This is a genomic window from Pleurocapsa sp. PCC 7319, assembly GCF_000332195.1.
Taxonomy (GTDB): Bacteria; Cyanobacteriota; Cyanobacteriia; order Cyanobacteriales; family Xenococcaceae; genus Waterburya.
This window is the reverse complement of the sequence record NZ_KB235922.1, coordinates 1095321-1152991: the sequence shown is the minus strand read 5'-3', so window position 1 is coordinate 1152991 and position 57671 is coordinate 1095321. Positions and strand designations below refer to the sequence as shown.

General features: G+C 39.8%; 46 protein-coding genes and 4 pseudogenes (2 of these 50 cut by a window edge). 30 read left to right on the top strand and 20 right to left on the bottom strand.

Annotated elements, in window-relative coordinates:
* Window positions 1-281: the 5' portion of an isopenicillin N synthase family oxygenase gene (locus tag PLEUR7319_RS0109260; RefSeq protein WP_019504939.1), read on the bottom strand. It extends 688 nt beyond the left edge of the window; the window shows 281 of its 969 coding nt (coding positions 1-281); its start codon is at window positions 279-281; the stop codon falls past the left edge of the window.
* 211 nt (window positions 282-492) lie between these two features.
* Between PLEUR7319_RS0109260 and PLEUR7319_RS34730 the strand changes: the two genes are divergently transcribed.
* Both PLEUR7319_RS34730 and PLEUR7319_RS0109250 read left to right on the top strand, forming a co-directional pair.
* Window positions 493-1254 carry a response regulator transcription factor gene (locus PLEUR7319_RS34730; protein ID WP_019504938.1) on the top strand — a complete coding sequence of 254 codons (762 nt, stop codon included), beginning with the start codon at window positions 493-495 and terminating at the stop codon, window positions 1252-1254.
* Between the two features lie 265 nt (window positions 1255-1519).
* Window positions 1520-1963: an Hsp20/alpha crystallin family protein gene (locus PLEUR7319_RS0109250; RefSeq protein WP_019504937.1), complete on the top strand. Its 444-nt coding sequence runs from the start codon at window positions 1520-1522 to the stop codon at window positions 1961-1963.
* Window positions 1964-2071: 108 nt separating this feature from the next.
* Here the strand turns inward: PLEUR7319_RS0109250 and PLEUR7319_RS0109245 are convergent, their stop codons facing one another.
* Window positions 2072-3106, bottom strand: coding sequence for a hypothetical protein (locus PLEUR7319_RS0109245; RefSeq protein ID WP_019504936.1), 1035 nt, complete (start codon window positions 3104-3106; stop codon window positions 2072-2074).
* Window positions 3107-3547: 441 nt separating this feature from the next.
* Between PLEUR7319_RS0109245 and PLEUR7319_RS0109240 the strand changes: the two genes are divergently transcribed.
* The 6 genes from PLEUR7319_RS0109240 (at window position 3548) to PLEUR7319_RS0109215 (ending at window position 11966) form a co-directional block, all read left to right on the top strand.
* Window positions 3548-6709: a DEAD/DEAH box helicase gene (locus tag PLEUR7319_RS0109240; RefSeq protein WP_019504935.1), complete on the top strand. Its 3162-nt coding sequence runs from the start codon at window positions 3548-3550 to the stop codon at window positions 6707-6709.
* Window positions 6710-7052: 343 nt separating this feature from the next.
* Window positions 7053-8537, top strand: a complete 1485-nt coding sequence (locus PLEUR7319_RS0109235; RefSeq protein ID WP_019504934.1) for an NAD(P)/FAD-dependent oxidoreductase — start codon at window positions 7053-7055, stop codon at window positions 8535-8537.
* A 181-nt stretch (window positions 8538-8718) separates the two neighbouring features.
* Window positions 8719-9558, top strand: a complete 840-nt coding sequence (locus PLEUR7319_RS0109230) for an SWIM zinc finger family protein (protein ID WP_019504933.1) — start codon at window positions 8719-8721, stop codon at window positions 9556-9558.
* Window positions 9559-10033: 475 nt separating this feature from the next.
* Window positions 10034-10195 carry a YqaE/Pmp3 family membrane protein gene (locus tag PLEUR7319_RS34725; RefSeq protein WP_036799599.1) on the top strand — a complete coding sequence of 54 codons (162 nt, stop codon included), beginning with the start codon at window positions 10034-10036 and terminating at the stop codon, window positions 10193-10195.
* A 128-nt stretch (window positions 10196-10323) separates the two neighbouring features.
* Window positions 10324-10506: a CsbD family protein gene (locus PLEUR7319_RS0109220; protein ID WP_019504931.1), complete on the top strand. Its 183-nt coding sequence runs from the start codon at window positions 10324-10326 to the stop codon at window positions 10504-10506.
* Between the two features lie 140 nt (window positions 10507-10646).
* Window positions 10647-11966, top strand: a complete 1320-nt coding sequence (locus PLEUR7319_RS0109215; protein ID WP_026102415.1) for a hypothetical protein — start codon at window positions 10647-10649, stop codon at window positions 11964-11966.
* A gap of 138 nt (window positions 11967-12104) precedes the next feature.
* Here PLEUR7319_RS0109215 and PLEUR7319_RS0109210 read toward each other — a convergent pair whose 3' ends face one another.
* Complete coding sequence (locus PLEUR7319_RS0109210; RefSeq protein WP_019504929.1) at window positions 12105-12380, bottom strand: GlsB/YeaQ/YmgE family stress response membrane protein; 276 nt, start codon at window positions 12378-12380, stop codon at window positions 12105-12107.
* A gap of 216 nt (window positions 12381-12596) precedes the next feature.
* Window positions 12597-13745 carry a UPF0236 family transposase-like protein gene (locus PLEUR7319_RS0109205; RefSeq protein ID WP_019504928.1) on the bottom strand — a complete coding sequence of 383 codons (1149 nt, stop codon included), beginning with the start codon at window positions 13743-13745 and terminating at the stop codon, window positions 12597-12599.
* 43 nt (window positions 13746-13788) lie between these two features.
* Here PLEUR7319_RS0109205 and PLEUR7319_RS34720 point away from each other — a divergent pair, with 43 nt between their 5' ends.
* Window positions 13789-14220 carry a hypothetical protein gene (locus tag PLEUR7319_RS34720; protein WP_036798806.1) on the top strand — a complete coding sequence of 144 codons (432 nt, stop codon included), beginning with the start codon at window positions 13789-13791 and terminating at the stop codon, window positions 14218-14220.
* A gap of 255 nt (window positions 14221-14475) precedes the next feature.
* Here the strand turns inward: PLEUR7319_RS34720 and PLEUR7319_RS41595 are convergent.
* Window positions 14476-15400 (bottom strand): annotated as a pseudogene (locus PLEUR7319_RS41595) (IS110 family transposase).
* Window positions 15401-15520: 120 nt separating this feature from the next.
* Between PLEUR7319_RS41595 and PLEUR7319_RS0109190 the strand changes: the two are divergent.
* Both PLEUR7319_RS0109190 and PLEUR7319_RS0109185 read left to right on the top strand, forming a co-directional pair.
* On the top strand, window positions 15521-15838 hold the full coding sequence (locus tag PLEUR7319_RS0109190) for a hypothetical protein (RefSeq protein ID WP_019504926.1): 318 nt from the start codon (window positions 15521-15523) through the stop codon (window positions 15836-15838).
* 255 nt (window positions 15839-16093) lie between these two features.
* A complete protein-coding gene (locus tag PLEUR7319_RS0109185; RefSeq protein ID WP_019504925.1) occupies window positions 16094-16633 on the top strand; it encodes a hypothetical protein in 540 nt (179 codons plus the stop codon).
* 343 nt (window positions 16634-16976) lie between these two features.
* Here the strand turns inward: PLEUR7319_RS0109185 and PLEUR7319_RS34710 are convergent.
* Window positions 16977-17537: pseudogene (locus PLEUR7319_RS34710) on the bottom strand (IS200/IS605 family accessory protein TnpB-related protein); the annotation flags it as partial.
* Window positions 17538-17542: 5 nt separating this feature from the next.
* Between PLEUR7319_RS34710 and PLEUR7319_RS41590 the strand changes: the two are divergent.
* Window positions 17543-18376 (top strand): IS110 family transposase, encoded by an 834-nt coding sequence (locus tag PLEUR7319_RS41590; protein WP_237743661.1) that lies wholly within the window; start codon window positions 17543-17545, stop codon window positions 18374-18376.
* Between the two features lie 217 nt (window positions 18377-18593).
* Window positions 18594-19491, top strand: a pseudogene (locus PLEUR7319_RS43455) (IS630 family transposase).
* Here the strand turns inward: PLEUR7319_RS43455 and PLEUR7319_RS34695 are convergent.
* Both PLEUR7319_RS34695 and PLEUR7319_RS0109160 read right to left on the bottom strand, forming a co-directional pair.
* Entirely contained in the window at window positions 19463-19744 is a 282-nt protein-coding gene (locus PLEUR7319_RS34695; protein ID WP_019503389.1) for a hypothetical protein, read from the bottom strand. The pseudogene PLEUR7319_RS43455 and the gene PLEUR7319_RS34695 overlap by 29 nt on opposite strands.
* A gap of 102 nt (window positions 19745-19846) precedes the next feature.
* A complete protein-coding gene (locus PLEUR7319_RS0109160) occupies window positions 19847-21238 on the bottom strand; it encodes an IS4 family transposase (RefSeq protein WP_019503390.1) in 1392 nt (463 codons plus the stop codon).
* Window positions 21239-21360: 122 nt separating this feature from the next.
* On the opposite strand from PLEUR7319_RS0109160, the pseudogene PLEUR7319_RS42565 reads away from it, so the two are divergent.
* From PLEUR7319_RS42565 to fahA, 3 genes and pseudogenes are all read left to right on the top strand, one after another.
* Window positions 21361-21501: pseudogene (locus tag PLEUR7319_RS42565) on the top strand (IS110 family transposase); the annotation flags it as partial.
* Window positions 21502-21806: 305 nt separating this feature from the next.
* Complete coding sequence (locus tag PLEUR7319_RS0109155; RefSeq protein ID WP_019504922.1) at window positions 21807-22706, top strand: hypothetical protein; 900 nt, start codon at window positions 21807-21809, stop codon at window positions 22704-22706.
* The gene (fahA, locus tag PLEUR7319_RS0109150) at window positions 22703-24013 is read left to right on the top strand and encodes a fumarylacetoacetase (protein WP_019504921.1); all 1311 of its coding nucleotides are present in this window, start codon (window positions 22703-22705) and stop codon (window positions 24011-24013) included. Before PLEUR7319_RS0109155 ends, fahA begins: the two co-directional genes overlap by 4 nt.
* Window positions 24014-24059: 46 nt before the next feature.
* Here fahA and PLEUR7319_RS0109145 read toward each other — a convergent pair whose 3' ends face one another.
* Complete coding sequence (locus tag PLEUR7319_RS0109145) at window positions 24060-25259, bottom strand: glycosyltransferase family 2 protein (RefSeq protein WP_019504920.1); 1200 nt, start codon at window positions 25257-25259, stop codon at window positions 24060-24062.
* A gap of 258 nt (window positions 25260-25517) precedes the next feature.
* Here PLEUR7319_RS0109145 and PLEUR7319_RS0109140 point away from each other — a divergent pair, with 258 nt between their 5' ends.
* Window positions 25518-26465: a glycosyltransferase family 2 protein gene (locus tag PLEUR7319_RS0109140; RefSeq protein ID WP_019504919.1), complete on the top strand. Its 948-nt coding sequence runs from the start codon at window positions 25518-25520 to the stop codon at window positions 26463-26465.
* A 258-nt stretch (window positions 26466-26723) separates the two neighbouring features.
* On the opposite strand, the gene PLEUR7319_RS0109135 is transcribed toward PLEUR7319_RS0109140, so the two are convergent.
* The 5 genes from PLEUR7319_RS0109135 to PLEUR7319_RS0109115 all read right to left on the bottom strand — a co-directional run bounded on the left by PLEUR7319_RS0109135 (window position 26724) and on the right by PLEUR7319_RS0109115 (window position 33055).
* Window positions 26724-27095, bottom strand: coding sequence for a DUF4870 domain-containing protein (locus PLEUR7319_RS0109135; RefSeq protein WP_019504918.1), 372 nt, complete (start codon window positions 27093-27095; stop codon window positions 26724-26726).
* A 310-nt stretch (window positions 27096-27405) separates the two neighbouring features.
* Window positions 27406-27543, bottom strand: coding sequence for a photosystem II reaction center protein K (locus tag PLEUR7319_RS0109130; protein WP_019504917.1), 138 nt, complete (start codon window positions 27541-27543; stop codon window positions 27406-27408).
* A gap of 264 nt (window positions 27544-27807) precedes the next feature.
* Window positions 27808-29931 (bottom strand): DNA helicase RecQ, encoded by a 2124-nt coding sequence (recQ, locus tag PLEUR7319_RS0109125; protein WP_019504916.1) that lies wholly within the window; start codon window positions 29929-29931, stop codon window positions 27808-27810.
* Window positions 29932-30461: 530 nt separating this feature from the next.
* Window positions 30462-31478 (bottom strand): DnaJ C-terminal domain-containing protein, encoded by a 1017-nt coding sequence (locus tag PLEUR7319_RS0109120; RefSeq protein ID WP_019504915.1) that lies wholly within the window; start codon window positions 31476-31478, stop codon window positions 30462-30464.
* A gap of 287 nt (window positions 31479-31765) precedes the next feature.
* On the bottom strand, window positions 31766-33055 hold the full coding sequence (locus PLEUR7319_RS0109115) for a glucose-1-phosphate adenylyltransferase (RefSeq protein WP_019504914.1): 1290 nt from the start codon (window positions 33053-33055) through the stop codon (window positions 31766-31768).
* A 191-nt stretch (window positions 33056-33246) separates the two neighbouring features.
* Between PLEUR7319_RS0109115 and PLEUR7319_RS0109110 the strand changes: the two genes are divergently transcribed.
* On the top strand, window positions 33247-33699 hold the full coding sequence (locus PLEUR7319_RS0109110; RefSeq protein WP_019504913.1) for a SufE family protein: 453 nt from the start codon (window positions 33247-33249) through the stop codon (window positions 33697-33699).
* Window positions 33700-33713: 14 nt separating this feature from the next.
* Here the strand turns inward: PLEUR7319_RS0109110 and PLEUR7319_RS0109105 are convergent, their stop codons facing one another.
* Window positions 33714-34232, bottom strand: a complete 519-nt coding sequence (locus PLEUR7319_RS0109105) for a transcriptional repressor (RefSeq protein WP_019504912.1) — start codon at window positions 34230-34232, stop codon at window positions 33714-33716.
* 157 nt (window positions 34233-34389) lie between these two features.
* Window positions 34390-34800 (bottom strand): DUF2752 domain-containing protein, encoded by a 411-nt coding sequence (locus PLEUR7319_RS43450; RefSeq protein WP_071592908.1) that lies wholly within the window; start codon window positions 34798-34800, stop codon window positions 34390-34392.
* Window positions 34801-34932: 132 nt separating this feature from the next.
* On the opposite strand from PLEUR7319_RS43450, the gene PLEUR7319_RS0109100 reads away from it, so the two are divergent.
* Entirely contained in the window at window positions 34933-35199 is a 267-nt protein-coding gene (locus PLEUR7319_RS0109100; RefSeq protein WP_019504911.1) for a TM2 domain-containing protein, read from the top strand.
* Between the two features lie 205 nt (window positions 35200-35404).
* On the opposite strand, the gene PLEUR7319_RS0109090 is transcribed toward PLEUR7319_RS0109100, so the two are convergent.
* Entirely contained in the window at window positions 35405-37639 is a 2235-nt protein-coding gene (locus tag PLEUR7319_RS0109090) for a PhoX family phosphatase (protein WP_019504910.1), read from the bottom strand.
* Between the two features lie 190 nt (window positions 37640-37829).
* Between PLEUR7319_RS0109090 and PLEUR7319_RS34690 the strand changes: the two genes are divergently transcribed.
* The 8 genes from PLEUR7319_RS34690 (at window position 37830) to rpsD (ending at window position 51691) form a co-directional block, all read left to right on the top strand.
* Window positions 37830-38498, top strand: a complete 669-nt coding sequence (locus PLEUR7319_RS34690) for a TVP38/TMEM64 family protein (protein ID WP_019504909.1) — start codon at window positions 37830-37832, stop codon at window positions 38496-38498.
* A 118-nt stretch (window positions 38499-38616) separates the two neighbouring features.
* Window positions 38617-38907, top strand: coding sequence for a 30S ribosomal protein S20 (gene rpsT, locus PLEUR7319_RS0109080; protein WP_019504908.1), 291 nt, complete (start codon window positions 38617-38619; stop codon window positions 38905-38907).
* A gap of 95 nt (window positions 38908-39002) precedes the next feature.
* Window positions 39003-39788 (top strand): TatD family hydrolase, encoded by a 786-nt coding sequence (locus PLEUR7319_RS0109075; RefSeq protein WP_019504907.1) that lies wholly within the window; start codon window positions 39003-39005, stop codon window positions 39786-39788.
* A 114-nt stretch (window positions 39789-39902) separates the two neighbouring features.
* Window positions 39903-43214 (top strand): DNA-directed RNA polymerase subunit beta, encoded by a 3312-nt coding sequence (rpoB, locus tag PLEUR7319_RS0109070; protein WP_019504906.1) that lies wholly within the window; start codon window positions 39903-39905, stop codon window positions 43212-43214.
* 106 nt (window positions 43215-43320) lie between these two features.
* The gene (locus tag PLEUR7319_RS0109065; protein WP_019504905.1) at window positions 43321-45204 is read left to right on the top strand and encodes a DNA-directed RNA polymerase subunit gamma; all 1884 of its coding nucleotides are present in this window, start codon (window positions 43321-43323) and stop codon (window positions 45202-45204) included.
* A 62-nt stretch (window positions 45205-45266) separates the two neighbouring features.
* Window positions 45267-49193, top strand: coding sequence for a DNA-directed RNA polymerase subunit beta' (locus tag PLEUR7319_RS34685; RefSeq protein WP_019504904.1), 3927 nt, complete (start codon window positions 45267-45269; stop codon window positions 49191-49193).
* Between the two features lie 376 nt (window positions 49194-49569).
* The gene (locus PLEUR7319_RS37945) at window positions 49570-51015 is read left to right on the top strand and encodes a hypothetical protein (protein ID WP_144054278.1); all 1446 of its coding nucleotides are present in this window, start codon (window positions 49570-49572) and stop codon (window positions 51013-51015) included.
* A gap of 67 nt (window positions 51016-51082) precedes the next feature.
* A complete protein-coding gene (gene rpsD, locus PLEUR7319_RS0109050) occupies window positions 51083-51691 on the top strand; it encodes a 30S ribosomal protein S4 (RefSeq protein WP_019504902.1) in 609 nt (202 codons plus the stop codon).
* Between the two features lie 107 nt (window positions 51692-51798).
* Here rpsD and moaA read toward each other — a convergent pair whose 3' ends face one another.
* Window positions 51799-52788, bottom strand: coding sequence for a GTP 3',8-cyclase MoaA (gene moaA / locus PLEUR7319_RS0109045; protein ID WP_026102410.1), 990 nt, complete (start codon window positions 52786-52788; stop codon window positions 51799-51801).
* A 225-nt stretch (window positions 52789-53013) separates the two neighbouring features.
* Here moaA and PLEUR7319_RS0109040 point away from each other — a divergent pair, with 225 nt between their 5' ends.
* From PLEUR7319_RS0109040 to PLEUR7319_RS0109030, 3 genes are all read left to right on the top strand, one after another.
* Complete coding sequence (locus PLEUR7319_RS0109040; protein WP_019504900.1) at window positions 53014-54528, top strand: AAA family ATPase; 1515 nt, start codon at window positions 53014-53016, stop codon at window positions 54526-54528.
* A 2-nt stretch (window positions 54529-54530) separates the two neighbouring features.
* The gene (locus tag PLEUR7319_RS42560) at window positions 54531-55382 is read left to right on the top strand and encodes an SH3 domain-containing protein (RefSeq protein ID WP_019504899.1); all 852 of its coding nucleotides are present in this window, start codon (window positions 54531-54533) and stop codon (window positions 55380-55382) included.
* Between the two features lie 256 nt (window positions 55383-55638).
* Window positions 55639-56598, top strand: coding sequence for an NAD(P)/FAD-dependent oxidoreductase (locus tag PLEUR7319_RS0109030; protein ID WP_019504898.1), 960 nt, complete (start codon window positions 55639-55641; stop codon window positions 56596-56598).
* A gap of 96 nt (window positions 56599-56694) precedes the next feature.
* On the opposite strand, the gene PLEUR7319_RS0109025 is transcribed toward PLEUR7319_RS0109030, so the two are convergent.
* Complete coding sequence (locus tag PLEUR7319_RS0109025) at window positions 56695-57372, bottom strand: bifunctional 4-hydroxy-2-oxoglutarate aldolase/2-dehydro-3-deoxy-phosphogluconate aldolase (protein ID WP_036798802.1); 678 nt, start codon at window positions 57370-57372, stop codon at window positions 56695-56697.
* Window positions 57373-57457: 85 nt separating this feature from the next.
* On the bottom strand, window positions 57458-57671 hold the end of the coding sequence (locus PLEUR7319_RS0109020) for a M48 family metallopeptidase (protein WP_019504896.1). The gene runs 641 nt beyond the window's last position; the window shows 214 of its 855 coding nt (coding positions 642-855); the start codon falls outside the window, past its right edge; it ends in the stop codon at window positions 57458-57460.

Below are 57671 nucleotides of genomic sequence, written 5' to 3'. Positions count from 1 at the left end.
GCGTGTTCTTTTCCTTTGGCCGTATATCCTCTTTGTCCTCCAAGGCCTTCTAGTTCATAGGCTAGTTTAGTAGTTTCAGGTAGAGCAAAAAACTGTTTAACGGAATGGTAAAGTCTTGCTGAAAGCTCATCAGACAACCCATGATTTTTCACTGCCACAAAACCAATGTTTTGATAAGCATCGCCTAGGGTTTGCACAAAATTTTGTTTACGGGCAGGATCATCCGAGATGAAATCGTTTAAATCTACAGAAGGTATTTCTTCATAAAGGATGTCGCTCATAAGTTTCCCTGTAATTATTTCCTGACTCTGGTGTAGCAATAATATATAGTCGTTTTTCTAGTATGCTTTCGTCCTGGATTTGGAGTTACTCGAAATGTAAGCAAATGCTCAGATTCATCTAATCTACTTCTACTACACTATCTTCATCACAAAACTATTTCTCTCCAAATCAGCCCTTGGGGATACAACGTTAACATTAGCTCTGGTTTTTATGATTAAAACACTGATAGTTGATGACCAAAATACAGTTAGACAAATCTTAAGAAACTATCTAGAGAATGAAGTAGATATATCAATTGTGGGATTTGCTACTGATGGACAAGCGGCACTCAAACAGTTAGAAACTTTAAAGCCTGATGTGATCGTCATGGATATTGAAATGTCCATGATGGATGGATTTGCTGCCGCACAAATTATTAGAGAGCAATACTTATCAACCAAAATTATCTTTTTTACTAATTTTGATGATATCAACTATTTTAATCAAGCGTTAAAAGCGGGAGCAAATGGCTACTTATTAAAAAGAAGTTCTCCTGAAGAAATTAAAAGTGCTATTCGTACTGTCTATTATGGTTCTTTTCATCTTAATACGGGTTTGTTAAAGAAATATCTTGATAACGTTTCCCGGACCAGCTCTAATTCACCTGAGATTGCCAAACTGCAAGAAATGCTCAGTCAGCAATCATCTTTGATTAGAGGACTTATTCCTAAATCACAACATAAAATTATTGAATCTCAACAACCTACAGAAGAGCTTGATATAAAAACAGAATTAGCAAGAATTGGCAAGAAAATTCGTATTCTAGAAAGAACAATTGACGATCAGACAAGATTTTTAAATAGATATTATCCCAAATACAAAACTGAAAAAAATAAGCTAAAAAAGATTAAAAAAATCTTTTTAATTTGGCTCTCTATATTATCATTTCTAGAGATTTTTTCAATTTTTTATTTGTTTCATTATCATCTGTAAATTACAATATACCAATTACTTTATAAGAGGCAAAGTTTACTACTTGCTTCTTACTAGTTGTGAAAAGACCGAACAAAAATAAGTACAGTTTTCACTACATAATTGTAGATAATAATTATTCGGGCAGAAAACACTACCAACAATGGGATGCAAAGCTCACTTACTGAGTTTTGATTAGTTAACTAATATAGAAAATGTAGAAAGAAAAAAACAGAAATTTTCTACTTATAAATCCAAGTAGCTATTAATCGACGGAGACATAATCATGGCTTTAATTCGCTATAATCCTTGGCAAGAAGTTAATTCTTTACAACGTCAACTAAATCGTTTATTCGACGATACATTAAGTTCAGAAAACGGGGGGAATTTTAGTAATTTATCAAAAATTCCAGCCGCTGAATTATCCGAAACAGATGATGCTCTTCATCTCAAAATAGAAATTCCTGGTATGGAAGCCAAAGATCTAGATATTCAAGTGATGGCAGATCAAGTGGCGATCGCAGGAGAACGTAAATCGGAAACTAAATCTGAAGCTAAAGGTGTAACTCGTTCTGAATTCAGTTACGGTAAATTCTCCAGAGTAATCCCTCTACCCTCTCGCATTCAAAATACTAACGTTACCGCAGATTATAAAGACGGTATTCTCAATCTAACTCTTCCCAAGTCGGAAGATGAAAAGAACAAAGTAGTAAAAGTGAACCTCGACTAATCAAGACAGCCCACATCTCAAATGATGTGGGCTGATTAGTAGCTATTGTTAGTATTGACTTGGTTGAGTAGTTTGACTTAAACCAGAATTATACAAAACCTGCCATTATTAGACGATTTCTGCCGAATAAATCTCAAAATCGTTACCATCCCAGGCTTCCCAAGTTGCGTAATTACCTTCAATTTGAGGATTGAATTCATTATATGTGCTTGCGCCCAACTCAATAGTATCTCCACCAGCAAAGAGATAAACGTTTGTATCGGTACTACTGAATTCATGTTCCCAAACTACAAATCCTTGGTCACTAACTTGAGCATTGTAGTCATTGACATCATTGTTAGTTATCTGGGTAGTATGATCATTTAAGACATCATGACGATAAATTTCCCAGTCATTACCATCCCAAGCTTCCCAGGTAACGTAATCTCCAGCTATTTGAGGATTGATTTCATTGTAAGTAGTGGTCGCCAAAGTGCGAGTCTGACCAGTCAATTCGTCATACAACTTGATATCAATATCACTGGAGTTGAACTCGTATTCGTAGACTACATGACCATTCTCAGAAACTTGAGCATATGTTTCCTTATTTGTGTCATTGGCAATAGTTAAAGTTTCACCCGAAGCAATATCGTAGCGAAAGATATCAATATCACCAGAAGCGTATTCTGATTCGTAAGTAACATAGTCTCCAGAGATTTGGGGATTATATTCATAGTGTTCGCTATTGGCGATATCAATTGTTGTTTCGTTATGAATATCGTACAAACGAATATCAAGATTATCAGGAGCGTATTCATATTCATAGACGATATGGCTATCTGTCAGTTGGGGATTATATTCGTTTTGAGCCGTGTCAGCCACCACTGTAGTTTGCTCAGTAAAGTAATCGTAATAAACTATGTCTTGGTCGTGCGCATCAAATTCTTTTTCAAATGCGACATGACCGACATCAGAAATATCAGCATAGCCTTCATTGACAGTATCTTCGGCGATGATGCGATTTTCCCCTTCGGAGTAGTGGTATAGGTCGATATCATCATTAGCGAACTCATGTTCCCAAACGATATCACCGAAAGCAGAAACTTGAGCATCGTAATCGTTGACGTTGTTATCAGTAATTTGATGAATATTAACGTTATACATAGATTGATTCCTCGATAAGTTTGATTTGGTAATTTTTCTCTGTCTTTGCTCTTTTACGCGGTATCAAGAAAGTTTATGCAATTTGAGCTGTTATTTATCTAGGTAAGTGCTCAAGCTACTTCTGTAAGCTATAATCGGGAGCCAATCATAATTGGTCAGGTTATTGATTCGGGTTTAGAAGGCAATAAATATGGATTAGAGCAATATTTATAGCGATCGCTATAGCAGAGGTTAAAGTTGATGAAAATATCTCGAAAGCTTAGAGGGCGGAATGCCTCGCTCGCTCGCACTTGAATTGAACTCAAGTGTACCGAGCGACTTAGAGCTTAGAGCTAAAAACCAGTTGACAAACAATACACAGCCATAACTGGTCACGAATGATTTCTGGCATAAATTCAGAAACTCTTTGGTAAGATTTTCCTAAGAGAAATTCAGGAATTTATGAAAATTCTTCACGGCACTTGGATACCAGATGAAACAGAAGAGTTGATTCAGTCTGGAGGCTTTTATCTCTGGGTAGAGGCCACAGAACCTAAGACAACTAAAAACTCTAAGACAATTCATCCTTATCAACTCTCAGGCAAAAACTTAGAATCTTTTTTAGCTCAAGATTTAGGCATTAAAAATCTACAATCAGATGGGATTACACCCAAATATTTTTTACTACCGACTGTCAAGGAGCAACCTTTACCTTCGTTAGAATTAGCTCGTTATCTGGAAACAGAATTACCAGAAGAATTTACCTGGCAGTATTGGGAGATTGATTGTTATCAAACTACTACAAGTGTCAAAGTCAGTGGCTATAGTTACGAGCTAGTCAATAATGTGATCAAACTACTAAATGAGCTTCACTTTATCGCCATTAACAGTAAGAATGAAATTCAATTTGGAGCAGATCTATTATTCTGGTATTACTATACTCAAAGTTTTAAACAAATTATTCTCCAAGACCAATACATTCCCGCGCTCAAATATTATCAACCTCAACCAAAGACTAAAAGACGTAAAAAACGGTCAGATTTAGAAATTTATCCAGGTTGGGAAATAATCTCCCCTACTTATGAAGACCAGCTGGCAAATTATCTAGAGTCAATGCCTAAAATTAGCGTAGCTGGTTTTGCAGCTCTACCTAAAACTCCTCATTTCTATGATGAAGAAACTCTTTTACGTCATTTTTCGGAATGTTTGCTCACAGATATTGTGACCCATACTCCTACTACGGCTAAATTTAGCAAACAACTATCAGGAACCATTTTAGAAAAATGTACTGATTCCGATCTGATATCTCGTCCTGGGACTAACGATCTAGCTGTTGAAGAGTATCAGCAATGGCAATCTTGGCGGTATAAAATAACTCACACCCAGGATAATATTCCTTTTTATCTTTATTTCCAATTACAAACACCGAAGGGCGCAGAAGAACCTTGGCAATTACAGTTTCAGGTAGCACCCAAAAAAGATCCTTCCTTAAAGATATCCCTTCAAGATTACTGGCGATTAGGAACGAAAAAAAGAACTGTCTTCTATAAACAATTTGGCTCGGAATTTGAATCCAATTTATTACTCAATCTCGGTTATGCAGCCCGTATTTATCCTCTACTGTGGACTGGTTTAGAAACCAATGAACCTAAGGGGGTAATTCTTGACCTGGACGAAGCTTTTGAATTTCTCAAAGAGACTGCCTGGATACTGGAAAATGCCGGATATAAAGTTATAGTTCCTGCTTGGTGGACTCCCAAGGGCAGAAAACGGGCTAAATTGCGCCTTAAAGTGTCTGGTAGCAGCCAATCTGCCACTAAATCAGAAACTAAAAGTTATTTTGGTCTCGATACACTTGTTCAGTACCAATATCAATTATCGATTGGGAATCATCCCGTTACTCAAGAAGAATGGGAACAATTAGTTAATGCCAAAGTACCCCTAGTTAAGTTTCGAGGGGAATGGGTAGAACTGGATTTGGCAAAAATGCAGCAGATGTTGGAGTTCTGGCAACAACAGGGACAAGAAAATCAACAAATGTCACTGCTGGAATTATTACAAAGGGAAGCAGAAGCTGGGGCGGAATTAGAATTTGAGCGAGACGATACTTTAGAAGAGATGTTGCAGAAGCTCAATGATAAAAGTCAACTGGAATTAGTTACCGATTTGCCCAATTTTCAAGGTAAGTTACGAAAATATCAACAACGGGGCGTTTCCTGGCTTAATTATCTGGAAAACCTGGGACTTAATGGCTGTCTCGCTGATGATATGGGTTTAGGCAAAACGATCGAGGTGATTGCTCGGTTGATCCAGGAAAGAAACGATCGCACTCAAGTGGCACCGACTTTGCTTATTGTACCTACTTCCGTGATTGGCAATTGGCAAAAAGAAATTACCAAATTTGCTCCTCATTTTCGGAGCCTGATTCATCATGGTAGTGACAGAAGTAAGGATGCGTCAGAATTCCAGAAGGCGATCGCCTCTCATGATGTGATTATCACTTCTTATACTCTAGTTCGCAAAGATGCCAAACTATTCGATCGCATTGACTGGCAACGCATTGTTCTGGATGAGGCACAAAATATTAAAAATCCCAAGGCAGCTCAAACCAAGGCGATTCTTAAACTTAATGCCCCTCACCGTCTCGCTTTGACTGGTACTCCTGTAGAAAATCGTCTGTTAGATTTGTGGTCGATTTTCAACTTTCTCAACCCAGGTTATCTGGGCAAACAAGCTCAGTTTCGCAAAGCTTTTGAAATTCCGATCCAAAAAAATAGCGATCGCACTAAAGCCCTTACTCTGAAGAAATTAGTTGAACCGTTCATCCTGCGTCGAGTTAAAACCGATAAAAGCATCATTAAAGACTTGCCCGATAAAGTTGAACAAAAAGTTTATTGCAACCTTACCCCAGAACAAGCTTCTCTTTACGAAGCTGTGGTACAGGATGTGGCACAACAAATAGAAGAAAAATCAGGAATTGAACGTAAAGGCTTAATCCTGTCCACACTAATGAAACTGAAGCAAATCTGCAACCATCCCCGACAATTCTTACAAGATGAAAGCGAATTTACCCCCAACCGTTCTCATAAACTATCTCGTCTTCAAGAAATGATTGAAGAAATACAAGCCGAACAAGAAAGTTTACTGCTCTTTACTCAATTCCGCGAAATCGGCGATGCTCTACAACAGTATTTTCGTCACCATTATCACTATCCAACTTACTATATTCACGGTGGCACTAACCGTAAGCAACGGGACAAAATGATTGCCGAATTTCAAGAGCCAGACACTCCTCCAGCCGTCTTTATCCTTTCCCTGAAAGCTGGTGGTGTGGGGATTACGCTGACTAAAGCTAATCACGTATTTCACTTCGATCGCTGGTGGAATCCGGCGGTAGAAGACCAGGCTAGCGATCGCGCTTTTCGCCTGGGACAAAAGAAAAATGTTTTTGTCCACAAATTTGTCACTTTAGGTTCTTTAGAAGAAAAAATCGACGTGATGATTGAAGATAAAAAGCGATTATCAGAATCTGTAGTCGGTGCCGATGAATCTTGGTTAACTGAGTTAGACAATGATAAGTTTCGAGAATTAATTGCTTTGAATCGCAGTGCAGTTTTGGATTAATAAAGGGGCTTCGCCCCAGCTATAAGCCATAAGCTATAAGCTATAAGCTAAATTAAAAGAGGTTTTAGACCTCTCCTAATTGCAGAAAGGCATTCTTTTTGCCGCATCTGCACCAAACAAGATTGGAGGGGGTCACGGAACCCACGAGCTATAGGTTTAAAGCTACGGGAGCAAGTAGTCAACTAAAAAGCTTAGAGCCTAGAGCTTAAAGCTTATAGCTTTTTGATAAAGATTTAACAGGTTTATGGTCACTGTTACGAACAGGATTTAGATAGAGGATAAGATGTATGAATAGTGAAGTGGGTGCGATTGCTACTTAAGCCAGAGACAGGAGAAGCAGACCATGTCTAAGGAATATTTCGACATTGTAATTATCGGCGCGGGGCTTTCAGGTGTCGGCGCTGCTTACCACCTGCAAACCAAGTGCCCGAGCAAAAGCTATATCATTTTGGAAGGTAGGGACTCGATGGGCGGAACCTGGGATCTCTTTCGCTATCCAGGTGTCCGTTCCGATAGCGACATGCATACCCTCGGTTATAATTTCAAACCCTGGCGCGAAGCGAAAGTTATTGCCGACGGCTCATCAATCCTAAAATATGTGCGGGAGACTGCTGAAGAGAACGAGATCGACAAACATATCCGCTATGGTTATCTAGTGAAGAAAGCTACTTGGTCTAGCGCGGATGCTACCTGGACAATTGAAACTGAAAACCAAAATACAGGAACCACCGTTAGCTTCAGCTGCAATTTTCTGTTGATGTGTTCTGGGTACTACAGTTATAAAAAAGGTTACACTCCTGAATTCAAAAATCCCCATCTTTTTAGGGGAGAGATCGTTCATCCGCAGGAATGGCCCGAAACTCTCGACTATCGTGGTAAGAAAGTAATTGTCATCGGTTCTGGAGCCACTGCGATTACCCTAGTACCAGAAATGGCTAAAGATGCCGAACATGTAGTGATGCTACAACGATCGCCGACCTATATTGTCTCGCGTCCCGACCAGGACACGAGTGCCAATTGGTTACGCAAGCTCTTGCCAGAACGTATAGCTTACTTCATCACGCGCTGGAAGTATATTACGCTTCAAGGACTCTTTTATCATCGTACGCGCACTGAGCCAAAAAAGGTCAAGCGTATGCTGCTAAAGATGGTACGTCAAGAACTCGGTCCAGAATATGATATTGAGACTCATTTCACCCCACGCTACGACCCCTGGGACCAGCGCCTCTGCCTCGTGCCAAATAGCGACCTATTTCAGGCGATTAAGTCAGGTAAAGCCTCTGTAGCCACCGAGCAGATCGACACCTTTACCGAGAAGGGCATCCTGCTCAAATCGGGCAAGGAATTAGAAGCCGATATTATTGTTACGGCGACTGGACTCAATATCGTCGTACTTGGTGGTGTAAAGTTTATCGTCGATGCCCAACCAGTTGAGTTTTCTAAGACCTATACTTACAAAGGTTTAATGTATTCGAACGTGCCGAATTTGGTTTCTATTTCCGGCTACATTAACGCTTCTTGGACTTTACGCGCCGAACTTATGGCAGAATATGTTTGCCGACTCATCAATCATATGGATGAGAAAGGATATCGTCAGTGTACGCCAAGTCTTGATGACGAGGAGCGAAATATGCCAGAGCGACCCTGGGTCGAAGATTTTTCTTCTGGCTATATACAACGCGCGATACACTTGTTACCCAAGCAGGGCGATCACGAGCCCTGGATTAACCCGCAGAACTACCAGCGTGATAAGAAAATGCTCCGCCATGGGGCGATCGAGGATGGTGTAATGGTTTTCAGCAATTGTGTCCCGATTAGTAAACTGTGATTTGAGGCGTTGTTCAAAAAGCTCTCCAAAGTTCATATCTTGCTTAACAATTAAATAATTGAGGATGAATTAATTGGGGATAAATTTTGGTTAACTGAGTTAGACAATGATAAGTTTCGAGAACTAGTTGCTTTGAATCGTAGTGCAGTTTTGGATTGATTTTGATTGAGAGGAAAATCTTATGGGTGAATTTAGTCGGACTTGGTGGGGACAAAAATTTATTACAGCCATTGAATCTTTTACTGATGCTGCCAGATTAGGGAGAGGTCGTTCTTATGCCAGAGGGGGGAAAATTCTCGAATTTGCCGTTAATAAAGGTGAAATTGAAGCCACTATTAGAGGTTCGGTCAATCCTTACTTTGGAGTCTATACTGAACCCCGTTATCATACAGTAGTTAAAATTAAACCGATTGCCAAAAAAGACTGGTCCAAGATTATTCAAAGTATGGCCAAAAATGCCAGTTTTGTCTCTAAATTACTGTTAAACGAAGTTCCAGAAAATATCGAACGTAGTTTTAGAGAAGTGAACAAAAATCTGCTGCCTCATAGCGAGGGGGATTTTCAAACCTCTTGTTCTTGTCCAGACTGGTCAAATCCTTGCAAACATATTGCTGGTCTCTGTTACCGCTTTGCTTCAGAACTAGATGAAGACCCGTTTTTAATCTTCGAATTACGGGGTTTAACTCAAGAGCAATTACATCAAGAATTAGCCAAAACACCCCTAGGTCAAGCTTTAATTGCTGGTTTGAAGACAGAGGAATTAGCTCCTACTCCTATTACATCCTATTACACTAGACCGCAAAAAAATCAATTCAATTCAGCGACTTCTCTCAAGGAATTTTGGCAGGGTAAAACCATAACTCCCTCCATAATCTCCGAAAATAGAGAAACTAATATTTCGGGAATTTTAGTTAAAAAAGCGGGGGATTTTCCTGAGTTTTGGCATCGAGATACTTCTTTTATTGCCACTATGGAGGAACTCTATCAAAGAGTTAAAACTAAAAATCGCGATGTTTTTTAAACCCAATACAATTTGCGTACTATTTTTTCTTTGGTGATTGCAAACTAGCTTACCCTTTTTGTTACATCCCTGGTGGTAATATAGCTTAAATTAAGCCAAATAAACAGCGATCGCATTTTGAGATACTCTAGTGGTCGCTATTTTCTTTAGTGATTGCAAACTAGCACACTTTTTTGTTACATCCGTCTTGATAACATTGTTGTGATTAAACAATAGCTTAGCGATCGCCATTTTAAATGCTAGCGTGGCGATCGCTTTCCCTGATGCAGTCGTTTACAAGGGAAACTCGAACTGAATCGCGATCGCTCTTTTCCTCAAGTTGACCAGTTTCCCGTATTGAAAATGTTTCAGCAGCAGGGATTGCTGCATGGATAATGACTAATATAGGTGGTCAATTACCAAGTCTTAAATGAAGTTAGTTATCGCTACTGCTTACAATAGAAATATCATCTACGAGTGTAACGCTAACGCTACTATGAACGACATAATTCGCATTATCATTGCTATTGTGCTGCCACCACTAGGAGTATTTTTGCAGGTGGGCTTGGGTAAAGACTTTTGGATTAATATCTTGTTAACTTTGCTCGGTTATATTCCTGGTTTGGTTCATGCTATCTGGATTATTGCTAAGAAGTAACATTAGTTTCTGGCATCATACCGACTCATCTAGACAGCAAATAAAATAAATCAATCTCTTGGTGGATTTATAAATTAATATCAGAGGATATTTTAGTGATAACTTTGAGATCTGGAGATTAATTAAATATGAGTATTGAAGATAGAGTAAAAGCTACTGCTAAAAACATTGAAGGAAAAGTACAAGAAGCAGTAGGAGAAGTAACAGGTAATCCTCAAGATAAAGCAGAAGGAAAAGAAAAACAAGCTCAAGCCCAGGTAGAACACAGTGTCGAAAATGTTAAAGATGAAATCAAAAAAGTGATTGATTAATCTATGGTTGATGTCAAGATATTTAATTTGACTAGCTATTGAGCAGAGATTTAATCAAAGACTTAATTTATATTAATCAAATTTAGTTTTAAATGGGGTTTAGTCATGCTAAACCTCTTATTTTTTGTCGAGAATATATTATGCAAAATACTATAGAACAAGCAATCAATTTTAAAGAAATACTAGCGGATTTTGTTTATAGTGCTGAAGGAGAGCTAGCGATCGCTTTAGAATCTTATGCAGCCGAAAAAAGCCAGAAAAATAGCTATGGTATTAAACAGCAGAATCTAACTGTAGATCTATTCATCACTGAGGGAAAAGTAGGAGAGGAAACTCCTTTAGAAATATTTCTAAAACAAGAGCATAACTTGAACTCTGAAGATATTGAGTTAATCAAGCTATGGCAGAAAAATTTTATAGGTTTATTTGAAATTAAAGCAATAAAAGGTAATTGTTATCAGTTAATGAACTGGTTGACAGCAAAAAATTATCTTGTCTATGGTCACTCTAAAATTGCCGAAAAGGAGACTAGAAGATGGCAGCCAGGAGAAATTATTCTGACTATACTTGCACCGATTAATCAACGCGAGTGGTTCTTTTTTAGCGATCGCATTATTAAAGGTAAATTAAGTCAGCCAAAATTGGCTGTGGCAATTGGTGAGTTTCGAGAAAATTATCCTGATTTTCTCTATGCCGATGCACCAGAGTTATTAGAGCAAGCCTGGGAATCTGTCGCCGTATACCATCAAGAATTTATTGATTTTATGGGTAAAGAGCGTCTAACTTTACCAGGCTACAAGCTAAACCAAAAAATTGGTGAATTACAAGAAATAATGAGTCAGAAAAGATTAGCTGATGCTGGTATTGATGATTCTAAATCTCTATCAGAAATGCTATCAGAATCAGGAAGTAGCGAAGCTGAGTTCAGTGAAACTGCTAAAGATTTAGGTATAGATGAAGAGGCAGTTAGCAAGATTATTAAGAATAAAAATAAACTGTCAATGGTAACACCAAAAGTTGATTTGCCCCCCGAAATAAAACAAGCAGAATCTGTCACCGTATTCTCTCATCCTCGATGGGGTCAAATGTTTTTGCCTAACTATGAAAAGTTTACTAATTTATTAGCTGACGAAAATCCAGAAACCCAGGAAAATAACAATTTATTTATTCATAAATATTTAGAACAGCCTGAAGCTAATTATTATATTTGGCAGCAACTAAAACAACAATATCCAGTTACTCTAGAAAAACTTTTACAAAATTACTGTAATAATAATGATTTTAATTTAGATACCGATTTAGATAAGTTACTACTTAAATATAATAAACCATCTAATCCTCAACTTCCAGCGATCGCCAATGTACCAGTACATCTCAATAATCTATTTGAATCCGCGGTAGCACAAGTACAAAAAACCAAATCTAAAGCCAAGAAAAAAAAGAAAAAAGGATTTTCATAAAAGATGTAAATAAAAAATTCTAAATTGGTAACAAACAACAAAAATAGAGACGTTGATTGTAACGTCTCTACCCAAAAAAATACGAAGGAATATAAACTATTTAGAAGTTAAAACTATTAGAAGTTTAAGATGTCTAAATTACGCAGCGCGACGAGTAATTAGACCCCAAATAAAGATTAGTAACATTGCACCTAAAACAGCAAAGATAATACCAGGAATAGTCAATGCTCCTGCCGAGGCTGCTGCTGCCCCCGAACTTCCTAACAATGCTTGACCAATGTAGCCACCAACTAATGCACCCAAAATGCCTAGACCAATTGTGGCCAAAATACCGCCACCTTGATGACCAGGATAGATTAGTTTCGCTAATGCTCCAGCAATTAATCCTAATGCTAACCAAGCTAAAATATTCATACCTTGCTCCTAAATTCTTAAATTAATTGTTTTTTAATTAATTGTGTGTTTACTAGTTGCAATTAGTATATTTATTTATTATAACTGATTCTTCTATCTAAAAGCTGATATTATGTATCTATCGAAGTGTAGAGATTAATATGATTGGTAAAATTATCTCCAGAAAAAACCAGTCCTAATAGTAGAACAAGATCTGAATTATGGTCAGTCTAACTTTTAGAAAGGGGTTAGAGTAGTTAATGATACTGTTGATGAACTTAACATAAGAGATAAATTGTCTAATTTGTTCTTGGCTGGACTGTTGTGAAAATGACGATTAATAAATTTAATTGCTTTGTTAATCTTCCCTCGATCAATTAAGCTCAGAAGGTGGCTAGTCCAAATGTGACGATGTATACCAGTTAAACCAAGAGCATCAGCAGTTTGATAAATATGTTGTTTGAGATGAATGCGATCGAGAATAAATTTAAGCTTGGGAAAACCTCGTTCAAGAGCCTCTCGTAAACCATTACCTCCATCCGCCACTGCCGTAACTTCTGTGTCTGTCCCCATTCCCTGGTCAATAGCTGCACTTACCAGTTGTTGCACTACGGCAGGATATTTGTCCATTCGCGCTATAAAAGTTCGCTTTTGGCGATCCTCAACTGGACGTGCAAATCCCACTCTAACTTCGCGCCAATCGATTTTTCGCTCTTTTTTAGCGAGCTGACGTTTTGGGGTTAATTCTGCTTTTTGAGAAGGAAAATAGACTCCCGTGCGAATCTGACAACCGTCTAATTCAACTATCAGTCTCGATAAGCCTTGGGTCTGATTTTGGTGGTCGTCAGCTTGCTGTTTCAGACTATCCAAGCGATGCTCAATATATTGCTGTGCTTGAGCCGCTATCGTTTCGACTTCTCTTCTAACTGCATTTCTTTCAACCCAGAAACCATAATGCTCTTGAAACCTTTTGGCTGCTCCTTCAAAGGATTCTTCAGCTCCAAACTCGGTTAAGGCTTGTTTAACTCCTATGGAGTAATCTCCTTGAGAAATTCCTAATTGTTCGACTACAGAGCGAACTCCCCGTTTAATTGTTTTATTCCATAAATAGGGAGATTCTATTTTTAACTGTCCAAAGATTACTGTGTATTTAATTTGTGGTCTTCGATGGACAACCCAGCCAGGTTTCTTCATTTGGTTCGTAACCTGATTGACTAACCAACTCAATAACATTGACATCACTCTCAGGCCAATAGCTCGTAACAATGATAATACGTCTCTGTCGAGGTTCGTGACTTTTTCAGCTAGATTTGGCTCTTGCTCTACTATCGTCTCAAATAGAAGATCGCTGATTTGTTCAATCAGGTCATTATAATTTTGATTCATGGCAGTGTCTTAATTGATTCGTCTCTTTAAACACTGCCTTTTTTTGGCTTCTTTAATTCTGTTAATTTTGGCTTTAAATTTCTATTTCCTCAAAAACGCGATCGCCCTGGACAATTACCAACTATTTTTGAGCGCACCCCACGCCAACGACCCCTTGCGAGAATATTTACAGGAAATGAGGAATTATATGCCACCGAAACATCGTGCTTTTGTAGTTGCTGTGGAACAGCGATCGAGGCTGCGGGATTTTGTGCAAAGGAAGATGCGGCAATTTCCAGAACTAAAAGATTTATACAATGACTGTTTGCTCTTAATTGAACAATTTCGCACCAAGCACCTGGAGTTTGCCGCCCGCTACATTCATCAACAAACTGCTGAAGCCCACAATGACACCAGTATCGGTACAGGAGATACGCCATTCATGAAGTACCTGAAAAAACATCGAGATGAAACCAGCCAACATCTATTGAGTTGACTCCTCACCATCATAAATAAACAGTGATTTGTAGGTTAAAGGGAAAAGGGAAAAAAATTAATCCTTTAGCCCTTCCCCAATCGTCATAAATGACGGGGCTTTACATTGTGCCCTTGTCCTAAAGCGATTGTCTTGAATGTCAAGTCCAATTTTTTGATTTAGGCGATCGCTAACCAAATAGTTGAGCTAAGGTAATTTTTCACCACGAGAATAATTCTTGGTGATGAGAAATTATTCAGAAATAATTCTGGTAAGCTAATTGACAGCTTGAGGTTGCCAAGATTGATTCTTTTTCATCATGGCATTGAGCAGAATTAGGAGTTTGTGCATACAGGCAGTCAATGCTACTTTTTTGAGTTTACCCTTACTGAGCAAACGCTCGTAAAAAGCCTTAATTACGGGATTAAATCTCACCGCAACTAAGGTAGCCATATACAAAACACAACGAATCTTGGCTCGTCCACCCCAAATTCTGCGTTTGCCTCGAAACTTGCCACTGTCTCGATTCAAAGGGGCTACGCCAACTAAATAGGAAATTGATTTATGTGAAATTGTGCCTAACTCTGGTAGTGATGAAATTAGAGTTACAGCTACCACTTCTCCAACTCCAGGGACGCTAGTTAACAAATTCATTTTTTGTTGCCAGTCTTGGTTGGGTGCGATAGTTGATTTTATTTGTGATTCAATCTCTTTTAGTTGTTCTTCAAGCCATTCAATATGCTCATCAATGTTGGCTTTGACCGAGTTAGTCTTACCCCTGCGACGATTTTTTTCGGCAGTAATCATGTCGCTTATCTGGCGACGGCGTTGTACTAAATCCTCCAGTTGACGGGAAGATTCATCACTGATTTGTCTAACTTCTGGACGAATCGCATTTCTAGAAGTGTGCTAACACCTTGGCATCAATGACATCTGTCTTAGCTATTTGCCCTGTTGCTTTGGCAAAATCTCTGGCTTGTCGGGGATTAATTACGGCTACGGCTAATCCTGCCTGAGTCAGTTTAATTGCTGCATCGATTTCCATGCCCCCCGTCGCTTCTAAAACAATTAATTCTGGTTGGATGTTTTTTAGAGTTTGAATTAGCTCCCTTATGCCTACTTCCTCGTTTGTTACTTGAAATAACTTTTCTGATGGACGTATATAGACATCAAGGTATTTCTGGCAAACATCAATTCCCACCCACTGTTTTTCATATCCGAAGGTGTATCCTTTAGGACTCACGAGCTTTTCTTTTTTAGGTCATATTTTTCAATCGTTTTGACTCTCGCTCATCTGACTCTTCCTTGCTAAAATACGGGTTTGATTTACCCAGGCGATCGCGCTGAAGGCATTGTGACTATTGCTAATCGCTGGGGATCCCGAACCGCTTTTGTAATTGCCTGGGTATTACTCGGTATGTTGATGTTTTCTATTCCGATCGCATTACTCTTACTACCAATGGTTTATCCCTGGTTGTTTGTTATCTTCTCACCAATCGTACTACTAAGTCTGGCGATCGCCTTGATACGTTATCAGCAACAACGTAGTCTTCCGACTTATCAAGGATTAATCCTATGGGGACGGTTGGGTATGCTGTTGGGAGTAATCGGGCTAATAGGAGCTGCTGCACCACTATAAATATTGGGAATAAAATTTTGGCGATTTTTTCTTCTCGATCGCCAACATTGTTTGAATAGACATCTCCAATAAATATACTTAAAACTTGATAAAAAATCTCAAAAACCAAGGTTTCTAAAAACTTTTAATATAAGATGACTAATATATGAAGAGCGCCCATATGCATCTTCAGCATTATTTCTTAGCCGAGGCCTAAAGTATCAATAATTTTACGTAACTTGAATACATAATCTATAGTAGATTAAACAAATTAATATGTTTGACATAATCAAACTAGCAAAATCAACCCATTCAGTAGATTCGTTGTTAGGTGATGATGAATTTAAGTCTGCGTTGGATGCATTGGCTGTCGTGGAATTGAAAGCTGCACAAGATGCCTTATTGAAATCGAAGATAGAGAAATACCCTCAGTCTCGCGAAGCTCTGACTCAAGTGCTAAAGCATCTGAACTCTGCTCATCTGTCATTTCGACAGTCCTGGTTATCGCCGGTTAATGGATTTATACGACGATACAAGAGTGAAATCCAAGCCTTATTGGACGCTAGGACGTGTTGTCTCATCGCGTTAGTTCAATATACACTGGGCGAGCCTCAAGAACTTATTGTTGATTCTCTTAATTCTGCCCAAGAAGCGATCGCCTTTGAAGAGAAAACTGGAGTTGTTGAGACCTTGTTCCACATAGTTAACCCCATCAACTTTATTGATTTCTTTTGGGAAAGATCCGAGCTGAAGTATGAAGAACTGTTTATAGCTAAGTCAGACCTTCAGGAGTTTGGAAAAGTTCTGACAAGATGAAAAGCGAAAACTGAAGGTCAAATATAGACTATTAACCTATAATATCAAGTTCGGTTGAATACTTAAATTAAGAATGAGGTCAAGTAATAAGTAATAAGTAACAAGTAATAAGTTTTTTAGGTCTGCAATAAGCCTGTTTATTTCAATTAATTATCCGTACTTGATATAACCTATAACCCATAACTTTGAATTCCGAACTTTTTTAGCATCCATCAAAACAAAATTGGCAGACTACTAGAACTGATGAGTTTGCTCTCTGACCGATGTTCTCTTCGGCATCGATTCATTGCCAGCTTTTTTGCTTAGCTTGACGATCTGAGGCGGACAACCAGAATTGACACTCTCACGGCTGAAGCGCGTGAGATTCTTTTATAGCACTGCAAAGAGTAGAAGGTTGAACCCATATCTTTAACCGCCTAGGCATTGTCAAAACGCCTCTAGCAAAACTACGAGGATCGAAGTTGAAACTGTATTGCTTTGCTACTTTTCTAGCAATATTAATTGCTCCGTTAATATCAGCATTGAACTCAATTCCTGAAGCTGAACGATACAATCCTCGTTTCACTCTTCTACCTGATGGTTTCCATCCTTCGGGTTTCTCACCAAATACGGGAATAGTATCAAGGTCTAAGCTTGAAGCTTTTGAGGAATAACTTTCTTCAGTTTCAATAAATCGAATACCATGCACAATACATAGTTGTTCAATTCTGTCTTTTAGTTTGGCAGTAGGTATTTGGACAAACTTTTGATTGTTCTTTTTCCCTAGATTAGATTTTTGTTTTTGTTTTTTGTTCCAGCCAAATACAATTGTGCCAATTTGATTCTCAAGACAGTGATTGATTGTTATTTTTGCTGCTTTATTAACAGCATCACGCATCTGTCGATTACGCTTAACTGTAATCTGATCAAATAGATGTCTGTCAACAATATCTTGATGTCTACGTACGTCCATTAGGAAACCTATTTCAAGTAACAAATAATGAGGTAGGAATTAGTAAGCTAGTTCAAACTTTAAAAAACATCGAACCAAAATTAATTGTTTTGGAAGCAACGGGAGGTATGGAAATTGATGCCGTAATCAAGTTAACTGAGGCAAAACTTTCTGTAGCAGTAATCAATCCTCGTCAAGCCAGAGATTTTGCCAAAGCGACGGGAACACTAGCCAAAACCGATGCTATTGATGCTCAATTGTTGGCGCATTTTGCCGATGCGATACGTCCTCAAGTGAGACCAATAAGTGATGAATCTTCGCGCCAACTAGAAGATCTAGTAACTCGTCGCCGTCAAATTAGTGACATGATTACCGCCGAAAAAAATCGTCGTCGAGGTAAAACTAATTCAATTCAAGCCGATATTGACGAACACATTGAATGGCTCGAAAAGCGACTCAAAGAAATTGAATCCCAAATCAAATCAGCAATTGCGATTAATGAAGACTGGCAGCAAAAGATGAAATTGTTGACTAGTGTGCCTGGAGTCGGTGAAGTAGTAGCTGTGACTTTGATCTCATCTTTACCAGAATTAGGTACAATCTCGCATAAATCAATTTCCTACTTAGTTGGTGTAGCACCCCTAAACAGAGACAGTGGAAAGTTTCGAGGCAAGAGAAAAATTTGGGGTGGACGAGCTACAATTCGTTGTGTCTTGTATATGGCGACTCTAGTGGCTGTTCGTTTTAATCCTGCTATCAAAGCTTTCTATCTGACTTTTCACGGTATCTTGGGTCGAAAAAAAACTAGGTAATAATGTTCGCTAACTTTTGTTCAATCTTGAGGTTTCCTCAACCAAATCTGACAAACCCATTGAAAGTGTACTCATCCCTCGCTCCAAAGCTTCAATTCGACCACGACGTGATAGAGCTTCAACCGCTTTCAAATAAGCTTGACTTCCAGCTTTATAGTCATTCTAAATAGGAAACATATGAAATAATATAAGCTAGATGAGAAATCAATCAGGTTAGATGACTTATAGTGTAGATTTGCGAAAGCGGGTAGTGGACTTTGTAGCGGCTGGAGGCTCCAAAGCCGAAGCATCAAGAAGATATGAGGTAAGTCTATGGTGTGTGAATGATTGGTGTCGAAGAAAGAATTTGACTCCAGCACCACAACTTGGAAGAAAGCGAAAACTAGACTCTCTAGCAATTGCCCAACATATTCAAGAAAATCCAGATGCTTTGTTAAGAGAAAGGGCGCAATATTTTGGAGTGCATACGAGTGCTATTGGGTATGCCCAGAAGCAAATGAAGTTAACTCGTAAAAAAAACGCTGAAATACACTGAACGTAAGCATAGTGAGCGAATCAGCTTTCTGAGAAATTTACGTAAAATTGTCATTCTTGACGGATCAAGCAATTTAGTTTACTTGGATGAATCAGGCTTTGAAGAATATGTCTATCGTCCTTATGGCTGGTCAAAACGAGGACAAAAAACTTACGGCGATTGCCCGAAGGGCAGTGGCTTCGCCAATCGCAATGGTAAAAGAGGAACAAGAACAAGTCTGATAGCTGGCAAAAGAGGCAAAGAGTTGTTAGCACCAGTTCTTTTTAAAGGAAGTAAATGGTGCTTTATGGTTTAATCAATGGCTCGAAGAGCATCTAATTCCCGAATTGAAACCAAACTCCACTCTAATTCTTGATAATGCGGCATTTCATCGCAAGGATGATGTGTTTCGCATTGCCGAACAAGCGGGTCACAAAGTTTTGTTTTTACCACCCTATTCACCTGATTTTAATCGTATCGAACAAGACTTTGCGACGCGAAGCTAATCCTTTAGGGCATCCTCAAAAAAAGACGTATTTATTCCGCTCCTGGTACTTCCTTGGATGACATCGTTAAATCATACGGAAATTATTTAGAATGACTATACCTAAATATTGATGACGAGAAGGATTGCCATTTTTGGTGACAAAAATCGGCTCATGGGACATCCATTTGTAATACCAATAACGACCACCCTTTTTTCCTTTAGCTTGGTAGCGCACAATCCAACAACCAGACGGAGCAATTTCACCTTCGTCCCTTATGTCTTGAATATCTTGTTGGAGTTGTTTAATAAGATGTTTAAGTTCATCTAGACGAGTGGCTAGATCCTTCTGTTGACGGGCATTAGCCATAGTTCAGCTCAGAAATAATCGGATATAGTTGTGTAACAAAGTTCGCCAACTATATTCTCATTCTAGTCCTCTCCAAAGTTACAATCAACTCGCTTCTAAACTTCAACCAGGGGAGCGTAATTGCCATCCTTCACATAAAGATTGCAGCTCTAAAAAGCCACGCCATAACACCGTGATGCCAATATTACTCTTTCGGCGATGACTCAAGTAACCGCCCAAACGAGCTACAGCTTGTATCGCCCAAGCTACCGTTAAATCTACTGCGGTGACTGATTTTCCAAATTTGGCAGCTAAAACCTCAATTTGTACCTGATTTAAAATTGAAGATGCAGGTGCATCTGGTTTGGTTCGATGAACATAGGTCATTTTTAACAATTGTGCAGCGATATTCGTTAAAAATCCCAGTAAAACTTGCATACTATCTCCAGATAGACGATAGCTTTCCGCTTTACACCCTGACTTGAGAATTTTATGATATTCTTCAATTCGCCAACGGTAAGTATACCATCGTAAAATGGTTTGTGCTTGTTCCCCATTGGTAACGGGTTCGGAGGTCAAGATCATCCATTCTACGGGTTCACAGCCTTCTGGGGGGTCAATTTCTACGGCATAAACCCCATAAACTTCAAAATATTCTGGTTCTTTCATTCTGGCAGGACTGCGAAGTTTGATGGGTGCATATCTAATTGCCAGAGTAGCGGTTCGCTCTTTTCGATTTGGGGTTTTGGCTAATTCTACTGCTACTTCCATCTTGATAGATTGAGATGGGAGCCATGACCATAAATAACTGTTTGACTCTGATAATGCCCTATTATGTGCTGCTCTTACCACTAACCCTGTATTTGCGGTTTGACTGACTTGTTCAAAGACTTCCGCGATATCTCCTTCTCGGTCAAATACATGAATTACTTTGGTGCTAATACTCTCTGGTTCGGATTTTTCTAAGAGTTTCTGGACGGATTGGAGAGCTTCTATCCATTTATAAGATTCTTTTTGTTCAATCGGACGTCTTCTTGCTTCCGCTTGCTTTTTCTGCTTCTGTTTCTGAGTTAAACTCTTACTTTCTTCATGATTTCGATGCCACAGTTTTTCTGTTAATAATCCTATGGGTTGTCCATTCTCCCCATTTACAGCTAAGGTGCTATGTAAAATTAGTCCATTCCCACCATTGCCAATGGGTCCATATTCGGCTCTTTTTTCGCGGATTTTCTTGTAATCGAGATAGGTTGTATCTCCTACTGCTAATACGATTGAGAGTTCTTTAATCTGCTCTGCTGTTTGAAGATGATAGGGTTGGCACACACTGTTTAGGCTAGTTTTCGGATTGGCAAAGAATTCATAAGCTCTTTTCAGGTCACTTGCTCTCTCAAAAATCGCGGAGAGTGGTTTGCCATATTTTAACGATAATCTCGATTCGATGAACATAGCCCTTTTGGTTAAACGCTGATCTCCAAAGTCACATTTTTCGGTTATTAAATTTTTGGTCTGATTCATTCACCACTCAAAATCTGCTCAATTATTTTGCTCTATCGAGAGGGCAGATTTCTCGAAATGGATAAAATTGTTAGCGAATATTGTTACACAACTTATATACCCTTCAAAAGATGCCGTGAAAAGTCAGAGCTTTCTATGAGCGTTTGCTCAAAAAAGGGAAACTCAAAAAAGTTGCTTTGACTGCTTGTATGCACAAGCTTTTAATTTTGCTCAATGCCATGATGAGAAATAATCAAACCTGGCGACAAGAAGTTAGTCCGTAATTGGCAACCTCAAATCGTTTAGTTCAATGACCGCGATCGCTTTGATTTTGTCTTGTTTGCAGCAAGTTGTGACTGTGACGAGGGAATTTTCTTGCTTTATTTAGTCGTAGCGCGATCGCCTGAAAAAAACAAATTTAACTTGACATTCAAGACAATCGCTTTAGGAAAAGCAGTACTTCGAGTTTTCCGCCTCGCGCTGAAGCGTCGAGGTTACCAACTTACGTATTCCATGTAATAAACATAGCTAATTTGTTGACTACAGACTTGCTTAAAGAACGCCATAATAAATACAGAGGTGATCTTCTATGTTCTCATCCTTAAAAGTTCTTTTAGCAGCAATTGTAGACTACGCTGGACTTTTTCCTCCAGCAAAGCTTAGTCTAGAAAAGGCGATCGCTAATTTTATCCAATATAATCAAACTCCTTCTAATTGGTTTTTAGGTCGCTTTGTCGTTCCCGTGTCTCGATTGCTAGAGTTAGAATTACTTCTTAATAACGGAGCTTTAAAAAATACCTTAGCCAAACCTTACTCACTCAGCGTAATTCTATCTGAAAATTGGCAACTAGGATTAAAGCAAATTCAAGCTTTTAACAATAGTAACAAGCTTAGGATCGCCTCAATTGAATTTAAACCGCTGCCTCCTGAGGAAATTAAACAAGCGATTCTCCATTTGCCGCAGGGAATAGAATCATTTTTTGAAATTCCCCTAGCCGATTCTCCATCCCAAAATTTAGAAACATATTTAGCAGTGCTACAAAATACTAACGCTTCAGCCAAAATCCGTACTGGAGGTCTAACTGCTGAGACTTTTCCCAAGATAGACAAACTTTGTCAATTTATTTTTGCTAGTGCTAGAACTAAAGTTCCTTTTAAAGCAACAGCAGGGCTGCATCATCTTTTACCTGGAAAATATCCACTAACCTACGAGCCAAATAGCTTATCTTCCTCAATGCAGGGCTTTCTCAACCTTAGTATCTTAGCTTCTTTAGTATATTGGCAAAAATTAACCTCAGATGAAGCGTCAAGAGTTCTGCAAGAATCATCTATCAATAGTTTTCAAGTTCAAGAAGACAATATTGTTTGGAAAGATCGTCAACTTAACCTTTCTGAATTACGACAGGCGAGACAGTATTTTTTCCGTTCTTTTGGTTCTTGTTCTTTTCAAGAGCCTTTAGATGAGCTTAGGGAGCTGCAGTTACTATGAACCATTCAATTAATCACACTCACGATCCTAGTTTACGTAGTTGGGTAGAATCAGCCAATCACAAGGGAACTGATTTTCCGATTCAAAATTTACCTTTTGGTGTATTTCGACATCGAGATACAACGATAAGTCCCCGTATTGGTGTAGCCATCGGCGATCGCATTCTTGATTTGTTTGCTTGTCAACAGATAGGACTACTTCAAGAACTGCCTGAAAGTTTGCAAGCAGCCTGTATCGAACCTAACCTAAATCCTTTAATGGCACTAGGCAGTTGGGCGACTTCCGCTTTGCGCGATCGCTTGAGCGAGTTACTGAGATTAAATGGCTCACCCCCGCCTTTAGAAGCGAAAATACTGATACCTATGGCAGAGGCAGAATTACTGCTACCGGCTAGTATTGGTGACTACACTGATTTTTACGCCTCTATTTTCCATGCTACTAATGTGGGCAAATTATTTCGTCCCGAGAACCCTTTACTGCCTAACTATAAGTATATTCCTGTTGGTTATCACGGACGCTCTTCTTCTATTGTTGCCAGTGATACTCTTATCAAACGACCCCAAGGTCAGAAAAAAAGACCTCAAGAATCAGCCCCTACTTTCGGCTTGTCTAAACTTCTCGATTATGAGGTAGAAGTTGGGTTTTTCGTTAGCTCTGGTAACGATTTAGGACAGTCTATTGCAATTGACCAAGCAGAGGAACATATTTTCGGACTTTGTTTAGTTAATGATTGGTCAGCAAGAGATATTCAAGCTTGGGAGTATCAACCGCTGGGTCCTTTTTTAGCCAAAAGTTTTGCAACCACAATTTCTCCTTGGATAGTCACTTTAGAAGCTTTAGCCCCCTTTCGCTGTCCAGTTTTTGCCCGTCCCCAAGAAGATCCAACTCCACTGTCCTATCTCGCCTCAGCACTTAATGCTCAACTAGGTGGTATCGAGCTGACGGTTGAGTTACGGTTGAGTTCGGCACAGATGCGCTCCCAAGAAATTGAGCCTTTACGGGTAAGTCAAGCTTCTTTTGAGGAAATGTACTGGACAATCGCTCAGATGCTGACTCACCATACTAGTAATGGTTGTAATCTTCGTCCTGGTGACTTGCTAGCCAGTGGAACTGTTTCCGGTCCTAAGTCAGGTTCTCAAGGATCTTTACTCGAAATTACCCGACGTGGTTCTCAACCAATCGAATTACCAACTGGTGAAGTACGCTCTTTTTTGGAAGATGGTGACGAAGTGATATTGTATGGATATTGTGAGCAAAAAGGTTACGTCAGGATTGGTTTTGGCGAGTGTCGGGGTAAACTTATCTAACCAAAAGAAATTTTAGGTGTCAGCTAATAGCCATTAGCCTAGTATTTTACTTCGGTAAATCTCTTTCAGTTTTTAACCATCTGCTTTGGGGTTGAATTAAGAATTTGAGGTAAATCGGAATTTTGCCCAACAGATAAAAGGGGAGAGCAATGAGATTTTTAAGAGGCAGATCCGAACGTCCAAATCTAACCCAAGCTAATAATACTCCTAAGATTAAGAATCCACCAGCTATACTAGCCAGAATTGCTGGGATGGTAGATGCACCACCTAAGAATACCGCTAACCAAGTAATAAGCATACTAATTAGCCAAATCATCAATAGCAAAGACAACGGGGGAATAAAAATGTCTAACGCTAATCCCAAGGAAGCAAAACGTCCCGTTTTCCAGAAGGCTTTGAGAAGTCGAGGAACTTCCACTAAGATCATTTCTACATGTCCATGTTCCCAACGCGATCGCTGACTTTGGGCATCTTTGTCTTTCATCAAACGACCAACAACTAGAGCATTTTCGCAAAATACAGGGCTGAACCCAGCTAAAGCTAAGTCTACTGTTAGCTGCATATCATCAGTGGTTTTACTTCCAGCAAGAGAAACTTGACTGATTAATGACCAAGGAAAAGCCATTCCCGAACCAGTTAATAAACAGTGCCAACCTAAACGATTTAAACCCAATAGCCGTACTAAATTTTTAACCTTAATCGCAAACATGGAAATACTGTCCTTGAAGCTAGGTTTCTCTGGTTGTTCCATGAGATAGGTTGCTTGCACTGGTCTACCAGTAGCGATCGCCTTACAGGTAATTTTTTCCAGAGTATGGGGTTTAATAATACAGTCACCATCCAAAATCACCAGCACTTCAGGAGGGTTATCTTTAATGTGGTGCATGGCATAGTCTAAAGCATATCCCTTACCCCGATTAGTTAGATGCGCTCTTTCTAAGACCGTTACTCCACTCGCTCTGGCAAGTTCTGCCGTATTATCATGACAATTATCAGCAATGACAATTACTCGATCTTGTTCCGTAATTTGTTTCAGTAATACTTCTAATACTGCTTCAATTTGTTTAGCTTCATTGTGAGCAGGAATTAAAACTGTAGTTTTTGGTCGTTCAATAGGGGTTAAATTTAGATGAGATGGTCGTGAGATAAAAGCTGCAAAGCATTCAATAAAAAAAAGGCAACAGGGAATAATTAAAACTATCCCACCCAACAATAGAAGGATATTAACAAGATTGAGAAGAGCCATTTCAATAATAATTTATCTATTATCTGTTATTAGATGATTTCTAATGCTGACTAATTAGCAATATCATATAACCTCGCACTAGTAAACTAGGTATTCGTTACTAGATATATTTGCCAGGGTAAAAGATATGTGTCGATATTCGCCTCAACTGCAACCTATGGGTTGATCTGAACCATCTTTTTTTATAGTATATGATCGCCTCTATCTCATAAATCGTGTTACAAAGGTTACTTTTGTAATTCACGATGTCAACTCAATATGCTGATTTCTATTTGTGTCATTACTTTTAAACGACCCGAGGGTTTAAAACGTCTTTTAAAAGGTCTTAATCAACTAACTTTCAAGACTATCAAGCGTCCCGATATTGAGGTGATTGTGGTAGACAACGACACTCGTGGTGCAGCCGAAAAAGTTTGTCAAGCAATTAAACCAGATTTCCAGTGGTCACTCAAAACTGATATGCAACCACAACGAGGAATTACTTACGCTCGCAATATGTCAGTTAGATTGGCCTCCCAAGAAACCGATTTTGTGGTCATCATTGATGATGATGAAGTACCAGAATCATCTTGGCTAGAAGAACTATTATTAGCGCAGCAAAAATATGATGCAGATGTAGTAACAGGACCCGCTCTACCTTACTTTCAAGAACAGAATGTCCCAAGTTGGGTGACTAAAGGAAACTTTTTTGATTGTCCTCGCTATAAAACTGGAGAACAACGTCATGTTGCCTTTACCAACAACGTAATGATTCGGGGAGAGATTATTCGTCAGTACGATCAAGTATTTGACGATCGCTTTGCGATTACAGGTGGTGAAGATTCCCACTTGTTCCTGAGCCTTAACAAAGCTGGATATAAAATTATCTGGGCAGATGAAGCGATCGTTTATGACTGGATTCCTTCTTCTCGTACTAACCTGAAGTGGATTCTGGCAAGAGGTTATCGTACTTGGGGTACTCATAGTTTAGTGGAAAAAGAGTTATACCCTTCCCTGCTGGTGCAGTTTATCAGAATGCTTAAAGGTTTAGCCTTGATTTTAATTGGTATCTTGAAGCTGATTCCTGCCTCATTAACAGGTAAACCGGCGATCGCCAATTCTTTACTGTATATCTATCGTGGTGCCGGTACTTTTGCAGGTTTATTAGGTATAGATTATCAAGAATACAAGACAGTTCACACGGATTTGGGAGTTAGTGAACAGTAAATAAGAACCTGGAATAGGCTGAATCAATATGTGTAGAGATTTTTTTGATTTTTGCCATGGTAGAAATTGGAAGAAATTTTTAGAATGTGCTGAGCAATACCTCTACTGACAAAACTAGGTGTTAGCATCATTAGCTGAAATATATAAAACTCTAAAAAAGAATTAGCTATGATAACTAACACTGCTGCGTATACTATTGTTGCATTCGCTTACTTTGCCTTTATAGTAGCTACTTGGTTGATGTTTACTATGTAACTATTACACCAGTCGCAAAATGAACGGGTAACGGAAAGCTTTTTCTGGGGTTTGCAGACAGTGAATAACTGCCCAAATTGACAAGCCCCAGTGAATAACTAGCCAAATAGGACCTAAGATAAAGCCTAACAAACCCAATGTGAAAAAGGAAAGAACAGCAATGATACCTCCAACTAGCCACACATTTAAATGAAAATTAATTGCTTCTTTGGCGTTTTCCTTGATTAAAGAGTCTTCAGATACCAATAGAATAGTAATAGGAATACCAATGGAAAAAACTAACGCACTAATAAAAACCGAACCATGAGCCACAGCCGAAAGTAACTTCTGTTTATCTGTATTAGATTCTGCTTGCATCTCTTCTCCTAATAACATAAGCGAGTTATCGATACAGTTAAATATTATCGTCTACGAAAGACTTTAAGAAGTAGAGATTATACTAAATCAGCTTCTGCCCTTTTCTGTTATGGACAAGCTGACAAACGTGAGTTAGAAGTTTGGAGTTCGGAGTTCGGAGTTCGGAGTTCGGAGTTCGGAGTTATAGTTTTTTCAACAAAAAACAAGAGTTTACCGGATATCGAAACTTACAAAATCTCACCTTTTTAGCTTTATCAAACTGACGTTGACAAATAAAAAGCATCCAGCTAGTTTTGGATGCTCATAGTTATAGTTACAAGTGGTAAGTTTACTTAAATCCTACTGCTGCTTGCCAAACGAAAGCCAAAGCCAGGAAAAATACAGGGATTAAAGGTAGAACATCCACCAACGGGTTAAACATAGCGTAAGCTTCTGGCAAATCTGCCAAGAACATTGCAGCTTCCATATATCTATATACCTTCCAACAATTTTCTTAAAATATAGTAAGAATATTATCATAATTTGGCTGGGTGATTTTCAGTAACAGTACCGTTATCTGGTGATTCCCGAATTTGATAGGCAATCGCTGTATTCAGTAACCAAGTCCTTAACTTTAATCCCAAACTAGTACGCTCACAAGTTTGAATTGAGGGGTAAATCTTCTGACTCCGAACTCCGAATTCCGAATTCCGAACTTTTTAGCATCCATCATTTCAAAATTGACAGTCCACTATTTTTGACTGCGCCACCAGCCCCGGACTAGTTTGATTTCATTGTAGCTATAGCTATCTCCCAATGCATCTTTAATAGTTTTAAGACTCATATCTCCAACCTGTTCAATAGTCTTGATAATTATCTTTTGCCGCTCGGCTTTAACTAGCTTGTTGAGAGCAACGGGTTGCTTCATTTCTATTAGTTCGCTGAGATGACTATTAATGGTCGACACTGCAAAGCCTCGCTGCTTGGCAATTTCTACTACGCTTAAACCCTGCTGATGTAGTTGTAGAGTGGTCATCTGACTTTTAGAAGGAAGATTAACTGGTAATTTGTGTTGTTCGGTAAACTCTCTAATTGCTGAAATAAAGCTATCACCGTACTGGTGAGCTTTGTATTCATTGACTCCTGATAACTTGGCAAAATCAGTTAGGGTTTGGGGGCGTATCTGTGCCATTAGCTTTAAACTAGAATCGGCAAAAATCATATAAGGAGCCAAGGAATTGTGGTCGGCGATTTGTTTGCGTAATTTCCTTAGTTTTTCAAACAGTAATTCAGCTTCTGCTTTTCGTGGATTGTAGGTAGCTGACGTTTTAGTTTGATGTTGGTTAACTGCAATTTTAACTACTAGTTGATTCCGAAAAATTTCCCAACTGCGTTTATTTAGTTTGAGGATAGGATAGCCGTCGGTTGTTTGTCCTACAAGACCTTGATGCACAAGACTTCTCCCTAACATTCGCCATTCATCTGCGGTTCGACCTTTCCCGATACCGTAGGTAGATAATAGATGATGCCCATACTGAAAGATTTTCTGTTTCCGTGAACCAATCAAGACATCTACTATATGATTGATGCCAAATTTTTCTTGGCAACGGGCAACACAAGAGAGGAACTTTTGCGCTTCAACTGTCCAGTCTTCAATCGGTTTGGGGTTGAGACAGTTATCACACTTGCCACAGTTACCCCGATATCTTTCCCCAAAATAACGCAAAATAATAGTGCGACGGCAATCATTACCCTCAGCATAGTTAATTACTTGGCGTAGCTGTTGCAGGGCAATTTTTTGCTCGTTATGATCGGGTTTTTGTTTAATCAGAAATTCTATTTTTTGGCGATCGCCTAAGCTAAAAAATAGAATCGATTTGGAAGGTTCACCATCTCTCCCCGCTCGCCCTGATTCTTGATAAAAACTTTCGATACTGCGGGGCAAATCATAATGAAATACAAACCGCACATCAGGTTTATTAATCCCCATCCCAAAAGCAATAGTGGCAACTATAATTTGAACATCATCCCGCAAAAAACTAGTTTGATTATTGCTTCGTTCTCGATCTGATAATCCTGCATGATAGGGTAGCGCATCAACTCCGTCATATTGTAATCTGGTAGCGACTTCTTCTACGCTACGACGACTCAAGCAATAAACTATACCCGCACCCGATTCAGCACGGATAGCTCGAAGTAACTTGCGATAAATGTTACGGTCTTTAGTCTGAACTTCATAATGAAGATTAGTGCGATCAAAACTAGCAACATGGACATCAGGCGATCGCAAGTTGAGCTGTTGAATGATATCCTGCTGAACTCTTTTGGTAGCAGTAGCGGTTAGTGCTTGAATCGGAATCTGAGGATAGCTTTGGCGTAATAACTTTAAGTTGCTGTATTCAGGGCGAAAATCGTGTCCCCATTCCGAGACACAATGGGCTTCATCAATGGCGATCGCCGAAATCCCGACACTATTTACCACTTTCTCTAAGAATAAGCTAAATTTCTCGTTTAAGAGTCTTTCAGGAGCAAGGTAAAGTAGTTTAATCTGATTTTTGAGAATCGCTATCTGACGTGATTTTAGCTCGTCATTTCTTAGTGTACTGTTGAGATAAGTAGCGTTAATTCCATTATCCTGTAATGCATCTACCTGATCTTGCATCAAGGCAATTAGAGGAGAAACAACTATCGTGATGCCTTTTCTAAGAAGCGCTGGTAATTGGAAACAGAGAGATTTACCCCCACCAGTAGGCATAATTGTCAGCAAATCCCTGTTTTTCAAAGCCGCTTCAATAATTTTCTTTTGTCCAGGGCGAAAGGAATCGTAACCAAAAAAATGTTTTAAAGCTTCCTCTAGAGAGGCAAAAGTTGACATAACCTTAATGCGGGATATCGGTTCTCAAAGGTTATTGTAGAATACAGAATTTGTTGAAAGACGAGGTGGATATCCTTAGGATCTCTTACAAGATGCGTCCCCTGATTTGTCGGAACAAACGACATGACTGAAGGTGATCGCCACTCTAGATAGTAATTTCGATATCTACCAACGTTATCTTAAACAACCTTTTGAAAGAGTCTTTTGCCCCTCTGATTAAAATTTGGCGATCGCACTGAGAAGAACTGACGTCTCATCCCGATCAACTCTCATACATATTTACTTCAACAGTCTTGCTTAGATTTATTGGGAGTTTGATTGATTTTTGCCCAGTAAATCCCACTAGCAAAGTGCGCTAATTCCTTACAATGCAAACTTTATCACTTTTTGTCAAACTGAAAGTTCAGATATCATAGCTAAATTATCAACCAACAATTGTTTGGAACGTGCGCTCTTAAACCTATCATCTTGGTAATTGCGATCGTTAACGTTCTTCTAACGACAAAAATTTTACTTAGGATAAGAAATAATTAAAGTCTAATATTCCTTATGCTATCGCGGGGATTTTCACTGCGGATATCGCGAATTTTTTCATAAAAATCTCTTTCTTTAGCAGTAATTTGCTTGGGGGTAGCAATAATAATGCGTACTAGCTGATCTGTTCTGCCACCTTTGGGAGAAGACCAACCTTTCCCTCTGAGGCGTAATACTTGACCAGAACGAATACCAGCAGGAACTTTCATATTCACAGCGCCATCAGGAGTGGGAATACTGATGGAAGCTCCTAGAACTGCCTCGTCTGGAGCGACAGGAACTTCACAAACTAAATTATCTCCTTCAAAATCAAAAAACGAATGGGGGTTTAATTTAACATTCAGATACAAATCTCCTCTCGGTTGACCGTAACCACTGGGCTTTCCTTTTCCTGCTAGACGGATACGAGTACCTGGTTTAGCTCCCGCAGGGATACGAACTTCCATTGTTTCTGCTCCTAGTTTGAGACGCTTAGTTGTACCTCTAAATGCTTCAGAAAAGCTTAGACTAATACTAGCTTCACTTTGGACTGGTGCTGATTGCTGACCAAAACCACCAAAATCCTGAAAGTTGTTGTTTGAATAAGAGCGTGAACTACTATTCTTAGTAGAAGTTTGATACGAGTACTTTTGAGAATTAGTACTATTAGCTCCAGGAGTGGAAAAGCGTCCCAATAGTTCGTTGATGAACTCTTCAAAATTACCGTATTGGCTAAAGTCTGTCCCACCAAAATCAACTTGAGTATTGGAATTACTTCTGGAGTATCCTGTTGCCGTACTCTGTTGCCAATATTGACCAAAACGGTCATATTTAGAACGCTTATCCGTGTCAGATAACACTTCATAAGCTTCGCTAATTTCCTTAAACTTTGCCTCAGCTGCTTTGTTCCCCTGATTGCGGTCAGGATGATATTTTAATGCTAGTTTTCTAAATTGCTTTTTTATCTGATCCGCACTGGCAGTTTTGCTAACTCCTAAAATAGCGTAATAATCTTTAAATTCAGTTGAAGGCATAAGGTTATCTGCTCCTGGGAAAAATGTGCCGAATCTGAGTAGGTCGAACTAAATATAAATAGAATTAATAATCTTATTTAAAGTTTAACCTTAAATACTCATAGGTTAATCTTGTAGCAGCTCAAATTTAAGATGCGTTGACATCTATCAAACTTTTTTAAAAAAAGGGGTGGCAAGTAAAAGCACACCCCTTTTTTAGATATCAAGATACTAACTCTAAACTAATTCTTTGGTAAAAAGTGATAGAAAATTAGTTGCTGGTAGTTACTGACAAGATTTTAAATTACCTATATAACAGTATTATCAGCTATGGTCGCATTTTTTAAAATAACGACAATACCACTACGAATATAAAAGCCGTCGTCTTCTCTTTGAGCTTCTTCAACTCGATCTTTATTTATTATCTGGACATTACGACCAATACAAGCATTTTTATCTACAATGGCATGACGAACTGTTGACCCTTCACCAATTCCAACAGGAATTCCTCCTTTTTGTAAGCCAGATTCCCTTTCAGCAAAGGGATCGTAGAAATCTGCCCCCATAATCAAAGTGTCTTCAATGGTGCAGTTAGCTTCTATTCGAGTTCGCACTCCGATTACAGAGTGATTAATCTGACAATTTTTGAGGATACATCCTTCACCAATCATGGACTCATTGACTTGACAATTCAGCAGTTTGGTTGGTGGTAAATAGCGGGAACGAGTATAAATTGGGGCTTTTTCATCGTAGAAGCTAAAATCAGGTTTAGGTTGCTTTGTAAGAGCTAAATTTGCTTCATAAAATGATTCAACTGTTCCAATGTCTTCCCAATATCCCTTAAATAGGTATGCTTGGAGATTGTGATCCTTAGCCGCTCCAGGAATAATTTCATTTCCGAAGTCGGTTTGATCGGGGTGTTTTTCTAATAAGTTGACTAAAACGTCCTTTTTAAACACATAGATGCCCATAGAAGCTATGTACGGACTTTTCTGAGCTTTTTCTGGTGTCAGACCCAATATGCTGGTATCTACCTGCATTTTTTTGAGATCTTCACCCTTGGGTTTTTCGGAAAAGTCGATAACTCTACCTTGATTATCAATTTTCATCAAACCAAAACTAGAAGCTCTCTTATCATCAATTGGCACTACAGACAGAGTTATGTCGGCGTTGGTTTCCCGATGGTGCCGAATAAACTTGCTATAGTCCATACGATAGAGATGATCGCCTGAAAGAATAATACATTCATCAACATCCCATTCCTTAATCGAGTTAATATATTGGCGCACAGCATCAGCAGTACCTTGAAACCAACCCGAGTTGTCCTTAGTTTGCTGCGCTGACAATACCTCCACAAATCCTTCCCTAAATCCAGAAAAATTATAACTGCGATTTAGATGTCGATTAAGAGAAGCAGAATTAAATTGAGTCAGAACATAAATTTTAAGAATCTCTGAATTTATGCAATTACTGACTGGAATGTCTATCAAACGATATTTACTGGCTAGAGGTACTGCCGGTTTAGCCCTTAATTTTGTTAGGGGATATAAACGAGTACCCGCACCGCCTCCGAGAATAATACCTAATACTCTTTTCACTTCAAAAAAACCTCGTGACTGCCTGTGCCTCTCCAAATAAAGTTTATCTGACTGGGGGACAGATTCAGCAAAATGAAGTGGAAAAGAATCTATTTTGTTAAAGTGTAAAAGAGGATGTAATGTAAACACTCATTGAACCTAAGCTCAGTATCGTCACCTATTATTTAGTTTTTTAGGAAATTGTATTAAATATGTCATCAACAGAAACACAGCTTCCTCCGAAATTAGGCAAAATTGTTGCTCGTTTTCAACGTCGTTCTAATCCCAAGCAAAAGTACGAACAACTACTTTGGTATGCTAAAAAACTTCCCGAAATGCCAGAATCGTCTAAAATAGCCCAAAATAAGGTAAATGGTTGTGTTTCTCAGGTATACATTACTGCCAGTCTTCAAGATGGTAAAGTATTTTATCAGGGTGATTCAGACGCACAATTAGTTAAAGGGCTTGTGGCCTTCTTAATTGAAGGATTAAATAATTTACCTCCTGAAGAAATCATCCAGATAGAACCGGACTTTATCGAGGATACAGGCTTGAAAGTTAGTCTTACTCCGTCCCGAGCCAATGGCTTTTTCAATATTTTTCAGATGATGAAGAAAAAAGCTCTCGGGTTTCATTTAGGAACAACAGAACAACCTGAAAATTAATGATTTAAATTTATTTAGTCTTGGTTGTTTGTTTCTCTTTCAGAAATTACTCTCGTGCAACACCAATCTGTAGGCAGAGCAGAAGGCCAACCCATGCGAATTGCTTCTGGACAAATAGTCATCACCGTTAATTGACAATCAATTAGCTGGAATCCTTCTTTCTTACACTGCTTTAAACTGTGTTTGAGGATTGTGTCATCTTTAAACTCAATGGTGTTGTTGCATTGAATACAAACAACGTGATGGTGATGATGAGGATAAGGTTGGTTCAGCTCATAATGCTTGTGACCTTCAGCTAATTCTAATTCTCGCAAAATCCCCATTCGTGCCATTAACTTAACACTGCGGTAGATAGTTGATAAACTAATCGCTTCACCTCGTTTAGTAACGAGATTATGTAACTCTTCAGCACTTAGGTGATTGCCTTTAGGTAGATTTTGAAATACGTGCAGGATTTTTTCTCTCTGAGGAGTCATCCGCCAGCCTCTAGAATTTAGTTCCGCTTTTAAGGAAGCTGCCGTGTAATTTGCCATACCATTCTTTTTTCAATTATTTCTTGCTTATTGACAATGATAGTGTTCTTGCGCGGCCTTTGCAATAAAGTTTGGTTACAGAATTATGTGTTAGGTTGTTCCCAGCTCTTTATTTGCTCTACTACAATTAGAGAAAAATTAGAGAAATAATTGTTTATCAAGAAGGAGGGACTAACCACAAGAAAATTGGCGAGGGAATATTTCTCAATACTCCGTAAACCAAAATAACCAATATAGTTACGATTATTTGTAGATTTTTATAGTGAATAGTGTATAAGTTTATTCTATAAAAATATTTGACAAAATAGGGTGTAATCCAATAAATAAGATACGGTAGGCATATTATTAATAATGGATTAAACCTCAAAGCAGATTGCCAATTTCCATGTAGCAATTGATGTAAAGCTCTCAACATTCCGCATCCAGGACAATAAAATCCCCCCCACTCTCTTGATAGACTTGGGGGGTATATTTTGTTGGGATCAGCTGGATTAAAATTATATAAAATTTGAAATATTAGCGTGCTTAGAGCGCATATTGCCGCTAACTGGTAGGTTTTGGTTGACATATAAATATGACAGATATAACTATCAATAAATTTGCAAAATTATCAGACTTTAGTATAGTCACTGAAGACAAAAAAAGAGTTGCCTGAATATACTGTTGTGCAATGAACTAAGCATAAAAATATTGAATAGTTATGACTAATCCTCAGAACGGAAATGCTAACAACAAAAAGATTGTTTGTGGTATCTGTGGCATTATATTGGGAGCTTTAGGAATTCATAAATTTATCCTAGGTTACACTACAGAAGGCTTAGTGATGTTACTAGTAAGCGTTTTAACTTGTGGTCTTGGTTCACCAGTTATGGGTATCATCGGTCTAATTGAAGGGATTATGTATCTAACTAAATCTGATGATGAATTTTATAACACTTACATGGCAGCAAAAAAAGGCTGGTTTTAGTTACTAATGCTGGAATTGAAACGTACTTCGAGCAAAATCATCCTGGCTATTTTGGGAGCAGTTTATTTAACTACCTTCTCTAACCTAGACATTAATATATTTTTTAAGAGCTACGCAGCGATAATGCCAGTACAAGTCCTGGCATTGATCTATGGGATTTACTTAATCTACAGTGAGAAGCGAAGATCTCAAAATAATAGCTAAGCTAAACAATATTTTTTTCATTAACCCGTCTAATTGCTACCACTCCTGGTAAAGGAGGCTGATTAACCTTGCCACTAGGCCAATTTGAACCAATAGGTACTTGTCTTTGTTGTTTAAATACTGTGCCATCAGTAGCTAGCAGTTCAAAATTTCGTGATTCTGCTGCCATATTTTGACGAATCCCGTTTCGTTCTCCTGGATGTTGGATCGCTAAAAACAAATTGCTGTTATTGCTATCAAAGGTTAACCCGGTACATTCACATTCCATGGGACCGATCGCAAACGGATAACTATTTCCTGCATCATCACCAGTCAGGGGAACATACCACAGAGAGTTATTCCCAAATACCCCTAGTAAATCCTTGCCAGATAATGATTCTCGGTTTTCTGTTCTAGCGGGAACTGTAACATTATGAGTACTAGTAGACATATCAGTTACCATCCAAAGATTTCCAGCTCGATCAAAAGATAAATTATCAGGATTGGCAAAGCCAGCACCTCCTTTAGCTGGTTCGCCTCCAGTGGCGAGCATACTCCAGGTAAAACTAAGGGAGGCAGGATCTTTGTCATCTTCTTCGAGTTTCATAATCCAGCCATATTCATAATTGGACTCGCCATCAGGACCAACAAAGATGGCTTTATCTGGACCACCATCGCTGCCATCAGAGCCAGAGGTAAAGGCAATAAACAAAATACCTTCCTCATTAACAATGGTGTCCTCAGGACGAGCTGTACAGGTTATTCCTGCTGCATTAGCAGCAAAGTGAGCATCAATTAAAATTGCTCCTTGGGTTTCTTGGGGGCTATCTCCTTGATATATATCTCCCAAAGTTTTATAGTTTGTAACCATGGGTTGCATCTGTTCTTCTGTAGTCACTTCAATCACTCCACCCGCAGCACGATCGCTATTGGGCAAGATCACTATTCCCCCTACTACCTGATTGGGTGATACAGGATTGACTAAAGTATCAGGATTGAGGGGAATCCATTCTCCAATACCATTGGGGTAAAATTTTGCTCCATAGAGCATACCATCCTCAAATAAGCGGGAGTTGGATTTATCCTGGGGATTATTTACTTGACCACTACTAATAAACTTGTATAAATGACCTCCACGGCGATCGCATCCTGAATAAACTGCCAGATTTTTGCCTGCAACCGCACGAATACCAAAAGCTTCATGGCGATAACGTCCCAGCCAGGTATGTTTAGTTCCATAGTCGTCGGGGTTAGCTGGGTCAATCTCCACCATCCAACCGTATTTATTTCCGGCTAGACCAAATACATTTCCTCTGCCGTCAAGATCTTCATCAGTAATTAAAAATGGAGTGGCACTGGGATGCAAGGAAGAACCATCTGCCATAACTGGTTCGGGTACTTGATCTTGGAAATTTTCTTCCGCGCTGAGTACGGTTCCCCAGGGTGTTGTCCCTCCAGCACAATTTTGAAATGTGCCAATAATGCGATCGCCTAAGCCATCTTCATAACCCAGTTTGTTGGCTTTAGTAAATATTGCCACTGCTGCACCGGTCGACCTGAGGGAACGCTCAGGGTTATCCAAACCTGAAATTCCCGTAACACGGCGATCGGCATCAGAATAAGTTCTCTCCCAAATACCATCTGCATTTCGCTTAACCGAAATTACTCCCAGTCCCTGGTCGATTAATCCTTCCCGGGAAATTTTCCTGATTTTTCCTTTGAGTTGGTCATTATCTGTAAGACTAAAAGCATCAATTTCACCCTCTTGCGGTTTAGTCAGAGCAATTAATTCAGTAAAAGGAAGTTGTTTGCCAATCACCAGGGGATAAGTTTGCATCCAGGTACCTCCGCTAATATATTCAAAATTAACCGTGAGGTATCCCTCGTTGGGAACAGTCTCAATCAGAGATAAATAGTCGTTATTATAGCCAAAACGGGAATCTCCTACGCGATCGCCCCAAGCAGCAATCAAATCATAAGTAAAATTTTTTGGTAAAACTAAATCATCTTTAACTTCATAGCTTCCATAAGTCTCTATTTGTTCCGAAATGGGAAGTTGCTCTATCTCAAGAGGAAGAGGAACTTTAACTGATTTAAAGCCCAAACTAGAATTAGCTGAGCTCAAAGATGAGTAGTCAGTTTGAGCTATGGCGGGGAAATTGCCTAATTGAAGTCTTTCTTGTCCCCTGGAACCTGAAGCCACAGATCCAGCAACAGCAGCAAAAAAGAACAAGAAATGTCGGCGATTAACATTCATAATTTACTGTTAACAAAAAGAAAATAAAGCAAATTTTTGAGAAATTCATATTCATAAGCTAAACTCCGAATGTTAACAACTTATTAATCAATGGTTGTAATTTTTTTAATCTCCTTATTTATTCAATTCGAAAACACTCGATGTCATTAGCTCCTGATTAACTGTTAGGCGGCTAATTACGAGAAATCTTATGTTTTATTGGCAAGAATGGCTTTGGCAAACAAATCATTGGCTGAGTTCTCTTGGACACTTAGCTTATCCCGCTTTTATTAGTATTTATCTTTTGGCAACCTTAATCGGATTACCAGCAATTTTTCTTTTTTTAGCTGCGGGCAGTCTATTTGGCTTTATTCCTGGTTTGGTCGTGGTATCCTTTTCCGATACAGTGAGTGTCGCCACCTGTTATATGTTGGGCAAAACTGTAGCTCGTAAAGCCGTCAACAAGTGGATCTCTGAACGCCCGCATTGGCATAAATTTGACCGCGCCGTCGCTCAACAAGGGTGGAAAATTGTCTTTCTAACCCGTCTTTCACCAATTGTGCCTTCTAATGTGCTGAACTATGGCTTTAGTCTAACTAGAATCAATTTCTGGCAATATCTTTTTGTTTCTTGGTTGGGAATGTTACCAGTGATTTCCTTGTATGTATATTTGGCTTCCGTCGGAACTAATTTGCTCTCAGGAAACAACGATCCTAGACAGATTGTAGCTTCAGTTATCGGTTTTGTTACCACCCTAATGGCGATCGCCTACACCACTAAGTTAATGCATGGCACTCTATTTAAAAAATCGACTAGACACTTGAAGGCGCAATCATCCAGGCGGCAAGAGTCTCAAAATCGAGTAAAAGCTCGACGCTAATAAAAATTAAAGTATAATAATATATTTTTTAGCTTGACACATTTGTCAAATTGTTGCTATATTGATAAATCCTGTTTATGTATAATTTCAAATTTACTCACAAAAATAATAACTTCCTGTGGCTAATTCCAAATCGGCAATCAAACGTATCAGAACAGCAGAGCGCAATCGTCTGCGTAATAAAACGTACAAATCTGCCCTCAGAACGCTTACTAAAAAATATTTTGGTGCGGTAGAAACATATACAGCCGAACCCACTCCAGAAAATCTAGAAACTGTTAAGCAAGCTATGTCGGCAGCTTACAGTAAAATAGACAAAGCAGTTAAGCGCAATGTCTTGCATAAAAACAATGGAGCCAGGAAAAAAGCCCGCATAGCTAGAATATTGAAAAATGCGACAGCTTCTTAAGTCTGAATTGTTGAATTATGCAGCTCTTTCTTAAGCTAAGTGTCGAGCCTTAATTAATACAAATATATTTTGATAACAAGCGATACACCAAGTAAATGCAGTTAATAGATACCCATGTTCACATCAATTTCGATGTTTTTCAAGGGAATTTAAGCTCGTTAAAGCAGCGTTGGCAGGAAGCAGGTGTAGTCCACTTGGTACATTCTTGTGTAGAACCTAAAGAGTTTCAGGGAATACAGTCCTTAGCGGATCGTTTCCCTGAATTGTCTTTTGCGGTTGGGTTACATCCCTTAGATGCCGATAAGTGGCAAGATAGCACCGCAAAGGAAATAAAGTCCCTAGCGGCTTCAGATGTCCGTGTAGTGGCTATTGGTGAAACAGGTTTAGATTACTATAAAGCCGATAACCAGAAAATACAGATTGTCGCTTTACAAGAGCAGTTGAGAATAGCCAAAGAACTCGACAAGCCGGTCATTATTCACTGTCGCGAGGCGGCAGCTAGTTTAAAGGAATTATTGACTGACTTTTGGCAAACTGAAGGAGCAGTTCCAGGGGTTATGCACTGCTGGGGAGGAAATAAAGAAGAAACTGGGTGGTTTCTCGATCTAGGTTTCTATATCAGCTATAGCGGTATTGTTACTTTTAAAAACGCCAAGCAAGTGCAAACAGCAGCTAAAATGGTGCCCAGCGATCGCCTACTAATTGAGACAGACTGTCCTTTTTTGGCTCCTGTTCCTCGCCGAGGTAAAACTAATGAACCTTCTTATGTATTGCACGTAGCTGAACATGTTGCTCAACTACGCCAAGTCTCCTTGGAGAGTATAGCTGAGCAGACTACGGAGAACGCTTGTCGTTTATTTAACATTCAGCTAAAGAGTTAGCAATAAATTGCCATTTAACTTCTCTAAATTCTAAATAATAAACTTTAAACTTTAGTTTTCAACTTTTTCTCAGAGCCGAAAAACTCAAACATAGTATCAAGAGCCATAATCTTCATGACTAATCTGACTTATAACCTGCTACCAGACTTAATTGAAATTCAGCGTTCTAGCTTTCGTTGGTTTCTAGAAGAGGGATTAATCGAAGAACTTAATAGTTTTTCCCCAATCACTGATTACACTGGTAAATTTGAGCTACATTTCCTGGGGGAAAACTATCGGCTCAAAGAACCTAAGTATTCTATGGAAGAGGCTAAACGCCGCGATAGCACTTATAACGTTCAAGTTTATGTTCCGACCCGTTTAATCGATAAAGAAAGCGGTGAAATCAAGGAAATGGAGGTGTTTGTCGGGGATTTGCCCTTAATGACCGACCGGGGAACTTTTATTATCAATGGTGCGGAAAGGGTAATTGTCAACCAGATTGTGCGTTCTCCTGGAGTTTACTATAAAGCGGAAACCGATAAAAATGGTCGTCGTACTTATTCTGCGTCGTTAATTCCCAACCGAGGAGCTTGGTTAAAGTTTGAAACTGATAAAAATGGTTTAGTTTGGGTCAGAATCGATAAAACCCGGAAGCTTTCAGCTCAGGTGCTATTAAAGGCGATCGGTTTGAGCGACAATGAGATCATGGATGGAATTCGCCATCCTGACTTTTATCAGAAGACTTTAGACAAAGAGGGGAACCCCAGCGAAGAAGAAGCCTTGTTAGAGCTTTATCGTAAGCTACGTCCTGGAGAACCTCCTACTGTTAGTGGTGGGCAGCAACTATTAGAATCACGCTTCTTCGATTCTAAACGCTATGATTTAGGACGGGTTGGTCGTTATAAACTTAATAAAAAGCTGCGTCTTACGGTTCCCGATACCACCAGAGTACTAACCACTACTGATATTTTGGCAGCAGTAGCCTATCTAATTAACTTAGAATTCGACGGTGGTAGCACCGATGACATCGACCACTTAGGCAATCGCCGAGTACGTTCCGTTGGAGAATTGCTGCAAAACCAAGTGAGGGTCGGTTTAAATCGTCTCGAAAGAATTATTCGTGAACGGATGACAGTCAGCGAGGCTAATAGCTTAACTCCAGCAGCTTTAGTCAATCCTAAACCATTGGTAGCTGCGATCAAAGAATTCTTTGGTTCGTCCCAGTTATCCCAGTTCATGGATCAAACTAATCCCCTAGCCGAATTAACCCATAAACGTCGTCTTTCAGCCCTTGGTCCAGGGGGATTAACTCGAGAAAGAGCGGGTTTTGCTGTTCGAGACATTCATCCTACTCAGTATGGTCGAATTTGTCCGGTGGAAACTCCTGAAGGACCTAACGCTGGATTAATTGGTTCATTAGCTACTTATGCCCGAGTAAATCCCTATGGTTTTATTGCCACGCCTTATTATCCAGTGAAGAATGGTCGTGTATTGCGTGATGATGCGCCTGTGTACCTCACTGCTGATGAAGAAGACGACATGAGAGTGGCACCAGGAGATGTGGCTACAGATGATGATGGCTATATTCTGGGAGATACGATCGCCATTCGTTACCGTCAAGAATTTTCCACCTGTGCTTCAGATGAAGTTGATTATGTAGCTATTTCTCCGGTGCAGATTGTCTCAGTAGCTACTAGTTTGATTCCCTTCTTGGAGCATGATGATGCCAACCGCGCCCTAATGGGTTCCAATATGCAGCGTCAAGCTGTACCTCTCTTGAGACCAGAGCGTCCTTTAGTTGGTACTGGCTTAGAAGCTCAAGCTGCTCGAGATTCTGGGATGGTTGTGGTGTCACGAACTCACGGAATTGTGACTTATGTTGACGCTAATGTTGTTAGGGTCAGAGTAGAAGAGGGGAACAATGGATTGTATGCCCCCGACCCTGGGGAGGAAATCACATATAAATTACAGAAATACCAGCGTTCTAATCAAGATACTTGTTTAAATCAGCGACCTTTGGTTTATGCAGGAGAAGATGTTGTCCCAGGACAGGTCTTGGCAGACGGCTCCTCTACTGAAGGTGGAGAACTAGCCTTAGGACAGAATGTTTTAATCGCCTATATGCCCTGGGAAGGTTACAACTATGAAGATGCCATCTTAATCAGCGAACGTCTAGTTTATGATGATGTTTACACTAGTATTCACGTCGAAAAATTTGAAATTGAAGCTCGACAAACCAAATTAGGACCAGAGGAAATCACCAGAGAAATTCCTAATGTTGGGGAAGATGCTTTGCGCAACCTAGACGAACGGGGCATTATTCATATTGGTGCTTGGGTAGAAGCGGGAGAAATCCTAGTTGGTAAAGTGACTCCCAAAGGAGAATCCGATCAGCCTCCAGAAGAAAAGCTCTTGAGAGCAATCTTTGGCGAAAAAGCTAGGGATGTTCGTGATAATTCCCTACGAGTTCCTAATGGAGAGAAAGGTAGGGTAGTAGATGTTCGTGTCTTTACCAGAGAACAGGGTGACGAGCTGCCCCCTGGAGCAAACATGGTAGTCAGAATCTACGTGGCTCAAAAACGTAAGATTCAAGTAGGGGATAAAATGGCAGGTCGTCATGGCAACAAAGGAATTATTTCCCGTATTTTGCCGATTGAAGATATGCCCTATCTTCCTGATGGTACGCCGATTGATATCGCCCTCAATCCCTTGGGTGTTCCTTCGCGGATGAATGTGGGACAGGTGTTTGAGTGTCTCTTGGGCTGGGCTGGGGAAAACTTGGCAATGCGTTTCAAAATGATGCCTTTTGATGAGATGTATGGCAAAGAAGCATCTCGAGAAACTGTACATGGCAAAATTCAGGAAGCTGCTCGTAAACCAGGTAGATCTTGGGTATATGATGAGCAAAACCCCGGAAAAATCCAAGTCTTTGACGGACGCACAGGAGAACCATTTGATCGTCCTGTAACCATAGGTAAGGCTTATATGCTTAAGCTGGTTCATCTGGTAGACGACAAGATTCACGCTCGTTCTACTGGTCCTTACTCTCTAGTTACTCAACAGCCTTTAGGCGGTAAAGCACAACAGGGGGGACAACGCTTTGGAGAAATGGAGGTATGGGCATTAGAAGCCTATGGTGCAGCCTATACTCTACAAGAGTTATTGACGGTTAAATCTGACGATATGCAGGGACGAAACGAGGCGCTAAACGCCATTGTTAAAGGGAAACCGATTCCTCGCCCTGGTACCCCAGAATCCTTCAAAGTATTGATGCGAGAATTGCAGTCTTTAGGGTTAGATATCGCGGTTCATAAATTGGAGGCGTTAGAGGATGGTAGCAGTCGTGATGTTGAAGTGGATTTAATGGCAGATACTCCTCGTCGTACTCCTAATCGTCCTACTTATGAATCTTTACAGCGAGAAGAAACCACCGAAGAAGTATAGCTTTTAAAGGATGAATGATGGGTTATGAAGGATGAAGAAAGTATTTCTTCTGCCTTCGTTTCTTGTCAAGAAACAACTAATCCCTATCCCTAATATTCAGTCAATAATGAGAAACCAAATAGAACAGCGATTTGATTACGTAAAAATTGGTATTGCCTCTCCAGAGCGAATTCGTCAATGGGGAGAAAGAACTCTGCCTAACGGTCAATTAGTTGGCGAGGTAACTAAACCAGAAACGATTAACTACCGTACTCTCAAACCTGAAATGGACGGGTTATTTTGTGAGCGCATTTTTGGTCCAGCCAAGGACTGGGAATGTCATTGCGGTAAATACAAACGCGTACGCCATCGCGGAATTGTCTGTGAGCGTTGTGGAGTGGAAGTTACAGAGTCACGGGTACGCCGTCATCGTATGGGCTATATTAAGCTCGCAGCACCTGTGACTCATGTTTGGTATCTCAAGGGTATTCCTAGCTATTTGAGTATCTTACTTGATATGCCGTTACGAGATGTAGAACAGGTAGTTTATTTTAACGCGTATGTAGTTCTCGATCCTGGCAATGCAGGCAATTTATCTGCCAAACAGTTGTTGACTGAAGATCAGTGGATTGAAATTGAAGACCAGCTTTATAGCGAAGACTCTGAATTAGTCGGGGTTGAAGTAGGTATTGGTGCTGAAGCGGTTCAACGGCTTTTAGAAGAAGTTAATTTAGAAGAAGAAGCCGAGAAACTACGTGAGCAAATTAACGATGCTAAAGGACAGAAAAGAGCTAAGTTAATTAAACGTCTGCGGGTAATTGATAACTTTGTGGCGACAGGTTCTCGTCCAGAGTGGATGGTAGTTACGGCTATTCCCGTAATTCCTCCCGATCTACGTCCGATGGTACAGCTAGATGGTGGTCGTTTTGCTACTTCTGACCTGAACGATCTTTATCGACGAGTAATTAACCGCAACAATCGTTTAGCTAGACTGCAAGAGATTTTAGCTCCAGAAATTATTGTCCGTAATGAAAAACGGATGCTACAAGAGGCTGTAGATGCTCTGATCGATAATGGTCGTCGCGGTCGGACAGTTGTTGGTGCCAACAATCGTCCTCTTAAATCTCTCTCAGACATTATTGAGGGTAAGCAAGGACGTTTTCGCCAAAACTTATTGGGTAAACGGGTTGATTATTCAGGACGTTCTGTAATTGTGGTTGGTCCTAAACTGAAGATTTATCAGTGTGGCTTGCCTAGGGAAATGGCGATCGAGTTGTTTCAACCCTTTGTGATCCATCGTTTAATCAATAGCGGTATGGTCAATAATATCAAAGCCGCCAAAAAACTAATTCAGCGCAACGACCCCAGTGTCTACGAGGTACTTAAAGAAGTAATTGCTGGACATCCAGTAATGTTAAACCGGGCTCCTACCTTGCACCGTTTAGGTATTCAAGCATTTGAGCCAATTTTAGTCGAAGGTAGGGCAATTCAACTGCATCCCTTAGTTTGTCCGGCATTTAATGCTGACTTTGATGGTGACCAGATGGCGGTACATGTTCCCTTGTCACTAGAAGCCCAAGCTGAGGCTAGATTGCTAATGCTAGCTTGTCATAATATTCTCTCTCCCGCCACGGGAAGACCAATTGTCGCACCCTCTCAAGATATGGTTTTAGGTTGCTATTATCTGACTGCCGAAAATCCTCAGGCAACTAAAGGACAAGGTCGTCGTTTTGGCAACCTGGATGACGCCATCAAAGCTTATGAGCAGGGACAAGTGGATATTCATGCCTATGTCTGGCTACGTTATGAGGGAGAAGTAGAAACAGATAAACCCGACAATGAGGTTTTGGAATCAGAAACTTTGGTTGATGGTAGCAAGATTGAGTATTATCGCCAAAGATTTGTGAGAAAGTCCCCTGAAGGAGAACAAATTGCCCAGTATATAGAGACTACTATCGGTCGAATTATTTATAACAAGACCGTACAAAATGCTTTAACAGCAACGGTATAAGCAACATCGCTCAATCTGAGAGATTAGAGACTTTTAATAGCTAGGAACGGGAAAAACTAAGAATGAAATTTTATAATCACATCGTTGATAAAGGTCGTCTGAAAAAATTGATGACTTTGTCTTATACCGAATATGGCTCGGCTCGCAGTGCGACCATGGCTGATTTACTTAAGGAAATGGGCTTTCGCTATGCTACGGTAGCGGGGGTTTCCATTAGCGTCGATGATTTAAAAGTACCACCAATTAAAGCTGAGTTGCTGGAAGCAGCAGAAGTGGAAATTAGGGAAACTGAGGATCGATATGCTCGTGGTGAAATCACCGAAGTAGAACGTTTCCAAAAAGTAATTGATACCTGGAATAGCACTTCGGAAAACCTAAAAGATGAAGTAGTAACCAATTTTCGTGCTACTGATCCTCTAAATTCTGTTTATATGATGGCTTTTAGTGGTGCGAGGGGTAATTTGTCTCAGGTACGTCAGCTAGTAGGTATGCGTGGTTTGATGGCCGATCCGCAAGGGGAAATTATTGACCTCCCAATTAAAACTAATTTCCGTGAGGGATTAACTGTCACTGAATACATTATCTCGTCTTATGGTGCGCGAAAAGGTCTGGTAGATACAGCTTTGCGTACAGCTGACTCTGGTTATCTAACTCGTCGTTTAGTAGACGTTTCCCAAGACGTGATTGTGCGAGAAGTAGACTGTGGTACCCAGCGAGGTATCACTTTAAGTGCTATGAAAGACGGCGATCGCACTTTGATTCCTCTATCAGACCGTCTTTTAGGTAGAGTTTTAGGTGAAGATGTCGTAGACAAAAAAACTAAAGAAGTAATTGCTCCTCGTAACCAGCACATCAATCGTGAATTAGCCAAAGAATTAGGCGATCGCGTAGATACAGTCATGGTGCGTTCTCCTCTAACTTGCGAAGCAGCTCGTTCCGTCTGTCAAAATTGCTACGGTTGGAGTCTTGCCCACGGACACATGGTAGATATGGGAGAAGCAGTGGGGATTATTGCTGCTCAGTCTATTGGAGAACCAGGTACTCAGCTCACTATGCGTACCTTCCATACTGGTGGTGTATTTACAGGAGAAGTAGCTCGGCAAATCAGAGCTAAGGCAGATGGTAAGGTTAAGTTCGGTACAGGTTTAACCACCCGTCAAATTCGGACTCGTCACGGAGACGTACGAGAACAGGTAGAAACCGTGGGAGATATCCAATTAATCCCCAATAAAGGTAAAACCGTTAGCACTGCTTTAACAGCAGGTTCATTGGTATACGTCAAAGATGGAGAAGAAGTTAAAAAAGGACAACTGCTAGTAGAAGTCGCCAAAGTTAAGGTTCAAAAATCAACTGAAAAGGCAGCTAAGGACGTAACTTCTGACTTAGCAGGAGAAGTTGTCTTTGCCGATCTCATACCTGAGGATAAAAAAGACCGCCAGGGTAATACTACTCGCATAGCTCAAAGAGCTGGATTACTGTGGATTTTATCAGGGGAAGTATACAATTTACTTCCTGGTGCAGAAGCCAGCGTGAAAAATGGCGACAAAGTTAACCCAGGAGATATATTAGCGCAAACTAGACTAACAGCCGCCAATGGTGGTGTTGTGAGAATGTCACCCGATAGCAGGGAGATTGAGATTGTTACCGCTTCGGTATCTCTTGACCAAGCCAAAGTTAGAATTGAAAGTGATGGTGGTCGCGAACAATATATTATTTATACTGCCGATAATCGTAAGTTCTTGCTTAAAGCTACCCCTGGCACAAAAGTCCAAAACAATCAAATTGTTGCGGAGTTAATCGATGATCGCTATCGCACAGAAACGGGCGGAATTATTAAATATGGCGGTCTGACCATTGGTAAAGGTAATCGTAAACAAGGTTATGAAATTGAGAAAGGCGGTTCTTTGCTGTGGATTCCTGAAGAAAGCCATGAAGTCAATAAAGATATATCACTTTTGATCGTTGAAGATGGAGAGTATGTAGAGGCCGGTGCTGAGGTTGTTAAAGACGTATTCTGTCAATCTTCGGGGATTGCCGAAGTAGTCCAAAAGAATGACATTCTACGGGAAATTATTATTAAACCAGGAGAAATTCACCAACTAGATGATCCTAAGAGTGATTGGCATGAACAGCTAATTCAACCAGGAACAGAAGTTCTGCCTGGAGTAACAGTAGAAGAACTGAGATACGGAGAGGTAGTAGAAACTACTGAAGGACCAGCTCTGATCTTACGACCAGTCAAAGAGTTTGAAGTGGCAGACGAACCTTCAATTCCTTCTCAAGCTTCGATTAATCAAGATGATGGTCGTCAAATTGAATTACGCTCTGTACAGAGAATATTTTATAAAGATGGAGAGCGAGTTAAATCTGTCAGTAGTCTATCTCTGCTAAGTACTCAATTAGTCTTAGAAATCGATACTACCGAAGAATCAGATGTAATTGCTAATCTAAGTGCTGACATCGAATTACAACCAGATGACGATGACTCTGATACTAAAAGATTGCAGATGGTAATTTTGGAATCTTTGGTATTAAGAAGGGATACCGATGTCGATCCTCATAGTGGACAGATTCAAACTAGAGTTTTGGTAAAAGATGGTCAGGAAATTACCAAAGGTGCAACTATTGCTCGTACTGAAATTCAATGTAAATCTTCTGGAGAAGTACAGGGGATTCAAGAAGGTTCTGAAGCTATTCGTCGTATCCTAGTAGTGCGTGATAGCGATCTGATTACTCATGAGTTGGATGTTGCCCAAAATGATTGCAACTGTAAAGAAGGAGATTTGCTTGTATCTGGTAGTGAAATTGCTCCAGGAGTCAGGACAGAACAATCAGGACGGGTTGTTGAGATAACCGAAAAAGCCGAAGGCAAAACCAGGATAATTCTGCGTCATACAAGACCTTACCGTGTATCTCAAGGGGCAGTACTGCATATCGATCATGGTGACTTAGTACAGCGTGGTGACAATTTGGTTCTACTAGTATTTGAACGTTCTAAAACAGGGGATATTATTCAAGGTTTACCACGTATTGAAGAACTGTTGGAAGCTCGTAAACCCAAGGAAGCTTGTGTTCTCAGTCGCAGCTCTGGAGTTTGTCAAGTCGTCTACGAAGAAAACGAGACTGTAGATATCAAAATTATTGAAGACGATGGAGTAGTTAGCGACTATCCCATTAAACCAGGGCAAAATGCCATCGTTAGTGATGGACAGGTCGTAGAAGCAGGAGAACCACTAACCGATGGACCTGCTAATCCTCATGAGATTTTGGAGACCTACTTTAATTATCACTTACCTGAAAAAGGATGTTATGAAGCATCTCTAATTGGCTTACAAAAAGCCCAGTTATTCTTAGTTCGCCAGGTACAGTCTGTTTACCAAAGTCAGGGAATTGATATCTCTGATAAGCACATTGAAGTAATCGTCAGACAAATGACTGCTAAAGTTAGAGTTGATGATGGGGGGGATACTATCATTCTGCCGGGAGAACTGTTGGAGTTACGTCAAATTGAACAGGTTAACGAAGCTATGTCTATTACTGGAGGTGCTCCGGCTCAATATACTCCTGTACTGTTAGGAATTACTAAGGCATCCTTGAATACCGATAGCTTTATTTCAGCGGCTTCCTTCCAGGAAACTACTAGAGTTTTAACTGAGGCAGCAATTGAAGGTAAATCGGACTGGCTGAGAGGACTCAAAGAAAATGTCATTATTGGTCGTCTGATTCCTGCCGGTAGTGGTTTTAATACCCATGATGAACCAATGAACGTCCGTGGTGATATGGATTCTTCTCTACGAAGTAATGCAGTATATGGCTATGGTGGCGATTTTGAATCTTATCGCTTGGGAGAAGACATTAACGCTAGCCCAGATGAAACTCCCCGCCGTTCTTATAAAAATCTGAGTGACGACGAAAATGTCATTTTAGATGATAAGACAGCAAGAGCTTATACGGGTCTAGATCCTTCGGCAATTGAGCCAGAAGGTTAATTAAAATGCCAATCAGGTAAATACTAAAATCTAAGCCATCAGTTTTGGCTCTTAGAATTAATAGTTAAAAGCGATACGGTGATAATTGAGAGAGATCTTTCAAGCTTCATTGAATCGTTTTTTTTTGTAAGTTTATTTACAATAAGGAAGTGGTTGCTTAAATTATTGATGAACCAGAAAGTATGAAGTGAAAAATACTGGAAATTGTTGTTCTGACCAAATGCAAGAAAAGGCTTTTGTGGGGATATTTGCAATCGCTTTTTGACGTTATATAATATACGAAACTGAGATGATCAAAGTGTATATACCCAGTTTTAAGCTCTGCATTTTTAGTTTAATCATTAATTGTTTATTTTTAGGTATTCCAAATCCTCGTGTGAGTGTCCAAAACTTAGCAGCACAGCAGACAAATAGACAAGAGGATAATACTGACCAAACCGAACTAGAGCCTGCAATACTATCCGAGATTAACCGAGTTAGAACTGACCCTCAAGGTTATGCTCAATGGTTGCAAGAACAACGGCAATACTATGATGGTGTCTGGCTCAAATTACCTGGAGAAAAGCCGATTAGAACTAATAGAGGATTGAAGGCTTTAGAAGAAGCGATCGCAATTTTAAAAAATCAACAGCCCTTATCTCCTCTAGATACCTCCGAGCAAATTTTAGCCACGGCGAATAATCAACTAGAAAATTTTGCTACTGCTAACAATATTCAGAATATTAGCTACGGTAGAGTTACAGCTAAGGGAATCGTGATGAGTCTGGTAGTAGACGAACTATTTCCTGATCGCCGTCGCCGTAACAGTCTTTTAAGTCCAGATTTAGAGAATACGGGAGTCGTCTGTAAACCAGATCCTAGATACACCAAGGTATGTGCGATCGCCTATTCCGATTCAGCAACCGATGTTGCTAAGGTCGAACCACAATCAAACGTAGAAACAACGTCAAATACAACTACTGCCAATAAACCCGAAACAACAGTAAGGGAGGTCAATCCAGATTCGCCAGCTGCTCCAATAACAGATCCTTCAAATGACAATGACAAAGTAGCAGAAACTCCTGTTCTACCTAAACCACCATTACCACAGGTACCCTCGACTCCTGGTGATCTTCCCGATGTAATCCCATCAACTTCGGAATCTGAAGAGTCTGCTCCAGAAGAAGAAATTGAAATCTCTCAAGCTGACATTGAGGAACAAGAAGAATTAGCAGAAGCTAATGAAGAGCTGGTAGAAGAAGAGGCAGACAACATTGATAACAATGATGATGAAGAATCCTTAGTAGAGGAAGAATTGGAGCCAGAGGAACTAGAAGCAATAAATAATCCAGATCTAGATTTAGAAGAGGATTCAGAGGAAGAATTAGACAAAGAAGAAGAATTAGAATCAGCTAATAATCAAGATCCAGAAGATATTGAGATGTTTGAAGCTGGAACAGATAATTCAGAAGAAACAGATAATTCAGAAGAACAAGTAGCTACTGCCTCTGATAGTTCACGTTTACTAGAAAATGTCGAACGAGGTTCTTTAGAGGAAGGCGATCGCATAATTGAGGACGATGGGAGTTTTTATGATTCTTATCCTTTAGAAGGAAAAGCAGGAGACTCCTTTATCATTTATTTAGAAAGTGATGAGTTTGATGCCTTTGTCGCTTTAATTGACGATCAAGGAAATATTATTGAGCAGAACGATGATATTAGCGAAGACAATAGTAATGCTCGCATTAGGGTAATCATCCCCGAAAATGGCATTTATAACGTAATTGTTAATGCCTATGACGAAGGGGGTAAAGGTAGATACATTCTTACAGTGCGTCGCTAAATTTTAATGTATAATTGAATATTTGGGACTATTTTGTAACTGTAAACATCCGAAGGAGAAATAATATATGTCTCGCTATAGAGGTCCGCGCTTGCGGATCGTTCGCCGTTTAGGGGAACTTCCAGGTTTAAGTAGAAAAAGCCCTCGTAAGGCATATCCACCAGGACAGCATGGTCAAAACCGTCGTAAACGTTCCGAATATGCTATTCGTTTAGAAGAAAAGCAAAAACTCCGTTTCAATTATGGAGTTACTGAAAAACAGCTCATTCGCTATGTTCGTAAGGCTCGTCGAGTAGCTGGTTCTACGGGACAGACATTATTAGAACTGCTAGAAATGCGCTTGGATAATACCATCTTCCGTATGGGTATGGCTGGTACTATTCCTGCTGCACGTCAACTAGTAAATCATGGACACATTCTAGTAAATGATCGTGTTGTTAATATTGCTAGCTATCAGTGTCGTCCTGGAGATGTGATCAAAGTTAGAGATCGCGATCGCTCTCGTAAATTGGTAGAAACTAATATGGAATATCCTGGTTTAGCTAATCTACCTAGTCACCTAGAATTTGACAAAAATACTTTTACAGGTAAGGTTAACAACGTAATTGAGCGAGAATGGGTTGCTTTGCAGGTCAATGAACTACTAGTAGTTGAGTATTATTCTCGTATGGCGTAATTTGTATCTTGGGTTTGTTTCGTTGCCGATCTGCTATTGGATAGCTTTAAGCTTTAAGCTCTAAGCTTTAGTAAACGGAATTAACACCTCATTCTTCTTCCTTGAAATCATCCGCCAATTTGGGACATGGTACGAGTATAGATTCCCTTTTCAGTACCAGAGTCCCTCTCTTTAAAGTTAATTTCAGGTTTGAGTAACAATAGCTGGTTAATTTGTGCTTGTAAATCAATAGGATCTACCCCATTACGCAAGGCGGTTTTTAGGTCAATCTGACCAGTTTCGTTAAGTAGGCAAGGACGTAGCCAACCATCTGCTGACAATCTAACTCGGTTACAGCGATCGCAAAAGCATTCTGACATTTGAGATATAAAGCCTAGAGTACCTTTCGCGTGAGGAATTTGGAATACATCCGCTGGACCATTTCCTCTGACACCAGATTCCATCAGACCCCATTTTTGGCGAATTGAGTGTCGTAACTCTTCAGAATCAATCCAGGCTTTCTTGCCAAATAAATCTGGATTGCCGATCGGCATAAACTCAATAAAACGGATATGCCAAGAACGTTCGATACTTAGGGCTGCTAAATCCAACACTTCAGTATCATTAATGCCTGGAATTACCACTACATTTAACTTTAAGGGATCGAATCCGACACGATGAGCGGCTAATATTCCTGACCAGGTTTGTTGCCAACGACTCTTGCCACGATTACCAATAATTTGATCGAATGTTAGTGGATTCAAGGAATCAAGACTAATGTTAATTCGCTTTAGTCCGGCATCATAAAGTGGTTGTGCCATCTTGGCTAATAAAAAGGCATTGGTAGTCATAGCCAGATCTTCAGTTTGGGGCAATTGGGCAAGATCTCTGACTAGTTCGACCACTCCAGGGCGTAACAAAGGCTCGCCTCCAGTCAGACGAAACTTAGTAAAGCCTAAAGGAATAAATACATCTTGCACCAGTGATAAAATCTCTGCATTCGTCAATAACTCTTGATTGAGAACATAATTAAGTTCCGAACCTTCTGGCATACAGTACTGGCAACGAAAGTTACATTTATCTATTAAACTGATGCGTAGATAGTCAATTTTCGGCATTAAATATCGATATAAACTAAATGTTAAGTTAAGTGATTAAATTTGTTTGCTATCGTCATTAATTAAATACATAAATCGCTGTAAATATTTAGTTTCCAGAGAGCTGAGAGCTAAAAGCTAAAAGCTAAAAGCTAAAATAAATAAATCTGAAAGCAGGTAATTTACATCAGGCGTATATTAAGAATAAGATAAATTTTTAAAAACCAGCAATAATATCTTCTAATAATGAACTTCTACGAAGAGTTTGCTCTCCTGTTACGTGCCTGTTATCCCTTAATTTATATACCAACTGCCGAAGAGGAAAGAGTTGAACTGGCGATCGCCAATTCAACCAAAAAATTGGGTAATCGTAATGTTTATGTTTGGGATTTTGTTAATGGCTATCAAGAAAATCCTAATCATGCAGGTTTTGGTAAGCGCAATCCTTTACAGGCATTAGAATTTGTTAGCAGAATGCCAGCTAAGGCTGGGGGAGTTTTTATTCTGCGAGATTTTCAGCGTTTTTTGGAAGATATTGCAGTCTCTCGTGAATTAAGAAATTTGGCACGAATTTTGAAATCTCAACCAAAGAACATTGTTGTCATAGCTCCTCAAGTCCAAATCCCCGATGACTTAACTGAAGTTATTACTGTCGTCGATTTTCCTTTGCCTACTGCACCAGAAATAAAAACTGAAATTGAACGCTTAGTTACTGCTCCTGGGCAAAGTCTATCAAACACACTACTTGATGAATTAGTAAGAGCAGCACAAGGGCTATCCTTAGAAAGAATTAGACGAGTTTTGACTAGAGCGATCGCCAGTCATGGAAAACTAGAAGCAGAAGATGTGGAATTAATTCTAGAAGAAAAACGTCAGTCAATTCGCCAAACACAAATTCTTGACTTTTATCCCGCCACAGAACAAATTTCTGATATCGGCGGTCTAGATAACCTCAAAAGTTGGTTACTCCGTCGAGGAGGGGCATTTAGTGAACAAGCCAGAGCTTATGGCTTACCCAATCCACGAGGACTATTACTAGTGGGGATTCAGGGAACAGGAAAATCTCTCACAGCCAAAGCGATCGCTCACCATTGGCATTTACCCTTATTGCGTTTAGATGTAGGACGTTTATTCGCTGGACTAGTTGGGGAATCAGAATCTAGGACTCGTCAGACAATTGAATTGGCAGAAGCTCTTGCACCCTGCATCCTTTGGATAGATGAAATCGATAAAGGCTTTGCAGGATTAGATGGCAAAGGAGATTCTGGTACCACTAGCCGAGTTTTTGGAACGTTTATCACCTGGTTGGCTGAGAAAAAATCCCCTGTATTTGTCGTGGCTACTGCTAATAATATCCGGATGCTACCTCCAGAGATGCTGCGTAAAGGACGATTTGATGAAATCTTTTTTGTAGGTTTACCCAATCAGGAAGAACGAGAAGCAATTTTTAAGGTTCACTTAGCCAAATTACGCCCCCATAACCTGGGCAATTATGATATTCAACGGTTAGCATATGAAGCACCAGACTTCTCTGGAGCAGAAATCGAGCAAACTATAATTGAAGCAATGCACATTGGCTTTAGTCAAAATCGTGACTTCACCACAGATGATATCCTAGAGGCGGCTAGTCAGATTGTCCCTCTAGCAAAAACTGCTCAAGAGCAAATTCAATTTTTGCAACAATGGGTAGCAGCAGGAAAAGCTCGTCTTGCTTCTAAAAATAATGATTTAAGTGATCGCATTCAAAGTCAACTTCGCTAAAGATGACTAAACCTATTTTTCTCAGACGTTTATCAACAACTGTACAGTTTATCTTAGGCTTTCTCCTTGGTATAGCATTAATTGTAGGATTTTCAGCCGGCGCAATTTTTTTATACTATCGGAAAATGTCGACTTTACCCGAGAAACCAGTTTTTTCCAAGTCGCCATCATCAGAAGAGCTAGAATTAAATACATCAGATTCGTCAGCAATAACTGAAGAATCTTTAGATACTGCGATCGCTAAGGATGAAGCCAAACTGGCAGAAAAATCAACCTCAGCTACTTTAGAAGAGGAAAAACAAGATGAGGCGGCAGAAGTAGTATCGGAACCAGAACTGCCACCTAATGCCTATCGAGCTGTAGTCACCTGGCCTCAAGGATTGAGTTTAAGAGCTGAACCCAGTAATAATGCTGGAAGAGTTGGGGGGGTTTATTTTGACGATCAAATCATTATTCTTGAGGATTCTGCCGATGGTCAATGGCAAAAAGTTCGTGTTCCTGGGAGCAACCAAGAGGGATGGGTAAAAGCAGGTAATACTAAACGTATTTCTGAAGACGAATCAGTAGATAGTGACACTTCTCAAGATGAAGAAAAACTAGCAGCAGAACCTACCACTGAAGAAGAGCTAGAATTACCAGCCAACTCCTATCGAGCTGTAGTCACCTGGCCTCAGGGATTAAGCTTAAGAGCCGAACCTAGCATTAATGCTGGAAGAGTTGGGGGAGTTTATTTTGACGAGCAAATCATTATTCTGGAGAATTCTGCCGATGGTCAATGGCAAAGAGTTCGTGTTCCTGGAGGCAATCAAGAGGGATGGGTAAGAGCTGGTAATGCTAAACGCATTTCTTATTGATTTTCTAGCTTATCGAACTCGGTTTTATGAGTGGGAGTGTAGGCAATGTAGATGAGCAGCAATCAGCAGTAAATAGAGCTGCATGACCTTCAAACCCCTTAATTTGCCATGATTTTTCCTGATTATTCTGAGGAAAGCAAATTTATCATAACCTTGTCACAAAACTACGTAATTCTATTCATATTATTTGTAACCAGACCCAATGCGGATGTATCCTGAATAAATATAGTTTAAAAATCAACTGGGGATTGGCATTTTGGATACACACGAATTTGATGTTGTCATTATTGGAGGCGGGCCGGCTGGTTGTACTTGTGCGCTGTATACATCAAGAGCCAATCTCAAAACCGTTATTTTAGACAAGAATCCTGCGGTTGGTGCATTGGCTATTACCCATAAAATTGCCAACTATCCTGGAGTGTCTGGCGAGATGAGTGGGGAAACATTACTCGAAAGTATGAGAGAACAGGCGGTTGAGTATGGTACTACCTATCAGCGCGCTCAGGTCTTTGGCATTGATGTCAGTGGCGACTTGAAAAAAGTTTATACTCCAGAAGGTACATTTGTTGGTAGATCACTAGTATTGGCTACTGGGGCAATGGGCCGTAGTGGGCCATCTTTTGAAGGAGAATCTGAATTTTTAGGTCGGGGTGTTAGCTACTGTGCTACTTGTGATGGAGCTTTCTATCGCGATCGCGAAGTGGCAGTAGTTGGTTTAAATCAGGAAGCAGTAGAAGAAGCTCAGTTTTTAACCAAGTTTGCTTCAAAGGTTCATTGGATAACTTTCAAAGACCCCAAAGAAGATGATTATCATGCTCAAGACTTGCTAACCATGTCGAATGTTAAACATTGGCGGCGTTCCCGTTTAGCATCTATTGAAGGCAATGATGCTGGAGTAACGGGAGTTAAACTCAAGTCCAAAGAAGAAGGCGAACCTTTATCTTTAGAGGTGGAAGGAGTCTTTGTTTATCAAAATGGTTCTAAGCCCATTACCGACTTCGCTGGTGATCAAGTGGAATATAACCCCGATGGTGGTGTTAAAGTTGATGAGTCGATGGCTACCAATGTTCCAGGTGTTTGGGCGATAGGGGATATTCGTAATACTCCCTACAAGCAAGCTGTTGTAGCTGCTGGAGATGGTTGTATCGCTGCTATGTCTATTGATCGTTACCTCAATCATCGTAAGGCAATTAAACCAGACTGGGATCACTCGTGAAAAAAGCTTTTAGCTCTTAGCTTTCAGCTATCAGCTTGGGAAATTAATTTCTGTGTGAGCGTAGCTATTCTTTTTAAGAAAGAATTGAATTTCAATTCAGGTTAATCTCTGGATCAGGGTTTTGGCTCTAGCAGTAATGTTTGACCAGTCTTGATTGGCAATAGACTGTTTCGGAAATAAACTACTGGAAATTCCGACTGCGATCGCTCCTGCGTCTAACATTTCCTTAGCATTTTCTAGAGTAATCCCTCCAGTAGGGATGAGGTGGATTTGGCTTAAAGGACCCTGTAAACATCGAATATATTCTGCGCCCCCAAGGGATTTAATCGGGAATACTTTGATAACTTTGGCTCCCGATTGCCAAGCATTAACTATCTCCGTGGGTGAAAAAGCTCCTGGAACCAGAGGTATTTGATAACGTAGTCTAGAAGTCTCTAATAATTCCCGATTAAAATGAGGAGCAAAAGCAAACTGGGCTCCTGCGGCACTCGCTTCGTCTAATTGAGTTAAATTTAAGATTGTTCCCACACCGATCATACAGTGAGGTAATTCTGCCCGAAGTTTAGTAATTAACTCTCCTGGGCGATCGCTATTCCAAGTAATTTCCAGTAAATTCATCCCTCCTGCTGCAACAGCATGAGCCATCCTATGAGCAATTTTCATCTCGGAACAGCGAATAACGGCGATCGCTTTATTAGTTCGTAGAAGTCTGAGCCATGATTCTGAATCAACAACATTGTTATCAGATTGAGTACTTGAAAGTCGATTGAACAAAATAAATACCTGTGCAAATCAATGACACATTGGGAATACTTCTAATTTATATTAATCGACTATCACAAATAGAAAAAATAGCAGTCTATAATGAGCTAATACGATTTTTATAAGCTCGATTATCTAAACCATTGCCACTATTCGCAGTTGCTGGATCGATCTTCTGTTGCAAAACTTTGATCCGTTCTGATGTAGCAGGGTGAGTACTTAAGAAACTGGGACCAGAGCCACCTTTTTTGAGTAGCTTGTTCATAAAACCAAGTATTCCTGCTGGAGCATAATTAGCTTTAGTCATATTA

Coding starts and splice junctions, on each gene's coding strand:
- moaA (WP_026102410.1), bottom strand. CDS start 52,788: ATGCCGAAAATTGACTATCTACGCATCAGTTTAATAGATAAATGTAAC.
- PLEUR7319_RS0109120 (WP_019504915.1), bottom strand. CDS start 31,478: ATGCCTTCAACTGAATTTAAAGATTATTACGCTATTTTAGGAGTTAGC.
- PLEUR7319_RS0109075 (WP_019504907.1), top strand. CDS start 39,003: ATGCAGTTAATAGATACCCATGTTCACATCAATTTCGATGTTTTTCAA.
- PLEUR7319_RS0109230 (WP_019504933.1), top strand. CDS start 8,719: ATGGGTGAATTTAGTCGGACTTGGTGGGGACAAAAATTTATTACAGCC.
- PLEUR7319_RS34695 (WP_019503389.1), bottom strand. CDS start 19,744: ATGGCTAATGCCCGTCAACAGAAGGATCTAGCCACTCGTCTAGATGAA.
- PLEUR7319_RS34725 (WP_036799599.1), top strand. CDS start 10,034: ATGAACGACATAATTCGCATTATCATTGCTATTGTGCTGCCACCACTA.
- PLEUR7319_RS34730 (WP_019504938.1), top strand. CDS start 493: ATGATTAAAACACTGATAGTTGATGACCAAAATACAGTTAGACAAATC.
- PLEUR7319_RS0109040 (WP_019504900.1), top strand. CDS start 53,014: ATGAACTTCTACGAAGAGTTTGCTCTCCTGTTACGTGCCTGTTATCCC.
- PLEUR7319_RS34690 (WP_019504909.1), top strand. CDS start 37,830: ATGTTTTATTGGCAAGAATGGCTTTGGCAAACAAATCATTGGCTGAGT.
- PLEUR7319_RS0109130 (WP_019504917.1), bottom strand. CDS start 27,543: ATGGAAGCTGCAATGTTCTTGGCAGATTTGCCAGAAGCTTACGCTATG.
- PLEUR7319_RS0109110 (WP_019504913.1), top strand. CDS start 33,247: ATGTCATCAACAGAAACACAGCTTCCTCCGAAATTAGGCAAAATTGTT.
- PLEUR7319_RS0109160 (WP_019503390.1), bottom strand. CDS start 21,238: ATGAATCAGACCAAAAATTTAATAACCGAAAAATGTGACTTTGGAGAT.
- PLEUR7319_RS0109090 (WP_019504910.1), bottom strand. CDS start 37,639: ATGAATGTTAATCGCCGACATTTCTTGTTCTTTTTTGCTGCTGTTGCT.
- PLEUR7319_RS0109220 (WP_019504931.1), top strand. CDS start 10,324: ATGAGTATTGAAGATAGAGTAAAAGCTACTGCTAAAAACATTGAAGGA.
- PLEUR7319_RS0109240 (WP_019504935.1), top strand. CDS start 3,548: ATGAAAATTCTTCACGGCACTTGGATACCAGATGAAACAGAAGAGTTG.
- PLEUR7319_RS0109065 (WP_019504905.1), top strand. CDS start 43,321: ATGAGAAACCAAATAGAACAGCGATTTGATTACGTAAAAATTGGTATT.
- PLEUR7319_RS0109250 (WP_019504937.1), top strand. CDS start 1,520: ATGGCTTTAATTCGCTATAATCCTTGGCAAGAAGTTAATTCTTTACAA.
- PLEUR7319_RS0109185 (WP_019504925.1), top strand. CDS start 16,094: ATGTTTGACATAATCAAACTAGCAAAATCAACCCATTCAGTAGATTCG.
- PLEUR7319_RS0109155 (WP_019504922.1), top strand. CDS start 21,807: ATGTTCTCATCCTTAAAAGTTCTTTTAGCAGCAATTGTAGACTACGCT.
- PLEUR7319_RS0109105 (WP_019504912.1), bottom strand. CDS start 34,232: ATGGCAAATTACACGGCAGCTTCCTTAAAAGCGGAACTAAATTCTAGA.
- PLEUR7319_RS0109245 (WP_019504936.1), bottom strand. CDS start 3,106: ATGTATAACGTTAATATTCATCAAATTACTGATAACAACGTCAACGAT.
- PLEUR7319_RS0109215 (WP_026102415.1), top strand. CDS start 10,647: ATGCAAAATACTATAGAACAAGCAATCAATTTTAAAGAAATACTAGCG.
- PLEUR7319_RS0109145 (WP_019504920.1), bottom strand. CDS start 25,259: ATGGCTCTTCTCAATCTTGTTAATATCCTTCTATTGTTGGGTGGGATA.
- PLEUR7319_RS0109135 (WP_019504918.1), bottom strand. CDS start 27,095: ATGTTATTAGGAGAAGAGATGCAAGCAGAATCTAATACAGATAAACAG.
- rpsD (WP_019504902.1), top strand. CDS start 51,083: ATGTCTCGCTATAGAGGTCCGCGCTTGCGGATCGTTCGCCGTTTAGGG.
- fahA (WP_019504921.1), top strand. CDS start 22,703: ATGAACCATTCAATTAATCACACTCACGATCCTAGTTTACGTAGTTGG.
- PLEUR7319_RS43450 (WP_071592908.1), bottom strand. CDS start 34,800: ATGTCAACCAAAACCTACCAGTTAGCGGCAATATGCGCTCTAAGCACG.
- PLEUR7319_RS0109140 (WP_019504919.1), top strand. CDS start 25,518: ATGCTGATTTCTATTTGTGTCATTACTTTTAAACGACCCGAGGGTTTA.
- PLEUR7319_RS34685 (WP_019504904.1), top strand. CDS start 45,267: ATGAAATTTTATAATCACATCGTTGATAAAGGTCGTCTGAAAAAATTG.
- PLEUR7319_RS0109205 (WP_019504928.1), bottom strand. CDS start 13,745: ATGAATCAAAATTATAATGACCTGATTGAACAAATCAGCGATCTTCTA.
- PLEUR7319_RS0109100 (WP_019504911.1), top strand. CDS start 34,933: ATGACTAATCCTCAGAACGGAAATGCTAACAACAAAAAGATTGTTTGT.
- PLEUR7319_RS0109235 (WP_019504934.1), top strand. CDS start 7,053: ATGTCTAAGGAATATTTCGACATTGTAATTATCGGCGCGGGGCTTTCA.
- recQ (WP_019504916.1), bottom strand. CDS start 29,931: ATGTCAACTTTTGCCTCTCTAGAGGAAGCTTTAAAACATTTTTTTGGT.
- rpoB (WP_019504906.1), top strand. CDS start 39,903: ATGACTAATCTGACTTATAACCTGCTACCAGACTTAATTGAAATTCAG.
- PLEUR7319_RS42560 (WP_019504899.1), top strand. CDS start 54,531: ATGACTAAACCTATTTTTCTCAGACGTTTATCAACAACTGTACAGTTT.
- PLEUR7319_RS0109210 (WP_019504929.1), bottom strand. CDS start 12,380: ATGAATATTTTAGCTTGGTTAGCATTAGGATTAATTGCTGGAGCATTA.